Annotated in this window: 50 protein-coding genes and 1 pseudogene (2 of these 51 only partly in view); 33 read left to right on the forward strand and 18 right to left on the reverse strand. The window is 54.9% G+C overall.

From position 1 onward, the window contains the following. The 7 genes from JR346_RS03470 to JR346_RS03500 form a co-directional block, all read left to right on the forward strand. On the forward strand, positions 1-517 hold the 3' portion of the coding sequence (locus JR346_RS03470; RefSeq protein WP_240334006.1) for a PIG-L family deacetylase. 365 nt of this gene lie to the left of the window's left edge; 517 of the gene's 882 nt are visible here — the last part of the coding sequence; its start codon lies off the left edge, out of view; it ends in the stop codon at positions 515-517. A 3-nt stretch (positions 518-520) separates the two neighbouring features. Continuing rightward, complete coding sequence (locus JR346_RS03475) at positions 521-949, forward strand: hypothetical protein (RefSeq protein ID WP_205483237.1); 429 nt, start codon at positions 521-523, stop codon at positions 947-949. A gap of 166 nt (positions 950-1,115) precedes the next feature. Further along, a complete protein-coding gene (fdxA, locus tag JR346_RS03480) occupies positions 1,116-1,439 on the forward strand; it encodes a ferredoxin (protein ID WP_204877084.1) in 324 nt (107 codons plus the stop codon). Positions 1,440-1,609: 170 nt separating this feature from the next. Beyond that, complete coding sequence (dapC, locus tag JR346_RS03485; RefSeq protein ID WP_205483246.1) at positions 1,610-2,749, forward strand: succinyldiaminopimelate transaminase; 1,140 nt, start codon at positions 1,610-1,612, stop codon at positions 2,747-2,749. Positions 2,750-2,906: 157 nt separating this feature from the next. Then, a complete protein-coding gene (locus JR346_RS03490) occupies positions 2,907-4,190 on the forward strand; it encodes a citrate synthase (RefSeq protein ID WP_204877082.1) in 1,284 nt (427 codons plus the stop codon). A gap of 196 nt (positions 4,191-4,386) precedes the next feature. After that, positions 4,387-4,641 (forward strand): type II toxin-antitoxin system Phd/YefM family antitoxin, encoded by a 255-nt coding sequence (locus tag JR346_RS03495; RefSeq protein WP_204877081.1) that lies wholly within the window; start codon positions 4,387-4,389, stop codon positions 4,639-4,641. A gap of 4 nt (positions 4,642-4,645) precedes the next feature. Next, positions 4,646-4,900, forward strand: coding sequence for a Txe/YoeB family addiction module toxin (locus JR346_RS03500; RefSeq protein WP_204877080.1), 255 nt, complete (start codon positions 4,646-4,648; stop codon positions 4,898-4,900). Between the two features lie 188 nt (positions 4,901-5,088). Here the strand turns inward: JR346_RS03500 and galE are convergent, their stop codons facing one another. Then, complete coding sequence (gene galE, locus JR346_RS03505; protein ID WP_204877079.1) at positions 5,089-6,102, reverse strand: UDP-glucose 4-epimerase GalE; 1,014 nt, start codon at positions 6,100-6,102, stop codon at positions 5,089-5,091. A gap of 95 nt (positions 6,103-6,197) precedes the next feature. Then, positions 6,198-7,151, reverse strand: coding sequence for a 2,3,4,5-tetrahydropyridine-2,6-dicarboxylate N-succinyltransferase (dapD, locus tag JR346_RS03510; protein ID WP_205483248.1), 954 nt, complete (start codon positions 7,149-7,151; stop codon positions 6,198-6,200). 59 nt (positions 7,152-7,210) lie between these two features. On the opposite strand from dapD, the gene dapE reads away from it, so the two are divergent. Next, positions 7,211-8,347 (forward strand): succinyl-diaminopimelate desuccinylase, encoded by a 1,137-nt coding sequence (gene dapE, locus JR346_RS03515; protein ID WP_205483249.1) that lies wholly within the window; start codon positions 7,211-7,213, stop codon positions 8,345-8,347. A gap of 234 nt (positions 8,348-8,581) precedes the next feature. Here dapE and JR346_RS03520 read toward each other — a convergent pair whose 3' ends face one another. Genes JR346_RS03520 through JR346_RS03535 form a run of 4 tightly spaced genes read right to left on the reverse strand, consistent with a single transcriptional unit; the run spans position 8,582 to position 11,849 of the window. Beyond that, on the reverse strand, positions 8,582-9,496 hold the full coding sequence (locus tag JR346_RS03520) for an amino acid ABC transporter permease (protein WP_204877076.1): 915 nt from the start codon (positions 9,494-9,496) through the stop codon (positions 8,582-8,584). Beyond that, complete coding sequence (locus JR346_RS03525; protein WP_204877075.1) at positions 9,493-10,176, reverse strand: amino acid ABC transporter permease; 684 nt, start codon at positions 10,174-10,176, stop codon at positions 9,493-9,495. Before JR346_RS03525 ends, JR346_RS03520 begins: the two co-directional genes overlap by 4 nt. Before the next feature lie 48 nt (positions 10,177-10,224). Beyond that, positions 10,225-11,073 carry a glutamate ABC transporter substrate-binding protein gene (locus tag JR346_RS03530; RefSeq protein WP_205483251.1) on the reverse strand — a complete coding sequence of 283 codons (849 nt, stop codon included), beginning with the start codon at positions 11,071-11,073 and terminating at the stop codon, positions 10,225-10,227. A gap of 32 nt (positions 11,074-11,105) precedes the next feature. Then, a complete protein-coding gene (locus JR346_RS03535; protein ID WP_204877073.1) occupies positions 11,106-11,849 on the reverse strand; it encodes an amino acid ABC transporter ATP-binding protein in 744 nt (247 codons plus the stop codon). A 183-nt stretch (positions 11,850-12,032) separates the two neighbouring features. Here JR346_RS03535 and JR346_RS03540 point away from each other — a divergent pair, with 183 nt between their 5' ends. Continuing rightward, positions 12,033-12,398, forward strand: a complete 366-nt coding sequence (locus JR346_RS03540) for a DivIVA domain-containing protein (protein ID WP_205483253.1) — start codon at positions 12,033-12,035, stop codon at positions 12,396-12,398. Continuing rightward, entirely contained in the window at positions 12,391-13,731 is a 1,341-nt protein-coding gene (locus JR346_RS03545) for a hypothetical protein (RefSeq protein ID WP_240334008.1), read from the forward strand. Before JR346_RS03540 ends, JR346_RS03545 begins: the two co-directional genes overlap by 8 nt. A gap of 26 nt (positions 13,732-13,757) precedes the next feature. Here the strand turns inward: JR346_RS03545 and JR346_RS03550 are convergent, their stop codons facing one another. Next, positions 13,758-14,396, reverse strand: coding sequence for an O-methyltransferase (locus JR346_RS03550; RefSeq protein ID WP_204877071.1), 639 nt, complete (start codon positions 14,394-14,396; stop codon positions 13,758-13,760). A 105-nt stretch (positions 14,397-14,501) separates the two neighbouring features. Here JR346_RS03550 and JR346_RS03555 point away from each other — a divergent pair, with 105 nt between their 5' ends. Then, the gene (locus JR346_RS03555) at positions 14,502-14,891 is read left to right on the forward strand and encodes a twin-arginine translocase TatA/TatE family subunit (RefSeq protein WP_204877070.1); all 390 of its coding nucleotides are present in this window, start codon (positions 14,502-14,504) and stop codon (positions 14,889-14,891) included. An 83-nt stretch (positions 14,892-14,974) separates the two neighbouring features. Here JR346_RS03555 and JR346_RS03560 read toward each other — a convergent pair whose 3' ends face one another. Genes JR346_RS03560 through JR346_RS03570 form a run of 3 tightly spaced genes read right to left on the reverse strand, consistent with a single transcriptional unit; the run spans position 14,975 to position 18,110 of the window. Then, entirely contained in the window at positions 14,975-16,144 is a 1,170-nt protein-coding gene (locus JR346_RS03560) for an Mrp/NBP35 family ATP-binding protein (protein WP_204877069.1), read from the reverse strand. Further along, positions 16,145-16,807, reverse strand: a complete 663-nt coding sequence (locus JR346_RS03565) for a DUF1003 domain-containing protein (protein WP_204877068.1) — start codon at positions 16,805-16,807, stop codon at positions 16,145-16,147. Further along, entirely contained in the window at positions 16,800-18,110 is a 1,311-nt protein-coding gene (locus JR346_RS03570) for a magnesium transporter MgtE N-terminal domain-containing protein (RefSeq protein WP_205483268.1), read from the reverse strand. The genes JR346_RS03565 and JR346_RS03570 overlap by 8 nt, the downstream gene beginning before the upstream one ends. A 177-nt stretch (positions 18,111-18,287) precedes the next feature. Between JR346_RS03570 and JR346_RS03575 the strand changes: the two genes are divergently transcribed. The 8 genes and pseudogenes from JR346_RS03575 (at position 18,288) to JR346_RS03605 (ending at position 27,401) form a co-directional block, all read left to right on the forward strand. Beyond that, positions 18,288-19,292: a general stress protein gene (locus JR346_RS03575; protein ID WP_204877066.1), complete on the forward strand. Its 1,005-nt coding sequence runs from the start codon at positions 18,288-18,290 to the stop codon at positions 19,290-19,292. A 337-nt stretch (positions 19,293-19,629) separates the two neighbouring features. Beyond that, complete coding sequence (locus JR346_RS03580; protein WP_205483270.1) at positions 19,630-19,791, forward strand: hypothetical protein; 162 nt, start codon at positions 19,630-19,632, stop codon at positions 19,789-19,791. Positions 19,792-19,901: 110 nt separating this feature from the next. Beyond that, the gene (locus JR346_RS10590) at positions 19,902-20,000 is read left to right on the forward strand and encodes a hypothetical protein (RefSeq protein WP_370592592.1); all 99 of its coding nucleotides are present in this window, start codon (positions 19,902-19,904) and stop codon (positions 19,998-20,000) included. Positions 20,001-20,224: 224 nt separating this feature from the next. Beyond that, positions 20,225-22,210, forward strand: a complete 1,986-nt coding sequence (locus JR346_RS03585; RefSeq protein ID WP_205483272.1) for a site-specific DNA-methyltransferase — start codon at positions 20,225-20,227, stop codon at positions 22,208-22,210. Continuing rightward, positions 22,210-24,849, forward strand: coding sequence for a DEAD/DEAH box helicase family protein (locus JR346_RS03590; RefSeq protein ID WP_205483278.1), 2,640 nt, complete (start codon positions 22,210-22,212; stop codon positions 24,847-24,849). The genes JR346_RS03585 and JR346_RS03590 overlap by 1 nt, the downstream gene beginning before the upstream one ends. A gap of 360 nt (positions 24,850-25,209) precedes the next feature. Further along, positions 25,210-26,097, forward strand: a complete 888-nt coding sequence (locus tag JR346_RS03595; RefSeq protein ID WP_205483285.1) for an Eco57I restriction-modification methylase domain-containing protein — start codon at positions 25,210-25,212, stop codon at positions 26,095-26,097. A gap of 19 nt (positions 26,098-26,116) precedes the next feature. Beyond that, complete coding sequence (locus JR346_RS03600; protein WP_205483287.1) at positions 26,117-26,464, forward strand: hypothetical protein; 348 nt, start codon at positions 26,117-26,119, stop codon at positions 26,462-26,464. Next, positions 26,464-27,401: pseudogene (locus JR346_RS03605) on the forward strand (BsuBI/PstI family type II restriction endonuclease). The gene JR346_RS03600 and the pseudogene JR346_RS03605 overlap by 1 nt, the downstream one beginning before the upstream one ends. Before the next feature lie 81 nt (positions 27,402-27,482). Here the strand turns inward: JR346_RS03605 and JR346_RS03610 are convergent. Continuing rightward, positions 27,483-29,021, reverse strand: coding sequence for an aminopeptidase P family protein (locus tag JR346_RS03610; RefSeq protein ID WP_205483289.1), 1,539 nt, complete (start codon positions 29,019-29,021; stop codon positions 27,483-27,485). A gap of 79 nt (positions 29,022-29,100) precedes the next feature. On the opposite strand from JR346_RS03610, the gene JR346_RS03615 reads away from it, so the two are divergent. After that, positions 29,101-29,928, forward strand: coding sequence for a PHP domain-containing protein (locus JR346_RS03615; RefSeq protein WP_205483291.1), 828 nt, complete (start codon positions 29,101-29,103; stop codon positions 29,926-29,928). 13 nt (positions 29,929-29,941) lie between these two features. Here the strand turns inward: JR346_RS03615 and JR346_RS03620 are convergent, their stop codons facing one another. The 5 genes from JR346_RS03620 to JR346_RS03640 form a co-directional block, all read right to left on the reverse strand. Beyond that, a complete protein-coding gene (locus JR346_RS03620; protein ID WP_205483293.1) occupies positions 29,942-30,964 on the reverse strand; it encodes a site-specific DNA-methyltransferase in 1,023 nt (340 codons plus the stop codon). Positions 30,965-30,973: 9 nt separating this feature from the next. Then, entirely contained in the window at positions 30,974-32,530 is a 1,557-nt protein-coding gene (locus JR346_RS03625) for a DEAD/DEAH box helicase (RefSeq protein WP_240334009.1), read from the reverse strand. A 357-nt stretch (positions 32,531-32,887) separates the two neighbouring features. Further along, positions 32,888-33,118 carry a DUF3107 domain-containing protein gene (locus JR346_RS03630; RefSeq protein WP_204877059.1) on the reverse strand — a complete coding sequence of 77 codons (231 nt, stop codon included), beginning with the start codon at positions 33,116-33,118 and terminating at the stop codon, positions 32,888-32,890. A 147-nt stretch (positions 33,119-33,265) separates the two neighbouring features. Next, positions 33,266-34,009: a TetR/AcrR family transcriptional regulator gene (locus tag JR346_RS03635; protein WP_205483295.1), complete on the reverse strand. Its 744-nt coding sequence runs from the start codon at positions 34,007-34,009 to the stop codon at positions 33,266-33,268. A 113-nt stretch (positions 34,010-34,122) separates the two neighbouring features. Next, positions 34,123-35,415: a glutamyl-tRNA reductase gene (locus JR346_RS03640; RefSeq protein ID WP_204877056.1), complete on the reverse strand. Its 1,293-nt coding sequence runs from the start codon at positions 35,413-35,415 to the stop codon at positions 34,123-34,125. 138 nt (positions 35,416-35,553) lie between these two features. Between JR346_RS03640 and hemE the strand changes: the two genes are divergently transcribed. The 8 genes from hemE to hemL all read left to right on the forward strand — a co-directional run bounded on the left by hemE (position 35,554) and on the right by hemL (position 44,695). Further along, complete coding sequence (gene hemE, locus JR346_RS03645; protein ID WP_205483297.1) at positions 35,554-36,669, forward strand: uroporphyrinogen decarboxylase; 1,116 nt, start codon at positions 35,554-35,556, stop codon at positions 36,667-36,669. A gap of 8 nt (positions 36,670-36,677) precedes the next feature. Next, positions 36,678-38,132, forward strand: a complete 1,455-nt coding sequence (hemG, locus tag JR346_RS03650) for a protoporphyrinogen oxidase (protein WP_205483304.1) — start codon at positions 36,678-36,680, stop codon at positions 38,130-38,132. 197 nt (positions 38,133-38,329) lie between these two features. Further along, positions 38,330-39,064: a hydrogen peroxide-dependent heme synthase gene (hemQ, locus tag JR346_RS03655; RefSeq protein ID WP_205483843.1), complete on the forward strand. Its 735-nt coding sequence runs from the start codon at positions 38,330-38,332 to the stop codon at positions 39,062-39,064. Continuing rightward, a complete protein-coding gene (locus JR346_RS03660; protein ID WP_204877048.1) occupies positions 39,064-40,392 on the forward strand; it encodes a ferrochelatase in 1,329 nt (442 codons plus the stop codon). Before hemQ ends, JR346_RS03660 begins: the two co-directional genes overlap by 1 nt. Next, positions 40,364-41,395, forward strand: coding sequence for a hydroxymethylbilane synthase (hemC, locus tag JR346_RS03665; RefSeq protein WP_205483311.1), 1,032 nt, complete (start codon positions 40,364-40,366; stop codon positions 41,393-41,395). The genes JR346_RS03660 and hemC overlap by 29 nt, the downstream gene beginning before the upstream one ends. Before the next feature lies 1 nt (position 41,396). Continuing rightward, positions 41,397-42,254, forward strand: a complete 858-nt coding sequence (locus JR346_RS03670) for a uroporphyrinogen-III synthase (RefSeq protein ID WP_205483313.1) — start codon at positions 41,397-41,399, stop codon at positions 42,252-42,254. A gap of 52 nt (positions 42,255-42,306) precedes the next feature. Further along, entirely contained in the window at positions 42,307-43,335 is a 1,029-nt protein-coding gene (gene hemB, locus JR346_RS03675; RefSeq protein WP_255521922.1) for a porphobilinogen synthase, read from the forward strand. A 34-nt stretch (positions 43,336-43,369) separates the two neighbouring features. After that, on the forward strand, positions 43,370-44,695 hold the full coding sequence (gene hemL / locus JR346_RS03680; protein ID WP_205483316.1) for a glutamate-1-semialdehyde 2,1-aminomutase: 1,326 nt from the start codon (positions 43,370-43,372) through the stop codon (positions 44,693-44,695). A gap of 531 nt (positions 44,696-45,226) precedes the next feature. Here hemL and JR346_RS03685 read toward each other — a convergent pair. Then, positions 45,227-45,913, reverse strand: coding sequence for a 3'-5' exonuclease (locus tag JR346_RS03685; protein ID WP_205483318.1), 687 nt, complete (start codon positions 45,911-45,913; stop codon positions 45,227-45,229). A gap of 124 nt (positions 45,914-46,037) precedes the next feature. Here JR346_RS03685 and JR346_RS03690 point away from each other — a divergent pair, with 124 nt between their 5' ends. The 3 genes from JR346_RS03690 to JR346_RS03700 all read left to right on the forward strand — a co-directional run bounded on the left by JR346_RS03690 (position 46,038) and on the right by JR346_RS03700 (position 53,880). Beyond that, entirely contained in the window at positions 46,038-46,427 is a 390-nt protein-coding gene (locus JR346_RS03690) for a hypothetical protein (RefSeq protein WP_205483320.1), read from the forward strand. 62 nt (positions 46,428-46,489) lie between these two features. Continuing rightward, positions 46,490-49,957: an ATP-dependent DNA helicase gene (locus tag JR346_RS03695; RefSeq protein WP_205483322.1), complete on the forward strand. Its 3,468-nt coding sequence runs from the start codon at positions 46,490-46,492 to the stop codon at positions 49,955-49,957. 20 nt (positions 49,958-49,977) lie between these two features. Further along, positions 49,978-53,880, forward strand: a complete 3,903-nt coding sequence (locus JR346_RS03700) for an ATP-dependent DNA helicase (RefSeq protein ID WP_205483324.1) — start codon at positions 49,978-49,980, stop codon at positions 53,878-53,880. Between the two features lie 74 nt (positions 53,881-53,954). Here JR346_RS03700 and JR346_RS03705 read toward each other — a convergent pair whose 3' ends face one another. Next, a complete protein-coding gene (locus JR346_RS03705) occupies positions 53,955-55,088 on the reverse strand; it encodes a phosphotransferase (protein ID WP_205483332.1) in 1,134 nt (377 codons plus the stop codon). 195 nt (positions 55,089-55,283) lie between these two features. Between JR346_RS03705 and nudC the strand changes: the two genes are divergently transcribed. Continuing rightward, on the forward strand, positions 55,284-56,402 hold the full coding sequence (gene nudC / locus JR346_RS03710) for an NAD(+) diphosphatase (protein WP_240334010.1): 1,119 nt from the start codon (positions 55,284-55,286) through the stop codon (positions 56,400-56,402). A 163-nt stretch (positions 56,403-56,565) separates the two neighbouring features. Next, a protein-coding gene (locus JR346_RS03715) for an ATP-dependent helicase (protein ID WP_204877032.1) crosses the window boundary here: on the forward strand, positions 56,566-57,671 show its 5' portion. Its footprint extends 706 nt past the window's final position; only the first 1,106 of its 1,812 coding nucleotides appear in the window; its start codon is at positions 56,566-56,568; its stop codon lies off the right edge, out of view.

Consider the following 57,671-nt stretch of genomic DNA (forward strand, 5'->3'; position numbering starts at 1 on the left):
GAAGCATCACGAGTATTTGGGGCAGGGGAGCGCACATGTTGAGGGGGCTCCTGAGCTTTACCGCGATTCGGGTATGGCATGGGGCGCTGATGGGCGAGCCACCGCTAACCCTGACGCCGCCGATGACTGCCTGACTAAACTCTCAGCTGAGGCGCAGGCGCAGGCAGTAGCCCAGCATATTCGTACCCTCGAACCGCAAGTGGTAGTGACCTACGATAACGGTGGCGGCTACGGGCACCCCGACCACGTACGAACCCACGAAGTCGTGGTGCGTGCGTTTGAGCTCTTGGGGGCGGACGCTCCCGCCCTACTCTGGGGGCTAGAAGGAGACTTCGATGCCCAAGACGCCCGTGTTCAGGCTGTTATTCGCGGAGATCACTCCCGCAAGCGTGAGGCGATGCGTGCCCACGTTACGCAGGTCATTATTATCTCTGACGATATTTTTGAATTCTCCAACCGGGTGCCGCAGAAGATCTCTGCCACCGAAACATACCGCCTGCTGGCGGGAAAGGGGTAGCGGATGCGACCTCATGAGCTTTCACCGGGTACAACCACTAGCGCTATCACTGCCACTGCACTAGGTCTTATCGTTGCCCTGGCAGGTACCATGTGGCACGGTTTTATCTACTATTTCTCTGCTAGCGTTTACCTGCCCTGGGGCGCTGTGCTTGCCCTGATTCTGACGTTTGCTGCTACCATTTGGTTGGTCTCACATACCCGCAGAGCCTGGACGGGTGGGGTGATGGGTTTCACCCTCTTTCTCGCCCTTATGTATATGGCGTTCGGACGCGCATCCGAGGGGTCGATGCTGGTATTTATGAATACTGAGTACGCACCGGGGGCTGCCGGCACGCTGTGGAGTATGGGCTCTTTAGTGTCTGTGGCAGCCGGAATTCTTGTTGCCGGTTTTGTAGGCGCGCGTTCCACAAGCGAGTCTGCCCGGCGCTAAAAGTTTCTGTATCAAGAACATGATGTATTGTCTGCCACTAAAATCTGTGCAAACTGGTTGAGCGGTTTAGACTGTAAAAGAAAATATCTGCATACCAGCGGTACCTCCGTCAGCAATTACCGACGCATCCGAGGTTCACCCGTTGTTGAAGAAGAAAGGCCGCGGCATGACTTACATTATTGCCCAACCCTGTGTTGATGTGAAAGATAGGGCATGCGTTGATGAGTGCCCTGTTGACTGCATCTACGAGGGTGAACGTTCCTTGTATATTCACCCCGATGAATGTGTTGACTGCGGTGCCTGCGAGCCCGTGTGCCCTGTAGAAGCTATCTACTACGAAGACGATGTACCCGAAGAATGGGCTGATTACTACAACGCCAACGTTGACTTCTTCGATGATTTGGGTTCACCCGGTGGAGCTGCGCGTTTGGGCAAGATAGAGAAGGATCACCCCATGATTGCTGCTTTGCCCCCGCAGAATCAGGACTAATATTTTTTTCAGCGTTGAGCTGGTTTCAAACCCGCCTAGGCATGTGCCGTAGGCGGGTTTTTTGTACCCGAAATATTCCGATGTGTAATCACTCATGTAAGGCTCATCGTCTTTTCATGATCTTTCATTAGACTTAGCTAGTAAGAGAAAATCACAAGAAAGTGCCTTCAATGCGAACTTTTGGTTTAGAACTACCCGATTACCCGTGGGACACCATGGCTCCCTATAAAAAGCTGGCGGAGGAGCACCCCGATGGTGTGGTGAACCTGTCGATTGGCACACCGGTTGATCCCACCCCTGATGTCATTCGTGAGGCGTTGGCTGCCGCTACGGACGCGCACGGTTACCCCACCACACATGGCACAGTTGAGGTGCGCCAGGCTATTGTTGATTGGTTTGCCCGCCGCCGCGATGTGCCGGGACTGAGCCTTGACCAGGTGCTACCGACCGTTGGGTCGAAAGAATTAGTGGCATGGTTGCCCTTCCTTTTGGGGTTGGGTGAGGGCGATATCGTGGTGCGCCCAACTGTTGCCTACCCCACCTATGACATTGGCGCGCAGCTTGCCGGTGCGACCCCTATTGCCGCTGATTCGCTGGCAGAACTTGATGATGAAACTCGCGCACGGGTGCGTTTAGTCTGGGTTAATTCACCGGCTAACCCCACCGGTATTGTGCGCGATGTTAATGAGCTGGCTGCACTGGTGGCGGACGCGCGTGCTGTGGGTGCAGTGGTTGCCTCCGATGAGTGTTACGCGGAGCTGGGCTGGGGGCAGTGGGACGAGCAACGTGGGGGCACCCGCGTCCCCTCAGTTCTTGACCCGCGCGTGAGCGGCGAGAATCAAGAACTGGTGCTCAGCGTCTATTCCCTGTCAAAACAGTCCAACCTTGCAGGCTACCGCGCCGCTTTCTGTGCCGGTGACCCCGAGATTATTGGCAATCTCTTGAACTCGCGCAAGCATGCGGGCATGATTGTTCCCGCCCCGGTGCAGGTGGCGATGGCAGTGGCTCTGGCAGATGACGCGCACGTGAACGCGCAGAAAGATATCTACCGTGCCCGTCGTGAACGCTTGTTCCCGGCAGTGGAAGCATTCGGTCTGACCGTTGAGCACTCAGAAGCCGGTCTGTACCTGTGGGCAAAATCTGATGAAGATACCTGGGGCACTATCGAGCGCTTTGCTCGTCTGGGAATCATCATCGGCCCTGGTGTTTTCTACGGGGACGCAGGGGAGGGCTACGTGCGTATTGCCCTTACCGGCACTGACGCTGATATCGACCGGGCGGTAGCCCGTCTGACGTCCCAAACCACCTAAAAGTAGAAAAATTACACGCTATGACTTGTCAAATGTGACCTGGTGCATGAAATCAGGGTAGTCTAGCAACAGAACTTTTGTGAGGTGAAAAAACTCTGCACACGCTTCAACGCTGAATACCGTGCAGTTCTTACTCTCACCGTCATCTGGAGGAAAAATGACCGATCACCACTCAGCAACCCTCAACTTCGAAGAAAAGAAGCTGACTCTACCAGGCATCAAGGCTGTTGAAGGCAACGACGCTTTCGAAACCGCTGGCCTGCTGAAAGAAACCGGGCACGTAGCCTACGACCCCGGCTTCATGAACACCGCCAACGCTAAATCAGCGATCACCTATATTGATGGTGATGAGGGCATTCTGCGCTACCGCGGCTACCCTATCGAAGAACTCGCCGCGAAGTCTAGCTTTGTTGAAGTTGCCTATCTTTTGATTTACGGTGAACTACCTACAGCAGATCAGCTAGAGAAGTTTGACACCATGATTCGTCGCCACACCATGGTACACGAAGATTTCAAGACCTTCTTCTCGGGCTTCCCCCGCGGTGCTCACCCCATGGCGGTACTCGCTGCATCAGTCTCAGCCATGTCAACCTTCTACAACGACTCACTGGACCCCTTCGACGATCACCAGGTTGAGGTCTCAACCTTCCGTCTGCTCTCAAAGGTACCTACCCTGGCAGCATACGCCTTCCGCAAGGACAAGGGCGAGCCCCTGCTCTACCCCAAGAACGATCTGAACTACTCAGAGAACTTCTTGCGCATGTGCTTCGGCTTCCCCACCGAGGACTACGAAGTAGACCCCACCATGGCAAAGGCACTCGATACCCTCCTGCTATTGCACGCAGACCACGAGCAGAACTGCTCAGCATCAACCGTGCGCCTGGTAGGTTCAGCCCACGCCAACATGTTCACCTCCGTCTCAGGCGGCATCAACGCCCTCTACGGTCCGCTGCACGGCGGCGCCAACGAGGCAGTACTCAATATGCTGCGCAAGATTCGCGACGAAGGCATCGCACCCGAAGACTTCATGGAGAAGGTCAAGAACAAAGAAGACGGCGTACGCCTCATGGGCTTCGGTCACCGCGTCTACAAGAACTACGATCCTCGCGCTCGCATCATTAAGAAGACCGCAGACGAGGTTCTGGGCAAGATGGGCGGCGACAACGAGTTGCTTGAGATTGCTCAGCGTCTGGAAGAGAAGGCACTGGCTGATGACTACTTCATTGAGCGTAAGCTCTACCCGAACGTAGACTTCTACACCGGTCTGATCTACACCGCTATGGGCTTCCCTGAAAAGATGTTCACCGTGCTCTTCGCGCTGGGTCGTATGCCCGGTTGGATTGCTCAGTGGCGTGAAATGATTCAGGATCCCGAGACCAAGATTGGTCGCCCCCGCCAGGTATACATTGGTGAGGGTCTGCGCCACTACCCCGGTGCATAGACCGCGCTAGAGTTCTGAGCAGCTAAAGGACGCGCCACCCTACTTACCTGCCCTGCGCAGGGGAGTGGGGCGGTGCGTCCTCGTCTATCTAGTGGTATCTAACGGTGCCTTTTGAACGGCGATGCTGCCAATGAATCTGTGTATGCCTATTTTCCTTCCTGTTAAATATGTACAATAAATTGTACAAGGAGGAAAAATGAAAACAATGACCTACTCAGAATCACGAGCACGTTATGCAGAAGTCATGACGAGCGTAGTCGATGACTGCGAAGAAATCGTTATCACCCGCGCTGGGCATGAACCGGTGGTCATGCTTTCTCTACGCGAATATGATTCGCTGAAAGAAACAGCCTACCTCAAACGCTCACCCCGTAATGCTGCGCGAGTATCTGCATCTATCGAGCGTTTACGCTCAGGCATGGGTAGTGAACACAACCTCATCGACGAGTAAGCCCATGAAAATTGTCTGGGATGAAGCAGCTTGGGAGGACTACCTGTGGTGGCAGGTACAGGATCGCAAAGTGCTGAAACGAATAAACCTGCTCATCAAAAATATTGCCCGCAATGGGCATGAAGGTATCGGAAAACCTGAAGCGCTCAAACATGACTGGTCGGGCTTTTGGTCCCGGCGTATTACTGATGAGCACAGACTTATCTACGCACTCACAGAGGATAGTCTGCTCATCGCCTCCTGCCGGTACCACTATTAGAAGGCTGATGTCCCCCCCCTACTACGAAACTTACCGTGTGCCCACGTTACTACCCTGCGGGGGGGGGGGGGGGGGCGCCCTTGAGCTTTCTAGTGGCGAGCTTTCTTCTGTCTGGGACAGCATATAAAAAGTGGGTGGCTACCTCTGGGAAAGAGATGGACACCCACTTTTTGAGCTAAAGTTGAGTTCTAGGCTTCGTACCCGTTGGGGTTATTCTTCTGCCAGTTCCAATGATCTCGCACCATGGTCTTGATGTCGCGGGTAGCGCTCCACCCCAGATCGGCAAGGGCGGAGGAAGGATCGGCGTAGGAGACAGCGACGTCGCCGGGTCGGCGGTCTACAATCTTGTAGGGCAGTTCCTTACCTGCTGCCTCTTCAAAGGCATGTAGAACTTCAAGAACCGAATAGCCGTTGCCGGTGCCTAAGTTCCAGGTGTGCAAGCCACCGTGCTCGGCGATGTAATCCAGTGCCTTGAGGTGGCCATCCGCCAAATCAACCACGTGAATGTAGTCGCGCACACCGGTGCCATCAACCGTGGGGTAGTCGTTGCCAAAGACGTTCAGGTACTCGCGGCGTCCCACCGCAACCTGAGCAATGAAGGGCACCAGGTTATTGGGAATACCGGCGGGGTCTTCACCAATGCGACCAGACTCGTGAGCGCCAACCGGGTTGAAATAGCGCAGCAGGGCAATGTTCCAAGAATTATCTGAGGCAGCCAGGTCAACCAGCATGTCCTCAATATGTTCCTTGGTACGACCGTAGCAGGACTGCGCGTCCATATTAACCTTTTCAACCAGGGGCATCTCTTCAGGAGCACCGTAAACCGTAGCCGATGATGAGAAAACAATAGACTTGCAGCCTGATTCTTCCATCGCGTACAGCAGGTTGAGGGTACCGGCTACGTTGGTCTGGTAGTACCACAGGGGCTTCTCAGCCGATTCACCCACAGCCTTGAGACCAGCGAAGTGAATCACAGCATCGGGCTTCACCTCGTTGAAAAGATCCTTCATACCCTGCAGATCAAGCAAATCAACCTGGTGGAAAGCTGCCTTCTTGCCAGTTAGCTCAGCAACACGCGCCAGCGATTCCTCCGATGAGTTCGCCAGATTGTCCATCACGGTTACATCGTGGCCTGCCTCAAGAAGCTCCAATACGGTATGCGAACCGATGTAGCCGGCACCGCCGGTCACCAAAATCTTCATAGTTTCTCCTTCTGTCAATCAACTACTGCTTTAAGTCTAAAACGGGGCGTCCTCTGATAACAGCCAGAAAACACCCCGCATAGAAAAGAGAATCTTTAGTTAGCGTGCAAAGCGTCGTTGAGCTCAACAGTTTTTCCGACGCGAGGCAGCACCTCAATAGCACCGGTGAGTGAGTTACGACGGAAGAGTAGGTGTGAAACGCCTGAGAGTTCAACAGCCTTGAACACCTTGGGTTCTGCACCCTTCTCAACAAAAACGTTCACGCGTGAGCCAGCAGTGATGTAAAGACCAGCCTCAACTACGCAGTCATCACCGAGGGCGATACCGATGCCAGCTTCAGCACCGATGAGTGAGCGTTCGCCCACGCGCACACGCTCGGTACCGCCGCCTGATAGGGTGCCCATGGTGGAGGCACCGCCACCGATATCCGAACCATCACCGACAATGACGCCCTGGGAAATGCGTCCTTCAACCATTGAGGTGCCCAGGGTACCCGCGTTGAAGTTCACGAAACCTTCGTGCATGACGGTGGTTCCTGATGCAAGATGAGCGCCCAGACGTACACGGTCGGCATCACCAATACGAACACCAGCGGGTACCACATAGTCAATCATGCGGGGGAACTTATCAACATGACTGACGCTCAGATGACCGCGCTTACGCAAACCGATGGCAAGAGCGTTGAACTCTGAAGCGAGAACCGGACCAAAATTGGTCCAGGCAACATTGGCGAGCTGACCGAACAGACCATCAAGATTAATAGAGTTCGGCTCCACCAGGCGGTGCGAGAGCAAGTGCAGACGCAGGTAAGCATCCGAAGCATCGGCGGGCGCCTCATCAAGGTTGATGCTCACCTCTACGACCTCGGTACGAACGTTGCGAGCAGCGTCCTCACCCACTAGCTCGGTCAGCTGCTGCTGGACGCTTGCATCTGCTGAGGCTGAAAGGGCAGGAGCAGGGAACCAGGTATCGAGAACGGTACCTGCATTGTTACCTGAATGGACGATGGTTGCCAGACCAAAGCCTGAAGCTGTGCGTGAATTAGTCATACTCTCAAGACTACGAAACAAAAAGGGCGTAGCTCAAGAACTGGCTGTATGGTGGACACATGACAAAGACACTTGCACCTAGCGACTTTGAATCTTATGGTCCGAAAACCCTCGATATTGGGCAGGACGTAGCCCAGCTGACCCAGGATCTTCTTGATATTTTTTCGGTATCGGGTGAAGAGAAGTGTCTTGCCGATGCCGTTGAACAGCAGCTGACTGCCCTGAGCCACCTGAGCGTAGTTCGCAATGGGGATTCCATTATTGCTCGCACCAACTGGGGTAAATCCCAGCGGGTCGTTTTGGCGGGGCACCTTGATACCGTACCCCTGCCTCAGGTTGAGGGTTCGCTCGGAACAGTACCTTCACGCTGGATTGAAGAGGACGGCGAACAGATACTTTACGGACGCGGTGCCACCGACATGAAGGGCGGAGTAGCGGTGCAGTTGGCACTAGCTGCTACCCTGACCGATGCAGCGTACGACATCACTTATGTTTTCTATGACCACGAAGAAGTCGCATCAGAACTTTCTGGTCTTGCTCGCCTGATGCGCGAACACCGTGACTTACTGACCGACACTGACTTTGCCGTGCTGCTGGAACCCACCGACGGCACCATCGAGGGCGGTTGCAACGGCACTATGCGCTTCTGGGTTCACTGCGCGGGCAAAGCCGCCCATTCAGGACGCGCCTGGGTAGGGGAGAACGCCATTCACAAGATGGGCGATGTGCTCACCCGACTGGCAACCTACAAACCGCAGACCTACGAGGTGGAGGGACTTGCCTACCGTGAGGGCCTCAACGCCGTACAAATCAGGGGCGGAGTTGCCGGTAACGTCATCCCCGACGCCGCCTCGGTACACATCAACTACCGCTTTGCCCCCAATAAAACCCTTGACGAGGCAATCGCCCACGTTGAAGAAGTTTTTGAAGGCTACGAGCTAGACTTCGTCGACCAGTCATCGGCCGCCCGCCCCGGTCTTGACGCTGAACTCTCGCGCTCGCTGATCGAATCGGTAGGGCAAGAACCCAAACCCAAGTACGGGTGGACGGACGTAGCCCGATTTTCTGAAATCGGCATACCCGCCGTGAACTTTGGGCCCGGCGACGCCCTACTAGCCCACACCGACAACGAACACGTGAGTGCCTCGGCTATTGACAAGTGCTACCGGGCGCTGAAGCAGTGGCTGATCGCCTAGAGAATTATTGAGTGTGTAGGGGGGCTACCTGCCGAATTTCCACCTCTGAACCAGTCCATTTTCCGCAAGTGAATCGATTGTTTTTCTATAATTCTGCCGATTCTTTTTCTCTGCCTCAGAGACTCTACCGACGGCTCAGACGGTGTTTGAAGACATTCAAAAGCACCCGCGTCCTGACCCCAAGAAAAGGGCAGGGTCGCGGGTGCTCGTTTAACTAAGTGAAGGCTGCAAGGCTTACGCCTTGGGGATCTTGAACATCATTTCGGTCTTGGGACGCGCGTCGTCGACTTCACCGGGAACACCGTCAGCGTGCTTAATAGCAACATCTGAACGTGAGCTCATGAACTTCGAAAGGTACTCAGCTAAGAGAGTGAGCGCAAAGTTGATAACGATGAAGATTAGCGCAGCCAGCAACAGCATCTGCAAGATGTTGCCCTCACCCGAACCGAAGCGGCGTGCCGAAGCCAGCAGCTCGGGGTAAGAGATGATATAGCCCAGCGCGGTATCTTTTAGAATGACCACAAACTGTGAGAGCAGTGAGGGCATCATAGCCGTCATCGCCTGGGGTACCAGAACAGAGGTCAGTACCTTCCAAGGGGTTAGACCAATTGCTAGACCCGCCTCGCCCTGACCCTTGGGCAGCTGGTGAACACCAGAGCGCAGCAGCTCAGCAATCACAGAACCGTTATAGAGAGTCAAACCCAAAACCACGGCGATGAAGGGCAACTGTGAGGGCGAGAAAATCGAGAACTGACCCAAGAACAGCCAGAAGAAAATCATCATAATCAGCACGGGTACTGCGCGGAAGAACTCCACCACCACGGTGCCAAACCAGCGCACCGGAGCTAACGGTGAAAGACGTGCCATACCAAAGAAAATGCCAAAAGCTACCGAAGTAATTACAGCAATCAGGGCAGCTTTAAGGGTGTTGAACAGACCGGGCAGTAGGTAGTTAGCCCACAGATTACCTGAGAAAAGTGATGTCCACTTTTCTGCTTCTAACTGGCCCTGGCGGTGCATGACTACACCGATGTAAAGCAGCAAGGCTGCAATCAGCACCAGCGAAACAATATTGAAAATGCGGGTGCGGGCGCGAGCCTTGGGCCCGGGAATATCAAAGAGTACGGACGTAGTTACGTGACGTTTCATCGCTTCACCGCCAGCTTACGGGACGCCCAGGTGGTCAGGACGCCGATGGGAACAACAATGACCACAAAGCCCATTGCGAAAACAAAGAAGATCATGAAAATCAAATCAGAGTTGAACTCAATCATCGATTTCATCATGCCTGAGGCTTCAGCCACGGACGCTACGGTGGCAACCGTCGTGTTCTTGGCAAGAGCAATCAGGGTGTTGCCAAGCGGGGTAATAGACCCGCGTAGCGCTTGGGGGAAAATCACGTGGCGGGCTGTCGCCATGAAATCCAAACCAATGGCGCGGGCTGCCTCAGCCTGCCCCACGGGAACGGTGTTCACACCCGAGCGGATTGCCTCACACACAAAAGCTGCGTGATAAATCGCCAGAACAATCACCGCGTAGAGAAAAAAGTTGGTTTCAAAATTTGATGAAAGTGAGAGCTGAAACTGGGTCCAGACACCCAAGATTGCCAGGGTCATCAAAATAGTGAGGGGAGTGTTACGTACGAGGTGTACGTAAGCTGTGCCTGCCAAACGGAGGGAGGGAACGGGGGAAATACGCATAAGCGCTAGAACTAAGCCGAGGACGAAAGCGCCGATAGCTGCCCAGAAGGTCAGCTGAACGTTCGTCCAAAACGCTCCCAAAACATTGTAGGTTTCAAAGAGCGTGGAGAGCTGTTCAGAGAACGACATGAAAGTCTCCATCTAATAAGTAAAAAGTGGGTGCCATTTTTTCAACTACTATTTTTTCTCAACGGTGGCGCAAGCATCAGTGAGCTTGGGCGGATTGAGTTCGGTGTTGTATTTGAAGCCTGAATCGCCAACGCTCTTGGCGAGAGCTTCTTCCCAGGCGCCGGTTTCAACCATCTTGTTGATGGCAGCGTTAATGGCAGGGCACTTATCGGAGCCCTTGGGCAGACCAACACCGTAGCGTTCGGTCGTGAACGTATTGCCCACAACCTTGAGCTCACCCTTGTTGGCTTTGGTGGAGGCAAGACCTGCCAGAATGATGTCATCGGTGGTTACCGCGTCCACCATGCCTGCGTTGAGCGCCACTACGCAGTCGGAGTAGGAGTTCTGCTGAACCAGCTGCACCGTTGAGGTGTATTTATCTTGAATCTTCTTCGCCGAGGTTGAACCGGTCACTGAGCACAGATCCTTACCGCCCAAGGATTCAGGGCCTGTGACGTCAGTATTGCCCTCTTGCACGAGAAGGTCCTGACCCGCCACAAAGTAAGGACCTGCAAAATCCACTGTTTTCAGGCGGGTTTCAGAGATGGAGTAGGTCGCAAAAATCATGTCAACCTGACCGTTGGAAAGCATGTTTTCACGGTTTGAAGAGGGGGATTCCACCCACTCGATCTGATCTTCTACGTACCCCAGCTCGTTGGCGACGTAGCGGGCGACTTCGGTATCAAAACCGGTGTATTCGCGTCCGTCTTGGTAACCCAGACCGGGCTGGTCGTACTTGATACCGATGCGCAGAGTGTCTTCACCGGTGGAGGAACCGCAACCGGTGAACACTAGCGCAACCGTGGCAGCAAGTGCGGTGCCTGCTGCCGCTTTTTTCGTGAGGAATGAGTATGCCATGAAGGTTCTTCTTTCAAAGAAAGGCGCGGTGCCTAGTGGTTGAGAATCTTGCCGAGGAAATCTCGTGCGCGCTCTGACTTGGGGTTAGAGAAGAATTCATCGGGTGTTGCTTCTTCAACAATCTGGCCCTCCGCTAGGAAGACGATGCGGTCAGCTGCTTTGCGAGCGAAACCCATTTCGTGGGTAACAACGATCATGGTCATACCTTCGCGGGCGAGCGCCACCATGGTGTCAAGCACTTCATTGACCATTTCTGGGTCGAGTGCGCTGGTGGGTTCGTCAAAGAGCATGACTTTGGGTTTCATGGCGAGTGCGCGGGCGATGGCGACGCGCTGCTGCTGACCGCCGGAGAGCTGGGCAGGCATCTTGTTTGCTTGAGACTCAACGCCTACTTTTTTGAGCAGTTCCATTGCTTCTGCTTCTGCTTCTGCTTTGGATAGACCGCGTACTTTGCGGGGTCCGAGGGTGACGTTATCGAGAATGGATTTGTGGGCGAAGAGGTTGAAGGACTGAAAGACCATGCCGACTTCTGCGCGGAGGTTGGCGAGTTCTTTACCTTCTGATGGCAGTACTTTGCCATCGATGAGGATGTCGCCGTTATCGATGGGCTCAAGGCGGTTGATGGTGCGGCAGAGGGTAGATTTTCCGGAGCCGGAGGGGCCGAGGAGAATGATAACTTCGCCCTTGCCGACTTCGAGGTTGATGTTTTTGAGAACGTGCAGGTCGCCGTAGTGTTTGTTGATATTGCGAACCTGAACGAGCGATTGACTGCTCATTGAGTTCCTCCTTGGAACGGTGGATGGGCGCCCTCGTGTAGCATGTAGAGAGCTGCTGATGTCCGAGAACATGGGCTTACAGTACTGGCATTAGGTAACCGGCGTGTTACGCGGTAAAAGCAAAAATTTACACAGAATTTATACGTGTTTCATATCACCCTAGCATATGGAGAAGGGTACCACATGGCATACATCTTGGTAACACTGACAGCTGCGGCAGCAGTGGGTATAGCGCTGGCAGCGGTGTTGTTAGGTAAAGACAGGGTGTTTCCGGGGCAACGTTTCTTTGAATACGTATCCACTGATGGAGTTGCTCTCACCTCGGGAGTAGACCCCGCCCACGTACTCTCAGATAACCCTTCTTCTGAAGAGCTGAAACGGGTGAAGTTCGCGACCTCTGTTGCTGGGTATAACAAAGACGAAGTTGATCAGTTCGTGCAGCTTCTGCTGGAGCAAAACGCTGCTTTGAGAGAGCGCGTTAGCCAGCACCCGTATTCAGCATTCGAGGCAGCAGAAACACCGCACCGTGCTGTGAGCAACCGTGACTAAAAAGATGCAAGCTGTCACCGGTTCAGACCAGGTAACCCAGCGTCCACGCACAGCGAGCGAACATCTCATGGCAGTTTGGCTGCGCATCGTATTTCTCGTGAGCGGTCTGCCGGTCTGGACGCAGGTGCTGGCAGTCTACGGCGTGTCACGGGTGTGGGGCTGGCTGGTCTTTTCAACGGTTGCCGCCCAACAAATGGTGAGCCCCTGGGGTGAAGGTCCCTTGAGCTACAGCCGGTTTTTAGGGCTGTGGGACGCCGGCTGGTATGAGCAAATCGCCCACGAAGGCTACCCTACGACTTTGCCCCGCGATGCTAACGAAACGGTAGAACAAAACACCTGGGCGTTCATGCCGCTGTTTCCACTAGTGGCAGGTGCTCTAGCAGCTGGGCTGGGTACACCGTATATGAGTGTAGCTATCGCTCTTGCTTTGTTTTCTGGCTTCGCAGCATCCTGGGCTATCTACCTTCTCTTCGGTGAAGCTCTACGGCGCACCGGCTACACCCGTAGAATACAAAGACAGCACGGGGCGCAAACTCACGAGTCAGCCCATACTCTTGCCCTGTGGGCGGTCGCTTTGGTTGGCTTTGCACCCGTCTCTGCTATCTTGCAGGTACCTTACGCCGAGTCTTTTAACCTCTTGTTCCTGGCTACAACCCTGTATCTGTTGCTTCGCCAGCGCTATTTCCTGTTGTTGCCTTTTGCCCTGGCAACCTGCCTCTCGCGTCCTATCGGTGTACCCTTGGGCGCAACCCTGGGGCTATGGTGGGCGTGGTGCCTTATCACCGATGTGTACCAGCACCGCGCCCCATGGATGCGTGCCTTTACCCAGCGAGCACCGCAACTTATGAGCGCTCTGGCGGTCTGCGGATTCGCGCTCTTATGGCCTGCCCTTGCCTGGTGGGCTACCGGTCAGATGGATGCGTACACAGCCACCGAAACAGCCTGGCGTGGCACCCACCTCACCGTTATTCTTCCCTGGTTTACCCAGAGCTACCACTACTTGGGCGTTATTGGCCCGATGGCTTTCCTACTGCTTCTAGCAGGTGGCGTAGCTGCTCTATTGACACCGGTAACGAGTCGGGTGTTGCCGCCTGAATTGCGCCTGTGGTGCGCCTGCTTTGCCGGCTATTTGCTACTGTTCTGGTTTCCGCAAAGCTCAACTTTTCGGATGCTGCTGCCCCTGTTCGTTCTAGCGTTGCCAATCGTCGCGCTCTCTACCTCACGTGCCTACCGGTACTTGCTTTTGCTCACCGGTGCTACCGGTCAGTGGGTTTGGGTAGGGTGGCTCTGGCATTGGAAGCAGCTGCCAGGCGGGGGAGACTACCCGCCGTAAACCCTCGCTGCCCCAGCGAGGGGAAGCTACTTTTTATAAACCAGCAAAAGCCCCTCACCAGCATGCACGAGAGAGATGAAAATATCGTCAATCTCCCTCAGAGCGGTGAGTACCTCACGGTGGTTCTGGGTAATTGTATCGCGGGTAGCAGGAGAAGCCACCAGCCCCGAATTAAGCGCGTCATGGGCAATCAGCAAACCACCGGGCTTGAGCAAAGCCAAGCACTCGTAGACATAGTGGGCAAAATTCTCTGCATCAGCATCAACGAAGGCTAAATCGTAGGAGTTCTCTGAGAGCCTGCGGAGAATCCCCGATGCGTCCCCGGTAATCGCCCGCACGCGGTGGGTGAGGTCAAAACCGCCAGCCTTGATAGCTTCTTTCGCCAGATGCTCGCGTGTTGAATCAATATCCATGGTGGTCAAAGTAGCCCCAGCCGGTAGCCCCTCTAAAAGAGCGAGGGTTGAAACCCCGCTACCGGTGCCCACCTCAACGACCTGACGCGCACCGGAGATCGCCGCTAATACCGTTAGCAGGGACGCCGCTGCTGGGCTCACCGCCCGAACGCCCCACCGCGCGCTGTGTTCACGGGCTTGCACGGCGAGTGCATCCTGAACAGGGAACTCATCGCAAAAAGCATCGCTCAACTGACGCGCTTGAATAGCCACTCTTACACAACTTTCAGGTCAAAAAACAGGTGATTCATCAATATCATATAGAGCCATTGCCCACCTGAGAGGTTTTTCTGCTCAAAGACAGGTAAACTCTGGTGTGTGTTTGGAATCAATGGTGTTGAATTTATAATCATCGTCGTCATCGCGCTTGTGGTGATCGGCCCCGAACGCATGCCTGAATATGCGCAACAGGCCAAAGAGTTCATCAAATCTATGCGTCGCATGGCCTTTGATGCTAAGGACGACCTCAAAGAGACCTTGGGACCGGGCCTTGAAGATATTAACTGGCGTCAATACGATCCTCGTCAGTATGACCCGCGTACTATTGTGCGTGAGGCACTGGCAGAAGATGACGCTGAGCGCGAGAAGGAACGCTCTGAGACCCAGGCACAAGGCAGGGAGCTGACTCCCGCAGCCAATGCATCATCAGTGCCCCCTCAGCGTCTGAGCGCTGGAGCGCTCGCCCCCTTCGATATTGAGGCAACCTAAAACTTTGTAAAACTACATACGCAAAAGCCCGGCCTTTCATCAAGACCGGGCTTTTTGCGTATGCGAGAGTCTAAAACCTACCCTTAGAAGTTCAGGGGTAACTTGCGCCCCGCGAGGTTACGCTTGGCATGACCTAAGGTCTGTGCAACAGCACGCAGAGCAGAACCTGCCGGTGAATCAGGAGCTGACCAGACCACGGGCCTACCTGCGTCCCCACCTGCACGTAAAGAAACATCCAGGGGAACAGAACCCAGCTCAGGAACCTCATAGCCCAGCACCTCACCCAGCCGCTCAGAAAGCACCTGACCGCCGCCGGAGCCGAAAACCTCAACCGCTGAACCATCGGGCATTACCATAGCGCTCATGTTCTCAACAATGCCCACTACTTTCTGCTCCGTTTGCAAACTGAGCGTACCGGCACGCTGCGCGACATCCACCGCAGCAAGCTGCGGGGTTGATACCAAAACAAGCTCAGCGGTGGGCAGCAACTGCGCCATCGAAATCGCAATATCACCGGTGCCTGGGGGCAAATCGAGCAAGAGCACGTCAAGGTCACCGAAATACACATCCGTCAAAAACTGCTCTAACGCCCGGTGCAGCATCGGACCGCGCCACGCCACCGGCTGAACACTATCAACAAACATGCCAATAGAAATCACCTTGATGAAACCTGGCTCAACCGCAGAATGCTGGCGCTGCCACGCAGCCAACTCCTCATCGGGCAGCGAAACCACCGGCGGAACAATCATTTCTTCTAATCTGGTGGGTGCCTGGGTAATACCCAACAAACCGGGTACCGAGAAGCCGTGAACATCAGCATCGACCACGCCCACCTTGAGTCCCTGAGATGCAAAAGCCGCCGCCAAGTTTACAGTTACCGAAGACTTACCCACTCCACCTTTACCGGAGACCACCGCGTAGACCTTCGTCAACGAATCGGGGGACGCAAAGGGATTCACCCTGGCACTATGCCCCAATTTTTCGCGCAACACAGTGCGCTGATCGGGGGTCATATACCCCACCTCAACAATCACCTCGCGCACACCCTCAACCGTTGAGACAGCGGCTTTCACATCCGCCTCAATCGTCGAGCGTAGCGGGCAACCCTCAATAGTTAGCAAGACCGAAACCATCGCAACACCGTCCACCAAACGGGCGCTTTCTACCATGCCCAGCTCAGTAATCGGTCGACGCAACTCAGGATCATCAACCCGACCCAGCGCCTCTAACAGTGCAACATCGATCTGCTCCATCTAGCTATCGGCCTTTTCTAAATCCTTGACCAACTTTTTACTGCCAGACTTCTTACGCTCTGACTTCCGCTCGCCCTTACGCTCAGACTTCTTCTCAGCACTACCTTCTGAACCGCCCTCTTGATCAGCGGCGTCCGCCTCGCCCTCATCAACACGCGCGTCCTCTTTCTGCATCTCCAGAAGCTCCTCAAGAACATCGCGCAACTCGCTACGCACAAAATCACGCGTCGCAACATCGCGCATCGCAATACGCAAAGACGCAATCTCACGGGTCAGGTACTCAGTTTCCTCAAGATTCTGCTGATCCCTCTTACGATCCTCTTTCGCCACCACGCGGTCACGGTCATCCTGGCGGTTCTGCGCCAACAGCAATAGAGGCGCAGCATACGACGCCTGCAAAGACAGCATCAGCGTCAGCAGAGTATAGTTAAGCGCTCGCGGGTCGAACTGCATATGCTCGGGTGCCAGCGTATTCCAGCCAATCCAGACCACGCAGAACAGGGTCATCCACATCAAAAACTGCGGAGTACCCATATAGCGGGCGAAACCCTCGGTCATACGACCGAAAGCATCGGGGTTGGGTTTGTAGGTAAAAAGTTTGCGGCGGGCGCGTTGGGGAGTACTCAGAGAATTCGCTGAGCGGTCACGAGACTTATCATTCATAACGGCGACCTACCTTTCGAATGGGAGTTCCATCATCGTATGTGCGCCAGTCATCGGGCAAGAGCGCATCGAGAACGTCATCAATAGTCACCGCTCCCACCAGACGGTTAGAGTCGTTGACCACGGGCAAAATGGTGAGGTCATAGGTTGCCAGAACGCGCGAGAGCTCCTCAAGAGAACTCATATCAGAGACCGGCTCAATGGAGCTGTCTAAGAGAGTTCCCACCTGCACCGACGGGGGAACACGCAGCAACTGCTGCATATGAACCATGCCCAAATATTTGCCGGTGGGGGTTTCTTGGGGCGGACGCGTGACCAAGACCGCTGCTGCCATTGCCGGGGAGATTTCCTCCTGGCGAATATGCGCCAGCGCCTCGGCAACGGTAGCCTCCGGGGGCAAAATAACGGGGACGGGGTTCATCAAAGAACCCGCAGTACCCTCTTCATACTCCAGTAGTCGGCGAACATCGTCCGCTTCTTCAACATCCATGAGCTGCAGCAACTCTTCACGCTGGGCGTCAGAGAGCTCGTTAAGAAGGTCAGCCGCGTCATCGGGTTCCATTTCTTCAAGAACCTGCGCTGCGCGTTCGAGGTCAAGGTGCGAAAGAATTTCTACCTGGTCGTCCTCGGGCAGCTCCTGCATCACGTCCGCAAGACGTTCGTCCTGAAGCTCCTGAGCGACCTCAATCATGCGCTTATCGTTCATCTCATGTAGCGCATCCGCTAGGTCAGCTGCCTGGGAATTCTCGTGGGTAGCCACAAACGAAGTAGCTGCCTGGGGCTCGTGATCGGTTGAAATAACCGCCTCGTTCCAATCAACCACCAGGGTTTGCTGCCTGCGACGCATGAGACCGCTTTGACCGGTGCCGCGAGAAACAAACAGCTCAGAGATAATCCAGTCTCCGTTGCGGCGTTGCTCCATCGCAACATCCTCAATGGTTGCTTCGCCTGAGCCGTCTTCTAAATGCACTTTGCGGTCGAACAGCTCAGCGACCACGAGAGCTTCAGAACCACGCTGCTCAAAGCGACGCAAATTAACCAGACCGGTTGAAATCACCTGGGTAGAGTCAATAGAGGTTACTCGGGTCATGGGCACAAAGATACGCTTTTTGCCTAGCACCTCAATGACGATACCTACAACAACGGGTTCTTTGCCGGGAATCGCGCGGGTTGCTTGATCGGCAACAAAGCTGCCTTTGAGCACCACAATATCTCGTACTCGCCCCAGACGGTCGCCCATGGGGTCAAAAACATCGAGGCCTAGAAGGCGGGCAATAAAAATTTTATTAGGTGCAGTACTCACAGTTAATAGACTAGGGCGTTATGTTGCGATAAACCCACTACAACCTTGCAGATGTGGGGTATTGCACCCCAATATCTGCACTATATGACGTTTTTTCTTCCGCTTTTCGTTTCACCAGTGGCGATAAGTGGTTACTTGAGACGACAGGGGGCGGTGGGGTACGAAAAAATAGAACGCATGGACGATACTCAACCTCGCGCTAAAGCATCTGCTGCCCTCACTTCTATTCCCGATGGTCATAAACTGACCAGCCACCGATCACGCGATGAGCTCAACACTGCCGTTGCGCGTCTGACCGACGGGGGTGTTCCTGCTCAGGCTCTCTTCATTGTGGGCAACAATATTCGCCAGGTCGAAGTTATCGCCGGAAAGATTACCTACGCCAAAGCCGCACTGAGCGGGGCAATTTCGGGTGCCACTTTCGGCGCACTGATTTCTGTGGTGATGGCTCTCGTGACGAATACGTCTATTCTCGCTAACGCTTTGACTGCTGTTCCTCTGGGCATCGCTTTTTGGATGCTGACAGGTGTGCTTTCGGTGGCTCGAATGAAAAATAAGGACGCCTTTGCCACCCGCGCTACTACTGTTGCGGAGTCCTACGATTTGATGGTGGTTCCCCAGTATTCACAGCAGGCACGTCAGATTTTGGGTGTTCGGGGGTTCGGCGCTACCCCGACCGGCTTTGTGCCACCGGTTGGTACACCTCAGCACTCGCATCCTCACCCGCAGCAGGGGCAACAGTCTACGCCCCCGCCGTACCCACAGTGGCAGCAGCCGGTGCCTCCCCAGCAGCCTCCTGCAGCCCCTTTTGAGCCCGGTCAGTATAGACAGCCTGAGCAGAACCCCCAAGTGCCGGTGAACCCTGGGCAGTCTCAAGAACGCGGTTCGGTAGCAGCGCCTGCTGCGCAGCCAGAGCAGACTACTCAACCCAATGCCGGTGAGCCAGCACCTTTCGCTCCACCGACCGCCACAAACGGCGAATCAAAGTACGGGTTGCGTATCACCGACCCCGCAGAATACGAGGCGATGGTGCGTAATGCGCCCGAAAAGCCCGAAACCAACCCCGTCGTTGAAGCGGTACGTAACGAGCCACCGGTACAAAAATACGGTAAGCGTATCACCGACCCCGCCGAGTACGAGGCAACCATCCGCAAACCCGATGAAGACAACCAGCAGCGCTAAACCCGACAGCTGAAAATAGCGTAAGTCCGCGCGTCCTTACCCGTCAACAGGGGCAGGGACGCGCGGACTTGCGCTTTCTTTCGCGCTGCTGATGGAGAGCTCTTCGCTAGTATTTTCGAGTTACTCTAGTAACTATGGATTTGTTAGAAGCAGCTCAGAACCGGCGAGAATCTGCCCTCGGAAGCCTAAACTCAATTCGTTAAAGTGAGTTGGGCCAGTTCTTTACCCCCATCGCGGTTGCCAAGACTATCGCCGAGCAAATCCAATTAGACGCTTTTGCCGATAATCATGAAGTAATCAAGATTCTAGAAACTTTCATGCCACAACGGATACAAATGTGCACGAGCAAATCATCATCCTGGAGAACACCGACAAAGTTCTCGGTGTCGACCGCGCCATTATGGGAAACCTCATTGAGTTCACCAAAGATACCGAAAACGGTCGTTACGGTTACCTGAAAGACGTTATAGACGTAGCAGAAGAGGAATACTCCGAATGACGACACCAGTGGTTAGTTACAAGCCTCTCTGGAAGACCCTCATCGACAAAAATATGACAAAATAAGACCTACGCAAAGCAACCGGTCTCTCAAGCGTCACTATCGCCAAGATGGGGCGCGACGAGACCGTAACAACTCAAGTGCTCGCACGAATTATGCGGAGCACTGGACTGCCAAATGGCAGATATCGTCGAAGTTGTGCCCGCTGATGAAGAGAAAGGAAAAGATGCATGAGGCAGTTAAGTGTGTGCCGTCGGGAAAGCTTGTTTACAACTTGCGTGATCATCTCAGAATCGACCAATGGTCGCTTCGATGGTTGTGCTAGGTGCAACCAGGCATTCACTGCGTTGTCTACTGCAAACTCATTTTCTCCCTTAGCACGAAACAACCAGCGGCGAACCACATCCGAAACCATCAAGAAAGAGGTGAAACAATGAAGTTCCTACAAGAACTCGAAGGTGCGCTCAAGAGCGATGAGCGCTTTGTTTCCCAGGACGGTCAACTGCTCAAACCACGAGTTCGCGACGCTGTTTCGCAGCTCGATGCCAAGCTAATCCGCAGCCTAGCGGCATCCCCCCTTCTTAAAGAGCATTTCTTCAAAACTGTTGATGGCATCACCATCTTCGACCAAGAGAAATTCATGTGGGTGGTCAGCTCTAAGGAGTTCCTACCTGATAGCTACACGGCCTACCGAAACAAAATCGGCCTCTCAGCCGACGGCCGCAACCTCATCGCAGCTTCGAGCGAGGTTACTCTGGTGTGGCCATACAAGGACTGCGTACTCGAAGGTGGTCAAGATAAAGACGACGAAAAACGTAATGAGATCTTTTACAACGAGACACTCGCGCCTGACGAAGTGACCAGACTCCTCGCACCGAAAGCTTTCAGCAACGCCACTCGGTACACCGCACAAGGAGAAGAACGCGTTACAGAGTTCAACGAGAACGAAAACCTGATCATCAAAGGCAACAATCTGCTCGTCCTGAGCTCGCTACTCGAACGGTATGAAGGCAAGGTCAAGTGTATCTATATCGATCCGCCGTACTACTTCAACGCAACAAGGGCTGAGGACACCTTTGCTTACAACAGCAACTTCAAGAAAAGCACCTGGCTAACGTTCATGGAAAACCGATTGCAGGTAGCGCGTCGATTGCTTTCCCCAGACGGAGCCCTATTCGTGCAAATAAGTGATGACGGAGTTGCCGAACTGCATCTCTTGTTGAAAGAAGTATTCGGCGAGGAGAACTTCCTAAACAAGATCACGGTCCGCACAAAATCGCCCTCAGGGTTCGCGAGTGTCAACGCTGGAGTTTTCGAAACAGCGGAGTATGTTCTTGCTTTCGGTAAGGAGAAGCGACAGTGGCGCTACAACACGCAGTATGTCGCCACAAGCTGGGATAGTAACTACAAATACTACGTGCTAAACAGAACCGAAGCGCCTGACGCTTGGGAAATCGTAAGAATTTACGATTATCTAGCCGAGCAGAACGGATTTACCAGCCTAGCGAAAATGAGAGGGCAGCTCGGCAAAGCTGCAGTCGAGGAAATGGCAGCAGAGTTTGCTTTACAGCACAAGGACTCGGTATTCCGCTATACAGCCATTAGTGACAAAGCTGGTGCCCAAGTTGTAGCTGCACGTGAAGCCTCGAAGAAGACTCGTGAGAGCATTATCGCTATCGAACGTGAAAACCAGTACACGGTTTACGTGCATAACGGTCAAGAATTGGCGTTCTATTCGAAGAAGGTTCGCGAGATCGATAATGAGCTTGTGCCTAGCATGCAGGTGACAAACATCTGGACTGACACACCATACGAGGGCATCGCATCCGAGGGGGGAGTTAAGTTAAAGGGTGGAAAGAAGCCTGAGAAGCTCCTTCAGCGCATTATTGCTTTGAACACAGATCCAGGTGACCTGGTCCTTGATTACCACCTTGGGTCGGGGACAACGGCTGCGGTTGCACACAAAATGGGCCGCAGATACATAGGAATCGAACAGCTCGACTATGGGCGCAACAGCCCTCTTGTCCGATTGCGCAAAGTTATCGATGGTGACAAGTCTGGGATTAGCAAGGGTGTTGCTTGGAAGGGTGGTGGCTCGTTCGTCTACGTCGAGCTTGCCAAGCAGGGCGAGCAACTGATGAGCGAACTGCAAGACGCGACAACCACCGATGAGGTTCAGGCTGTACTCGATCAAGCAACTGAGCGGGGCCTGTTGCGGCCATCTGTTCTGCCCGATGAACTAGCAGCTTCTGCATCGAACTTCGCGGAGCTGTCGTTCGACGACCGGAAGACGACCGTAGCTGAGCTGATCGACAAGAACCGGCTGTACGTCAACGCTTCGGAAGTCGAGGATGCCGACCTCGGTTTGTCGGAGGCTGACGTCGAGTTCACTAAGTTCTTCTACCAGAAGGGCAAATAATGAGCGGCTCCATTGACCAAGACAAGTTCCTGTTCCAGCAACTCGATCCCTTGTATAACTTCGGGACGCGACACGAGCTACCTGCACACATCGAGCAGAATCTTGCCCCTCACATCGAGCTGCGTGAGTACCAGGAGCATGCGTTCTCAAATACGCTCGAGTACTTGAGCAATGACAAGTTGTCGAAGAACCGCCAGACCCATCTCTTCTATCACATGGCGACGGGTTCAGGTAAGACCGTGATGATGGCTGGCCTTATCCTGCATTACTATTCACTTGGCTATCGTAACTTCCTGTTCTTCGTGAACCAGACGAACATCATCGAGAAGACTAAAGCTAACTTCCTGGATACAGCTTCGGCGAAGTACCTGTTCGCTGAGTCAATCGAGATCGATGGCATGCGTGTGCCGATTAACGAGGTTAGCAACTTCGCTGCCGCCGACCCGAACGCAATCAACCTCTGCTTCTCGACGACCCAAAAGCTGCATCTGGATTTCCTTGCCCCGAAGGAAAACGCGCTCACAACCGATGACTTTGAGGATGCACCCGTGGTGATGATTTCTGATGAGTCGCACCACGTGAATACGCGCACCAAGAGGGCAACGAAGGCTGAGGACGAGGAAGACCGCTCGTGGGAGTACACGGTCAGCTCAGCTTTCCTGGGCAACCGGGACAATGTGCTGCTGGAGTTCACAGCGACTGTCGATCTGCGCGACCGTAACATTCTGCAGAAGTACAAAGACAAGATCGTCTTCGACTATCCCCTGGCACGTTTCCGTGAGTCCGGGTTCACCAAGGACTTTCAGAACTTCCAGTCTGTCCTCGACCAGTGGGGAAGGACTCTGCAAGCACTTGTCTTGTCGGAGTATCGCCGCGCGCTGTTTGCCGACGGTGGCGTATTCTCGAAGCCTGTGGTGCTACTGAAATCGCAAAGAATCGATGATTCGAAAGCGTTCTACGACGAGTTCTTCCAGCGACTCCAAAGACTCACGGAGGACGAGATCCTCGAGATGGCCACCGACGGTCTGATGAAAGAGGTGATCAGCTACTTCCAAGAGAAGGACCCGAGCTTGCGCTCCTTGCGATCGAGTATCCAGCAAGGGTTCGCCGAAGCGAACGCCATCATCATGAACGGCTCCACAGACAACTCAACGGAGAAGCAGTTGGCAGTGAACTCGCTCGAAGATCACTCCAACCCGTATCGGATCATCTTCACAGTTGACATGCTGAACGAAGGCTGGGACGTTCTCAACCTCTATGACATCGTCCGGCTTTATGAAACACGCCAGGGAGGAAAAGCAGGAAAACCCGGCGCGTACACGATTAAGGAAGCGCAACTGATCGGGCGCGGAGCCCGCTACTTCCCGTTTATGCTTGAAAACGAGTCCGTCGAACGCGATCAAGAGGACAAGTTCGTCCGGAAGTACGATCAGGATCTTGATAGCCCGAACCGGCTCCTTGAAACCCTGCTCTACCACTCCAAGCAAGACTCGAAGTACATCACCGAGCTTCGCCTCGCGCTGCGTGAAACAGGCTTACTTCCTGACGAAGTCACCGAAGTCACCTACGAACTTAAACCGGCGTTCAAACAGACGGACTTCTACCACGAAGCGATGGTGTTCAGTAACCAGCGCGAGGAAGTCTCCCGCGAGGAGGTCACCCAGCTGGATAACCGGGTGAAGTCCGCGTTCTATCAGTTCGATGTCCGCCACGCACCTTCCCGGCTCGTGAGCCTCTTTGAAGCCGATAGCAGGCAAGCAGAGGCGCCTAAGAGTTCGACGGTTCATACGATCCGCCGAAAGATCAGCGAGATGCCGTTGAATGTGGCCTTGGGATCCTTAGCAAGTTACGACGCACTGCGTTTCGAGGTGCTTAAGCACTATTTCCCTCATCTGAACTCTGCCCGCGAGTTCATCACGTGTAAGGACTACCTCGGTGATACTGAGATCACCTTCCAAAGCGACACTGAAGACCTCACTGCGACCGACCTGCGGGCGGGCCTGGACAAGGTGTTCCTAGCCGTCGCCAGCTACCTGGCAGGCATCAAAGTCACCTACCGCGGCACGCACCAGTTCGAAGCCAAGCGATTGAACGAGGTGCTACGCAACAAGCGCCTACAGATCGCGAATCCGGTCGAAGGTGGGATCGGCACCAGCCAGACTAGCGATCCTGATTCCAGCCGTCGCGTTAACCTTGAGAACGCTGAATGGTATGTCTACAACGACAACTATGGCACCAGCGAAGAGAAGTCCTTTGTCAAATACTTCTCGACCGTTGTCGACGACCTCAAGCAGCGCTACGACGAGGTCTACCTGGTGCGCAACGAACGGCTCGCACCGCTGGCCATCTACTCGTTCGAGACCGGCGAGCGATTCGAGCCCGACTTCCTCCTCTTCTTGCGCAAGAAGGGACAGCCCTACAAACAGCAACAGGTCTACGTGGAGCCGAAGGGCACGCACCTGCTTGAAACTGACAGGTGGAAGGAGGACTTCTTACTCGCCATCGAGCAGAACGCGATCCCGCACACCGTCTATGTCGACAACACCGATTACCGCATTATCGGGCTGCCGTTCTACAACCAGGAGAACCGTATGACCGAATTCCGGGACGCACTCAAGACCGCAACAGGTTTCTGTTAGATATGACTGTTGTAAACGCGGCACGCTGATCGTTAGCATGTCTTCGCGCTGTTCCCGTCTTCCAAGCTCCTCCGAGAAAGGAGCAGCGCGACGTCTACGCTGGTTGTTTCTGTTGTGGAGATCAGCTGCTCAGCAATTGCTGCGCGCAAATTCCTGACTGATTCACTCCGATTCAGAGGCAATCCTGAACCTTGCGAGGGAGCCCTCTCGCCAGCATGATACCCCGGTTCTCGATCCGCCTATCCAGCGCAAAATTGCTGGTCTTAGAGGGTATCGACGCTTGTGTGGTGCCCCCTCGAACAGGGTTCTTGTATCCATCGTGACCGCTTGTGCGACCCCGGAGCGGGGTCGGGAGTGCTGATGACAGCTCTAACTCAGAGAATTTTCAAAGAAATCCCCAATGCTGAAATCTGGGTCACAGCCATTGAGAAAGACACAGAGCTACTGCCAGTACTAGAAGATGCAGCTCATGAGTTACGCGCAATCGGGGTTAAAACTACCGTTGTATCAGCTGATTTTATAGAGTGGGCGCTGGAACAAAAAAGTAACGCTTTCGACCTGATAGTCCAGAACCCGCCCTATAAAAAGCTTCATTCAAAATCTTTTCACGATACTTTGCTTACTGATGCAGGTATCAAAGTTCCTAACCTCTATGCCGCATTCGTGAGGCTATCGCTAGACCTCTTGAATCCAGGTGGTCAGGTCGTTGCTATTACCCCTCGATCATGGACCAATGGAACGTACTATAAACAGTTTCGAAAAGACCTTAGAGATGGGTTTAGTCTGGAGCACCTCTACCTTTTTGACTCTCGCAGCGAAGTGTTTGGCGACATGGGAGTTCTCCAAGAATCAATGATTACAGTCATAGCGGGGCACCAGCAATCCCAAAATATTAAGGTGTCAATTGCTAGGAGTTCCTCAGGATCCGCAGAAACTGTGGAATACCCAGTAGCTGCGATTATAGATAATGATTTTATTTTCATACCATCTGGCGCCGCCTCAAGTGATACGGCGCAGTGGATGAAACAAGCCACCCATACGCTCAAAGATTTAGGTGTATCTGTATCAACAGGCAAAGTAGTGGGGTTTAGACTTAAAGAATATCTGTTAGACTCGCCTACTCTTTTTTCTGTGCCTTTATTATATCCTGCAAACATAGTGAATAACGAAGTTATTCATCCCCGAGCAACTGTGAAAAAATCACAGTGGTTTGATGCTCCCGTAGACGTTCAGGAAAAACACGCTTGATTCCGGAACCTATGTTCTTGTGAAGAGATTCTCAGCTAAGGAAGAGAAAAAACGTATTGTCTCAGCTGTTCTGGACGTCTCAGCGCCGACAGCACTGGACAATAAATTAAACTACCTGCACACGGATGGGCAAGGGATCAATGGGCAGCTTGCATTAGGAATCCACAAATGGCTTTCAAGTTCAAGAGTAGATCAGTACTTCAGAATTTTCAGTGGTCATACTCAGGTGAACACCGGTGACTTAAGATCTTTACCTTTTCCCTCAAAGAGCCAGCTGCTGCGGTTAGCAGATGCTGAAGATTCATTAGTAGATAGCGCTGTCGAAGACCTATTTTCCTATTCAGATCAATCCAAGAAAGCAGCATAATGGCAACCTTAGAAGAGGCACAGGTTATCCTCGGAGCATTCGGTTTTGACGCCAAGAGAACGAACGCTACTGCCGCACGCACTTTCTTGTCGTTAGTCCAGCTCAAACCCCAACAGCACTGGTCAGAAGCAACGTCCTATAGGCTTGGTGTGAGGGCTCTTTTGGACTGGATGCGTGAAGAACTTGATCATCCCATCGCAGAAAACTCCAGGGAGACTATTCGACGATTCGTATTACATCAGTTTGTTGAAGTTGGCTTTGTCATTCATAATGAAGATGATCCAGCTAGACCTACTAATTCTTCAAAGAATAACTACAAGATTAATGACCGGGCGCTGTGCGTCATCCAAAAATTTGGAACAGATGAATTTCTCCCTTTACTTGATAAGTATTTAGTAGATATCCCATCACTTCTAAGCCGCCAACGTGAAGAACGAAAAAATCTTGAAAGAATACCGGTTGCACTTCCCCCGGGAACTGACGTGTTCATTAAGTCCGGCGGTCAGAATGCTCTCATCAAACAAATTATCGAAGATTTTTGCCCAACCTTTGCTCCTGGAGGTGAAGTCATAGCTATTGGGGATGCTAAATCAAAATCTGTTGCGACCAACCAGCATGCTTTAGAGCAGTTAGGGATTACTTACAATCTTCATGGTAAATTCCCTGATGTAGTGGTCTATCTTCGCGAAAAGAACTGGCTTTACCTTATAGAAGCTGCCTCCACCCACGGTCCTGTTGATTTCAGCCGCAAGCTGAACTTCAAGGAATATTTGGGCACAGTTCTGCTGGGCTAGTCTTTGTATCATGTTTTCCCAACCGTGCAGTCATGCGTAGGTTCATTGCTGATATAGCTTGGGATACCGAGATTTGGATTGCTGATGAACCGACGCACATGATTCATCTCAACGGCGATAGGTTCATGGGACCAAGACCATAACGTAGAGTACAAGCCTGCGCGTCCCTACCCTTCTTGAGGGGTAAGGACGCGCGGGCTTGCGCTTAACCGCGGGGCGTACGGTTAGTTGGTTTTGAGGATGTCAGCCATCCACTGCTCGATTCCTTCGATATCGCGGGGCAGAGCAGCAGAGAGGTTTTCATTACCGTCTTCGGTAATCAGTACGTCATCTTCAATGCGCACGCCGATGCCACGGTACTCTTCAGGGATTGCCAAGTCCTCTTCTTTGAAGTAAAGACCCGGCTCGATGGTGAAAACCATACCCGGCTCAATAACGCCCTCAATGTACAGCTCACGCTTCGCTTGGGCGCAGTCATGAACGTCAAGACCGAGGTGGTGGCTGGTGCCGTGCGGCATCCATCGGCGATGCTGACCGCCGACTTCAGACAGTGAAACCTCAGCCGACACCGGCAGCAGACCCCACTCTTCCAAACGGTTCGCGAGAACCTTCATCGCAGCCGCGTGAACGTCCTTAAACTTGTTACCGGGCACAGCCACCTGAAAAGCAGCGTCAGCGGCATCAAGCACCGCCTGGTAAACCTTCGCCTGGATCTCAGTGAACTTGCCGTCCACCGGCAGGGTGCGGGTGATATCAGCAGTGTAGAGGGTATCATCCTCAACACCGGCATCCACCAGAATCAGCTTGCCCTCATCGACAGTGCCGTTATTACGAATCCAGTGCAAAACCGTTGCATTATTACCGCAGGCAGCAATGGTGTCATAGCCCAAATCGTTACCCTCAGCGCGAGCCTGGGCAAAGAAAGCGCCCTCTACTAGACGTTCGCCGCGGCGGTGCCCGGTGGCAGTAGGTATCGCCTTGACGATATTTTCAAAACCGGCAATCGTCGCGTTCACCGAACGACGCATATTCTCAACCTCAACGGCGTCCTTGATCAGACGAATCTCGCTCAGCGCCTCGGTGAGCTGGGCGTCTAACTGATCAGACTGCTCCAAATCAACGCCGGTGTTATACCGCGAGGTATCGACCAAAGCATCCATATTCATATCAACATCGCGCACCAAACGAATACGGATGCCACCGAGAGCCTGGTTGCCAGCGTTCTTAGTAACAGCTACTTCAATCTCGGCAAGATCAGCGGTATTGATACCGTACTGTGTCTGAACCTCAGCCAGGGTGGGGCGAGCGCCAATCCAAAACTCACCGTAGCGGGGGTCAGCGTAGAACTTTTCGCTATCGCGACCTGCCAACGGGGTGAAGTAGAGGGTCGCCTCGTGCGCTGAACCGTTATCGCCGGTGCCTTCATCGACGGGCTCCATCACTAGCACGGCATCAGGCTCATGGTCGGTGCCCAAACCGGTCAGGTGGGCGAATGCTGAGTGCGGGCGAAAACGGTAGTCAGTATCGTTGGAACGCACTTTGAGTGGCCCGGCAGGAATCACCAAGCGTTCACCGACAAAACGCGCTGAGAGCTTGGCGCGGCGGGCGGCGGCGTAGTCAGCGACCTCATCGCGGGCGGGCATATCGCCGGAAGGCTCTGCCCACTTGGACGCCATGAAATCTTTGAACGCCTGTGATGTGGGTGGCTGAGAGCGGTTCTTCACACGCTCTTCAATGTTTTGGTCAGTTGAATTTTCAGTCATGTTTCTTACTCTACCGTGATTGATTATTTTTTCTACCGTTAGATCACAGCTGTGAGGACCAGCCGCTAAACTAAGAGTCATGGCATACGACCTTCACACTCACTCAGCACTCTCAGACGGTACTCAGACCGTAGACGAACTCGTCGGTGAAATCGCAGGTACCGGGCTAACTGGTTTCGCACTCACCGACCACGATACGTGCGTGGGGTGGACGCGAGCTGCTGAGCTTGCTGATGTGTACGGTTTAGATTTTGTGCCGGGCATGGAGGTTTCGTGTGCTACCTCCGGGCTGAGTGTTCATCTGCTCTCCTATTACCATGACCCTGAAAACACTGACCTTTTTGCGGAGATCAATCTGGCGCGAGACTCGCGCATCACCCGAGCACAGAAAATGGTGGATCTCATTGCCGTCGATTACCCGGTGACCTGGGATCTTGTGCAGGAGCACGTGGGCGAGGAGGCTACCGTGGGGCGTCCGCATATTGCTGATGCTTTGGTGACCGCAGGATGTGTCTCAACCCGTTCAGAAGCGTTTGCCACTATTTTGACCCCGGCTTCACCCTACTACGTCTCACACTACGCTGTTGATCCCGTCAAAGCGGTGAAACTGGTGCGTGCAGCCGGGGGAGTGCCGGTGATGGCGCATCCGTTTGCGCGCTCGCGCGGACGCGTGGCATCGGTAGAACTGCTCGAACAGATGATTGATGCCGGCTTGTGCGGGCTGGAAATTAACCATCGCGATAATGCAGAAGATGACAGAGCCGTACTGCGCGTGCTTGCTCAAAAGCATGACCTGATTGTTACCGGGGCATCTGACTATCACGGGGCAGGCAAACCCAACCGTCTGGGGGAAAACACCACCACCGGGCAGATGGTGGAGCGCATCCGCGAACGCGCCGGGCTGTGACCTCCTGCGGGGTTTACACGTCGGGCTTTTCGCCTTTCGCTGCCTTACGCTCAGCACGCGCTAACCGTTTGGCTTCTAAAACAGCGGCTTCAGCTTTGATTCTTTGCTCAATAGCACGCGCCGAGCGGTGCTTGGTGAAAACTGCCGTCACCGCGTTTGCAGCCTGCTCTTGGACCAGAAGACTAGCCTTGCGAGGCCCTACGGTCCCCAGACGTTTCTTCATGATCCTGATAGCCGGTGGGTTCTGATCGATACATACAAAACGCCTACCCATTTCAGCCGCAGCTGCACCCGTAGTACCTGAACCGGCGAAGAAATCCAGCACCCAATCACCCTCGCGAGTAGATGCTGCAATCATGCGACGCAGAAGACCCAACGGCTTTTGCGTAGGGTAACCGGTTTTCTCTTTACCGGTGGGCGAGACAATCGTATGCCACCACACATCGGTGGGTAGCTTGCCGCGCGCCGCCTTCTCAGCGGTCACCAACCCCGGTGCCATATAGGGCTCGCGATCGACCTCTTCAGTATTGAAGTAGTATGCCTTAGGGTTCTTTGCGTAAACCAAGATATTGTCGTGCTTGGTCGGCCAACGACGAGACGATTTGGCACCAAAATCGTAGGCCCAAATCAGCTCGTTAATGAACGATTCCCTACCGAAAATCATGTCGCACATAACCTTGGCATAGTGAACCTCACGCCAATCAAGGTGCAAGTACAGGGTACCATCGTCAGCCAACAGCCTGTGAGCCTCTGTGATACGAGGCTCCAAAAAACCCCAGTAATCCTCAAAACTATCCGAATAACTTGCCAGCTGAGCCAGTACCGAAGAATACGACTTGCCAGCAAACCCCATCCGGTCACCTCTACCCTCCTCAACAGAGGTAGTGGCGAGAGTCTTACGGGTCTGAACCCGCCCTGTGTTAAAAGGCGGGTCAATATAAATCATGGTGAATACCCCATCGGGCAGTTCACGCAGATACGAAAGATTATCTGCCTGAACCACCAACGAATGGCCGTCGGCGTCAAAACGGGTCAACGAACAGTCCTACTCAGTTTCAGCTGATGGGTTACGGCGGCGGCGACGGCGGCGGGTACCATCCTCACGCTTTTCTACTGTCTTACTACGCTGTTCGGTTCCCTCTGCACGGGTACGGCGACGAGTAGGACACTCTGAATGCTTCTCGCCAGCATCTTCCGAAGAGACCTTACCCTCAGAACGCTTATTCGCCGAACGGGTGCCTTCTGAACGACGATCATCAGAACGCTGACGGCGATTACCGCCACGACCGCGTCCTTCACCGCGACCGCCACCGCGAGAATCACGCGAGTCGATGTCCTGACGCTGTGAACCAATGCCCTCAAGAGTCTGCTCATCTTTCGGTAACCTACCTTTAGATCCGGCAGGAATACCCAGATCAGTGAAGAGGTGGGGAGACGAAGAGTAGGTTTCTACCGGTTCAGGAACGTTGAGTTCCAGTGCCTGGTTGATGAACTTCCAGCGCGGTACGTCTTCCCAGTCCACGAAAGTCACAGCGGTACCTTCGTTAGATGCACGACCGGTACGACCTGTGCGGTGGGTATAAGCTTTTTCATCCTCAGGCATCTGATAGTTGATCACGTGCGTAACGTCGTCAACGTCTATACCGCGGGCAGCCACATCGGTAGCCACCAAAATATCAATCTTAGAATCGCGGAAAGCCTGGAGCGCCTTCTCTCGCGCGCCCTGGTTGAGATCTCCGTGCAGGGCAGCGGCGGCGAAACCGCGTGAGATTAGTTCTTCAGAGAGTTTAGCAGCGCTGCGTTTGGTGCGGGTGAAGATAATGGTGCGACCGCGGCCTTCAGCACGCAGAATACGCCCCACCATCTCGTCTTTATCCAGCGGATGCGCGCGGTAAATGACCTGGCGAATAGAGGCTTTGGTCTTTGAATCATCGCCGGGAGCTTCTGCACGGATGTGCATAGGCTTGGTCATGTAGCGGCGTGCCATGGTCAGCACCGGTCCGGGCATAGTAGCCGAGAAGAGCATGCTCTGACGCGCCTCGGGCAGAGCTGCCAAAAGACGCTCGACATCGGGCAAGAATCCCAAATCGAGCATTTCGTCAGCCTCATCAAGAACCACCATCTTCACCTGTGAAAGGTTAAGGTACTTCTGACGGTGCAGGTCAATCAGGCGACCGGGAGTGCCCACGACAATCTCCACGCCCTTTTCAAGAGCCTTCACCTGAGCATCGTAGGGGGATCCACCGTAGAGAGTCTCAATGCGAGCGTTGCGCTGGGCAGCAGCCGCGCTCAAATCTGACCCCACCTGAACAGCCAGCTCACGAGTGGGAACAATAATAAGAGCCTGGGGTGCGCCGGGAATCTTGAGTGAATCCCAACCGGCATCCTCGCGTCCTACCACGCGCTGAATAGCGGGCAAACCAAAGCCCAGAGTTTTACCCGTACCAGTTTTCGCCTGACCAATAATGTCGTGACCTTCAAGCGCTACCGGCAGGGTGAGCGCCTGAATGGGGAAGGGCTGGGTGATGCCCTTAGCCGCTAAGGCAGCGGCGATGTCCTCGCGAACACCGTAATCAACGAATGTCTTATCTTCTTCGTTCACGTCTCGAAATTCCTTATAAAGTCCTGTGTCACCGTCGCGGTAAACACCAATGAAAATGAGGGAAGCCGATCGTGAATATGCGCGCTACGCTCTCACCGCGCTTTTGGGGCTTATAGAGCGTATCTAAAGTCTATGTATTGTGTTTTACTCACCAACGACCGGGCAACCGCATAGACTCCACTAAGTCTATACGCTTGAGTGCTATTTGTGGGAATGAGCGAGCACACACCTGTATTTCATGCGTTCTCAGCGTGAACGCATACCGGCATAAAATAACCGGTGACACCGTGGGCCCTTGGGAGAGTCAGGTGCCACCGGCTGCAAAACTTCTGCCGAAGCTCTCATTGTTAGAGGCGTTTATGCCTCGCTGAAACCAAAACCAATGCGACGCTTGGTTTCAGCACCGATTTCAACGTAGCCCAGCTGAGCTCCGGGAACCAAGATAATGGTGCCCTTTGAATCGGTCAGTTCAAGCACCGAACCGTTTGCGAGAGATTCAGCAACCTTAGCCTTAACAGCGTCTGCTGATTCGTCGGTGTCAACAACAATTTCACGCTGAACGTTCTGCACGCCAATTTTGATATCCATATTTTACCCCTAAACGTGTGCGCCACACTTTGGTGGCAGGTGAAGACGTCTTGCGTCCAAGTCTACAAGCTACCGGTGTACCTGCCGGTGCAACATCTCTGTGAGAGAACATCCGCAAGAAACCAAGACTCGATGCGACAGCGCACTTTAGAGCCAGTCCTCGTCCAGAATTGAAACACCACCCCAGGCGAGCTTGAAGACGAGCTTACCCACCTGGTCGAGGTCTGTGGGGCTCATACCCGAGTGCAGGGCGTGCTGGGTGGCGCTCAGCGCCATGCCAGAGAGAGTGCGCGAAAGTAAGACTGCCTGCTGGCTATCAAGACCGGCGTTGGGCCCCAAAATGCCAGCAATATGCTCCGCCATAGTGCGGTGCAAACCCTCAACTTTATCTTGCACCATCAAATCGCCGTGAACATCAGATTCAAAGATGAGGCGGTACCCCTGGGGGTTGGCGCGGGTGAATTTGAAGAACGCCATGAGGACGCCCTCCACACGATCACGGTTAACCTCGGTCTCATAGAGGGGTGCCGAAACAGCCGCAACGAACTGGGCGATCTGATCGTCCAACAATGCTAGATACAGATCCTGTTTACCGTTGAAGTGCTGGTACAACACGGGCTTTGAAACCTGAGCCTCTTCGGCAATATGTTCCATCGTGGTGACATGATAGCCCTGGGCCGAAAATACTCGAAGTGAGCAGTCAATGAGCTGACGGCGGCGGGTATCACGCGGCAACCGTACTGTAGACTTACGGCTCTTTGTGGATTTCTTTTTCGCTGATTTTATTGGTTTGCGAGGAACCTGGATCTCAAGGGTTCCGCTAGTCTCATCACGCGAATCTTCTTCTATGCTCGTTGCCTTAAGTGACGCTGATTCATCAACAATTGTCATGCTTCATCTTCGGTTTAGGTGCTGGCGCACAATGAACGATAACTCGGGGTAAGGGGACTATAACGAATCTTCTCACCGCACTCTTTACTCTGAGGAGGCGGTGCGAAGAAGGCTTAGGATACCTTGTAGTCTCTCTCAGCCGGGGTAACTGATGATTCAACTTCGATGCCGTATAAAGCCTCTAATCCGGCAATGTACTCATCGGCGCGTCCTTCTTTTGCTAGCTCTTTTGCGCGAACGGTGGGGGAGTGAAGTAAAGACTTCACCATTCGACGCATAGCAAATTCTAGGTGTTCGGAGGCTCCTGAGCAGCCGAACTGGGTGCGTACTTTTTCAAGTTCGGTATCAAGAATACTCAGGGTGTGTGAGCGAAGGGCAACAATTGCGGCATCAATGTCGCGTGCCTTTTCTTTTTGAGTGAACTCAGAACTTGCCGCCGCGACAATGGAGCGTGCCATCTCAACGGATTCAGCTGTTTCTTCTGGGGCTGCTAAACGCACCGATTCTAGGGTGATAAGCTCAACGCCTTCAAGCTCTGCAATAGACGGGTCAAAGTCTCGGGTGAGTGCCAAGTCAAGAACTACGCGCTTGCCTGCAGGAATCTGATGAGCGGTAATGGGAGCTGAACCGCCAGAACAACCAATAATAACGTCCGCCTCAGCCATTGCCTCTTCGAGCGCACCATCTGCAACCGGTATACCGCCGCGCTTAGCTGCAAACTCTTCGGCTCGGTGGGAGCGAGAAAAAACGAGGACGCGTGTACACCCGCGATCAGCTAGCGCTGCCATCGTTGCCCCCGCGTATGCGCCGGTGCCAAAAACAAGCGCTGTGCGGTCTTCCCACGTTTTTTCAGCAACGTCGTCCGCTAAATCAAGAGCAACGGAAACGATTGAGCGCCCCCGCGAGCCCAGAGCAGTTTGCTGACCGACCTGCCGGGCAGTCTGAGTGCCCTGGTTAAAGAGGCGCACCAGGTTACCGGTGGCGTGACCGTCCTCTTGAGCTGTAGCAATGGCGCGACGCACCTGACCGGTAATTTCGCGTTCACCAACCACCGCAGATTCTAGACCGGATGCCACGGTGAAAAGATGGTGGGCAGCATCATGATCAACGTAAGTTTCAAAACTGTCGAGGGCAACCTGGGTATCAATGCCAGAGAGCTGAGCCAGCTGGCTAATAATGACGCGCTTATTCTCTTCAACCTGCTGTGCCCGGTGGCTCTCAGCCGGTGCCGCCTGTGAGCTGGTCTCAACATAGAGCTCTAACCGGTTGCAGGTAGAGAGAATAACAGACCCCTCAAAACCCTCTTCTTTGAGGTTTTTGGGTAAATCAATAGCCCCGGTGCTGAGTTTGGCAACGGTTTCCAGATCAACTGTTTTATGTGATGCAACGAGGGTAAAGATAGTCATAGAAAGTATCTTGTAAGAATTCTTTGAACTTATCCACAGTACCAAAGATTAACCCTGAGCTAACACTGACGTCGAAAGCTGGGCAATAATGACACTCTGTCTGCAAAATGCAGCTGTTAACTTGGCACAATAGAATGTATGGCTAATACTTTGCGTCAACGTGCCCTGCTCACAGATCAGCAGCTAGAACTTTTGCCCGCGTCCCACCCGCTGAAAACTGCCGGAACCGGCGAATCAGCAATGCTTCGTACCCTGACCGGGCGCCAAGCTGAGCACACCCCGGTGTGGTTTATGCGCCAAGCAGGACGTTCGTTGCCAGAATACCGCAAGGTACGTGAAGGCATTGCCATGCTTGATTCTTGCCTCACCCCTGATCTTGCCGCTGAGATTACAGTGCAGCCGGTACGCCGCCACAAGGTGGACGCCGGTATTTTCTTCTCTGACATCGTGATCCCGATGAAGCTCGCCGGCGTCAATGTTGACATTGTTCCCGGTCGAGGTCCCGTTCTGGAATCACCCATCAACTCCCTAAGCGATATTGATAACCTGCCCGAGCTTGAAGAATCAGCCCTTGACGTTATTCGTGAGGCAGTCGCCAACACCATCGAGCAGCTGGGTTCAACTCCGTTGATTGGTTTTGCGGGTGCTCCCTTCACCGTTGCCGCTTACATGGTGGAGGGCGGTCCCTCACGCGATCACCTCAAGCCCCGCACCATGATGCACGCTGAACCTGAAGCTTGGCAGAAACTCGCCGCTTGGGCAGCGCGTACCTCCGGTCAGTTCTTGAAAGCTCAGATTGAAGCTGGCGCATCAGCTGTGCAGCTCTTTGACTCGTGGGCTGGTTCTTTGGGTGAAGCCGACTACCGTCGTTTTGTTCAAGAACACTCAGCCACCGCTTTGTCGATGGTCGAAGACTACGGCGTGCCCCGCATCCACTTTGGCACCGGTACCGCAGAACTTTTGCCAGCCATGCTCGAAGCCGGTGCCGACGTTATGGGCGTTGATTACCGTCTGCCCCTGAACGAAGCTGATCGCCGTTTGGGCGGCGGTATTGTACTGCAAGGCAACATCGACCCGGCGCTGCTCGCATCAGGCAGCAAGGCGCTTTATGCTCACACAGATGAGGTTCTTGAAGCAGGACGCGCCGCCCCCGCCCACGTTGCTAACCTCGGTCACGGTGTACCTCCCACCACCGACCCCCAGGTTTTGACCGATCTTGTAGATTACATTCACTCATCAACCCGAAAGAGCTGATCAAGAACATGCCACAGTCTCCAGAGTACACAGCCATTGTCTTGGGCGGCGGCGTTTCAGGTTTGCTGGCGGCGCGCGTCCTTGCTCAGGACGGTTTCAAAGTCACTGTCGTTGAAAAGAACCAGCACCTCGGTGGGGCAGTTGCTTCCCACGAACTGGCGCAGCTGGTTCTTGACTCTGGAGCTGAATCGTTCGCTACCCGCAACCCCATTGTCTCTAACCTTTTAGAAGATTTGGGGCTTAAAGACAAGATTGTGTTGCCAAATTCTGGTGGCTCATGGCTCTATTTGCCCGGTGGTGCTTACCCTGCACCCAGCACCGGTTTCATGGGTATCCCAGGATCTTTTGAAGACCCGGCAGTGCAGCAGGTTCTTAACTTCGCCGGTATTCAACGTGCCAAGCTCGATAAGCTACTGCCTGCGAGCGTGGGTGCCCACGCTAAAACCTTGGGCGAACTGGTGCGCGTTCGAATGGGTAGCCAGGTGCTTAACAACCTGGTCGCACCTGTGGTGACCGGTGTTCACACCATGCACCCCGATGTCTTAGACCTTGACACTGTAGCTCCCGGTCTGCGCCAGGGGCTACGCACCTACGGTTCACTGGCGGCAGCGGCTGCCGCTATCCGCCGCGCGGCTCCGGCAGGTTCTGCCGTAGCAGGCATTGAAGGTGGCATGAACCAGCTTTCCGAAGCGCTGGTTGCTGATTTGCAGCGCATGCGGGTACGCATGGTCACCGGCTTTGACGTTATCGCTGTTGATCGCGACCCGGCATCGGGCGACTGGACCTTGATTCAGCGTCGTTCTGATACATCAGAACGCACGGTGGCGCTCTCAGCAACCAACCTTGTGGTTGCCACTGATGCTCCTACCGCTACCCGCATCCTTGGCTCTCACTTGCCAGCATCCGCTGTACCCTCCGTCAAATCCGGCCCCGAGGTGGCACTGGTTTCCTTAGTGGTAGACCAGCCCTCCCTCGATGCTGCACCGCGCGGCACCGGTCTGCTGGTCTCAGACCAGGTGACCACCGTTCGTGCCAAGGCACTCACCCACGCCAGCGCTAAATGGCAGTGGATTGCCGACCGCGCCGGGGCTGGCAGGCACATCGTCCGTCTTTCGTACGGTCGCACCGGTGACACCTCTCAGCCTATTCGCGAGGTTGATCTCACCGATGACCAGCTGGTGACCTTAGGTCTGCGCGATGCCGCCAAACTCTTGGGCGTGAGTCTCACCCCCCAACAGCTTGTTGCCGCAGATGTGGTGCGCTGGCAGGGCGCAATCCCCGCCCCACGCGCAGGTCACCAAGAAAAAACCGAAAAATTTAGGGACGCGCTGGGGCAGCTTGAGGGTGTCACAGCAGTCGGTGCCTGGCTGGCAGGTACCGGTCTAGTAGCGGTGACTAAAGACACCTACGCAACTATAGCCGAGTTCTCCGCCAACGTTCGGCAGAACGTGGCATGCAACTAGCAAACCTCACTCCATCATCAACACCCGCAAAACCTCTGGAAGGAACCCCCATGGCACACCACGGTAAGCCCGAAGAGCACCCCGAGAATCGCTCAGAACAGCACACAGGCGGGCACCCTGCCTACTCCCACAGCTCATCGCACTCTTCAGCCAGAACATCCGGTTACTCCCACGGCGCTCGTGGCGGACGTCCGCCCATGCCCACCGCTAAAGACGCCAACGGCAAAATCCAGGGGCAGCGCCCCGGCGAGGTAGCCGAAGGTGATAGCCAGTTCCACTATGCCCTGTATACCGTCTTTGCCCGTGATACCCAGGCAAGTGCCTCCGCAACCTCTGAGGCAGCAACCCAGCAAATCACCGACCTTGTTGCTGATCTGGAGAGCCGCGGCGTCATTGTTCGCGGTTTCTACGATGTCTCAGCGATGCGTAACGACGCTGATATTTTGGTCTGGGTACACGGCGCTGTGCCCGAGGATTTGCAGGTAGCAATCCGCCAGATTCGCCGCACCGATGCCTTCACCGGTACCAAGATTGTTTGGTCAACTATGGGCGTACACCGCGACGCTGAGTTCTCAGCCGGTCACACCCCCTCATTTGCCAAGGGGCTGCCCGCTCAGGATTGGGTCTGTGTTTACCCTTTCGTGCGCTCCTTCGACTGGTACACCCTCAACCCCGAAAAGCGCCGCGAGATCATGAAGAACCACGGTCTCAAGGGCATCGACTTCCCCGAGGTTCTACCCAACACCATCGCAACCTTCGGGCTGAACGACTACGAGTGGTTGATCGCTCTTGAATCACCCAAATTGGTATTGATCGTGGATCTCATGCGTTCCTTCCGCAACACCGAAGCGCGTCACTACGTGCGCGATGAAATTCCCTTCTACACCGGACGTCGCCTTGAAGCGTCAGAAATTGCTGAGGTTCTCGCCTAATGACTGCTACCGTACTCAACGATATTTGCCCCAACCTCACCGACCCTAACAACACCGCCAGCAACGGCCCGGCGGCCCTCGATGAGACAACAGTTGAGAGCTACCACGGCGAAGAAAACCTCACCCGCCCCCGCTCACAAGCACCGGATGACTATGACTTGGTTATTCTCTCGTCCTTTGGTGGCCCCGAAGGTCAAGAGGACGTTATTCCTTTTCTTCGCAATGTCACCCGCGGTCGAGGTATTCCCGATGAACGCCTAGAAGAAGTGGCAACCCACTACCGCGCCAACGGTGGTATATCACCCATCAACGCCCAGAACCGGGCACTGCTGGCAGCCCTGCGCGAAGCGATGGAAGACCGCGGCCCCAAGGTACCCATTACCTGGGCAAACCGTAACTGGGAACCCTACGTGAACGACGTTGTTTCCCAGGCATACGAGGACGGCGCACGCAAGATTCTAGTTCTTGCCACCAGCGCCTACCCCGGCTACTCATCATGCCGTCAGTACCGTGAGGATTACGGTATCGCCCTTGAAAAGCTGGGTCTCGAAGGCAAACTGCAGATTGATAAAGTCCGTCAGTTCTGGGATGCCCCCGGCTTCATCAAATCATTCGTTGATGGTCTGGTCGATGGTCTCAAAGAAGTACAGGCTGGAGTGGAAGCCGCTGAAAACCCCGCTGCGGGCAATGGCAAAATCCGCGTCATGTTCTGCACTCACTCAGTGCCCACCAGCGCAGCCAACGAAGCAGGCCCGCGCGGAGTAGATTATGAAGGTGGCAGCGCCTACGTTGAAAAGCACCTGCAAGCAGCACGAGCTGTTCTTGCCGGGGTCGAAGCTATCGACCCCGCCCTGCTCGATAAGGTCGAATGGGAACTGGTCTACCAGTCACGTTCAGGCCCTCCCACCATGCCTTGGCTCGAACCCGATGTGAACGACGCTCTCGAAGAACTCAAGGGCGCAGTAGACGGTGTTGTACTGGTACCACTAGGCTTCGTCTCGGATCATATGGAAGTCAAGTGGGACTTGGACACCGAGGCGCTCGACACCTGTGCCGAACTCGGCTTTATTGCCACTCGCACCCCGACCCCCGGCATCCACCCCGATTACGTTGAATCACTGCGCCAGCTCATCGCTGAACGTGTCAGCTCAACAGCGCCGTCAGCCGACCCCGCAGAAATCCAGGCGCAGCGTGATACCGTGTGCGGTTCACGCGGCTGGTTTGACGCCTGCAACCCCGATTGCTGCAAGTCAAGCCGCCCAGGCTCAGACAAGCCCGTGATCGCTAACTACACTGGGGATGACACCCAAGGCGGTGCTCGTGGCTAAGTACCTTTTGGGTACCCGCGGTTCAGCCCTCGCCATGGCCCAGTCGGGCATGGCGGGGCAGCGCGTGGCGCAGGCAGGCGGTTTCGAGGTTGAACTTGTCACCGTCAAAACTGAAGGCGATGTACTCACCGGCCCTCTCTCACAGATGGGGGGCACCGGAGTCTTCGCCGCAACCCTGCGTACCCGCGTCCTGGATGGCACCGTGGACTTTGCGGCTCACTCCCTTAAAGATTTGCCCACTGCACAGGCAGAGGGGCTAAGCATCGCGGCTATTCCCGAACGTGAAGACCCCCGAGATGCCCTGTGCGCCCGCGACAACCTGACCCTGAGCCAGCTGCCCGAGAGAGCTCGCGTGGGTACCGGTTCGCCGCGTCGTGCTGCTCAGCTGCTGGCAGCTCGTCCTGATCTGACCATTGTTGATATTCGTGGCAACGTGGGTACCCGACTTGCCCGTGTAGCTGGCTTAGAAAAGTACGGCGTCAATGGGCACGGTATCTACGGCACGAAAACAATGGCTACCGCAACCGGTGACTGCGATGCGGTAATTCTTGCTGCGTCAGGTCTCAAACGCTTGGGGCTTGAAAAGGTCATTACCGAGTATTTGGATCCGCTGACCTTCCTCCCTGCTCCTGGGCAGGGGGCGCTGGCATTAGAGACCCGCAGTCTTGAAATTGCCGCTACCGAATCAGCGGAGCCTTCAGCGCTTGCCACCGCATTGATGGCGCTTGATCATCTGGAAACGCGCATGGCAGTGACCGCCGAACGTGCTCTGTTACGTCGTTTAGAGGCGGGGTGCGCTGCCCCCGTTGGCACCTACGCCCGCGTTGAAGAGGGCATCTTGGTGCTGGACGCAGTTGCCGCCCACCCCGATGGTTCCACCGTGTTACGTCAGAGCGCGTCAGCCGATGAGCTGACCGTTGAAGTGGCGGAATTGCTGGGCATTCGCTTGGCAGATAACCTGCTAGAAAATGGGGCTGCTGAACTGACGGGGCTTACCCTCTAGGATGCGGGTTATTATCACCCGGACGCCTGACGTCGCCGCCGAACTGATAGAGAGTTTGCGCGGCGGTGCTCAGCGTGCCCATCTGGGGCAGCTGAAGATTGCCTGCGCGCCCATTTACCAGGCAGTAGCCCTGACGAAGAGCTTGTCTGACAGTCACTTAGCAGATGCTCACAACTATCGGTGGGTGACTTTTACCAGTGCCAACGGGGTGAAAGCAGCCGAAGTAGGTGCCCGAATGCTGGCTGGAGACAGCGCAAAGACTGAGACCGGTGCTACCACCGGTGATCTCGCCCGTCTGCTGAGGGGCGTCAAGGTTGCTTGCGTGGGAGCCGCAACCCAAAAAACTCTGGAGCAGTACGGGGTGCGCGTTGATTTTGTGCCCACAGTTGCCGATGCCCTCCATATGGTGGCTGAGTGGCCTGAAAAGGCAGGCACAGGCGGCACAGTCTTGTGTGTGCAGGGTGATCATGCGAGAGACACGTTATCGCGCGGTCTTACCGAACTCGGCTGGCAGGTGGAGAGCGAGACAGTCTACACCATGAGACCCTACCCAGCGCACAATCCTCTGGTGCCGGTGGGCACAACACCTGAGGGCGTAGATCTTCTGAGTCTGGAACAGGCACAGGAACAACTGCACGATACAAACCTTATTATCGCAACAGCACCCTCTTTGTTAAGGGCGCTGGTAGCAGAGGCGGGGAGCAACCTACCGCCTGTAGTCGCCATCGGGGCAACCACCAAGTCAGCCGCCCAAGAACTTGAGCTAACTGTGATCGCAGCCGCCAGCCCACGCGCGTCCGACCTCGCTGATACTGCCCTTGAGCTGCTGACCAGCAATCCGCGGCAGAACCTAACCTAAAATTTTTGTCCATCCTGAAACCAATCCGTCCTGAAACCAAGGAGTATACGCAGTGCAGAATCTTTCATCGACACCGGCACTTAATCTAGTGACCCGCCCGCGCCGTGTACGCACCACTGCGGCGATGCGCAGGCTGTCAGCTCAGACCTCGCTTGAACCGCGCAACCTGATTCAGGTGCTATTTGTGCGTGATGGTATTAGCGAACCTCAGCCGATCGTTTCAATGCCCGGTCAATTTCAGCATACCCTTGAAAGCCTGGTGCCCGAGGTTCAAAAAGCAATCGATGCCGGTATTGCCTGTGTTGATCTTTTTGGCGTTCCTCGCGAAGAAGACAAGGATGAGACCGGTTCGGTTGCATGGGCTGAGGACGGTATTCTCAACCGCGGTCTTCGCGTTCTGCGTGAAAAGTTCGGTGATCAGATTGTGATTATGGCTGATACCTGCCTGGACGAGTTCACCACCCACGGGCACTGCGGCCCGCTGACCCAGGATGAATGGGGTAATGAGGTTGTTGATAATGACCGCGCCGTTGAAGCCTACTGCGCGATGGCTATTTCTCAGGCGAAAGCCGGGGCACATACAGTCAGCCCCTCGGGCATGATGGACGGTCAGGTGGGCGCCATTCGTGATGCCTTGGACGAAGCTGGCTACACCGATGTGTCTATCATGGCGTATTCCGCCAAGTACGCTTCAGCTTTCTTCGGGCCCTTCAGAGACGCGGTGGGATCCACCTTCAAAGGCGACCGTAAGACCTACCAGCAAGACCCCTCCCAGCGTCGTGAAGCTCTTCTTGAAGCTCAGCTCGATATCGAAGAGGGTGCAGACTTTGTGATGGTCAAGCCCGCTATGGCGTATCTTGATATCGTGCGGGAGCTTGCCGAGGTTTCGCCCGTGCCCGTTGCCGCCTACCAGGTGTCGGGGGAGTACGCAATGATCGAGGCTGCCGCTGAGAAAGGTTGGATTGACCGCGAGCGCATTGTCCTGGAGTCTTTGATGGGTATTCGCAGAGCGGGTGCCGACATGATTTTGACCTACTATGCTACTGAGGTTGCTCAGTGGCTGAACCGCTCGGTTCGTTAGACTGTTACGTTGAGTGCGTGAGAAAGAGTGAGAAATGACTATTAATGAAGATTTATTTGCCCGTTCTCGTGCGGTGATTCCCGGTGGCGTGAATTCTCCTGTGCGAGCTTTCAACTCTGTTGGTGGTACTCCTGCTTTCATGGTGGAGGCACAGGGCGCTTACATTACCGATGCTGATGGCCATAACTATGTGGACTTGGTAGGCTCGTGGGGCCCGGCAATTTTGGGTCATAAGGACGCGCGGGTTATCGAGGCGGTTCATGCTGCTGTTGAGCGCGGTTTGTCGTTTGGTGCGTCCACCGAGGCTGAGACGCAGCTGGCGGAGTTAGTGATTGATCGTATCAATGCTGCTCTTCCCGGTGCGATTGAGCAGATTCGTATGGTATCAACCGGTACTGAGGCGACGATGACTGCTGTGCGTTTGGCTCGCGGATACACAGGTCGTGACAAGATTATTAAGTTCTCGGGCTGCTACCACGGTCACGTCGATGCTTTGCTCTCTGAAGCTGGTTCGGGTGTAGCGACCTTGGCGCTGCCGGGCTCTGCTGGTGTTACTGCGGCTACTGCTGCTGACACGATTGTGCTGCCCTATAACGACCTTGAGGCGGTGCGCGCGGCGTTTGAGCGTTACCCCGGTGAGATTGCTGCGGTTATTACTGAGGCTGCGCCCTGCAACATGGGTGTGGTGACCCCTCATGAGGGCTTCAACAAGGGATTGCGCGAACTGACCCAAACCAATGGCGCGTTGATGATTTTTGATGAGGTGCTCACGGGCTTCCGCGTTTCTTCCGCTGGTTACTGGGGTTATGCTGCTCCCACTGATGGCGGTTGGGTACCCGATATTTTCTGTTTCGGTAAGGTGATCGGCGGTGGCATGCCTATTGCTGCTCTTGCTGGTAAGCGCGAAATTATGGAGTATTTGGCTCCCACCGGTCCGGTTTATCAGGCAGGTACCCTCTCGGGTAACCCGATTTCGATGGCGGCAGGTATTGCAACACTCACCGCGGCTGACGCTCAGGTATATGCAACGATTGATGAGCGCTCTCTACAGTTGCAGAAGGCACTGACCGAAGCCTATAACGTTGCCGGGGTGGATTACAGTATTCAAACTGCCGGTAACCTCTTCTCCGTAGCTTTCGGAAGCTCAGAGAAGGACATCCACAACTACGATGACATCAAGGCATCTGAGACTTACCGCTACAACGCTTTCTTCCATTCCATGCTGGAATCAGGTATTTACTTACCGCCAAGTGCTTTTGAAGCGTGGTTCCTTTCAGCTGCTCACGATGACGGCGCTATGGAACGCATCGCTCTGGCTCTGCCTGATGCAGCTGAAGCCGCGGCACAGGCAACCGCCTAAATAAAGCTCGCAGCTAAAAACTCACAGGCTAGGTGTTTATCCGTAAGCAGTGAGCTACCCCGCTGTCTAAAAAATAATTGCCCCGGTGTTTTTCACCGGGGCATTGTTTTTCTACCGCATTCTGTGGCTGACAGCAGTGGTTGATAGTTTTTGGGTGTCTCTGCCGTTGAGTCAGTTGGTAGCCATGAGCAAACGTGCAGCTGGCAAACCTGCCAAAGTCTCTGCGACGTTTCCTTTGCTAAAGTGCGCCGTTGAAAGATAGAACAGCACTCCGGGAACCATTGTCACTATGGCAGGACCAGAAAACGAGACGCGCGAGAGCCTGCGCTGGCAGCAGCGGTGCAATAATTTTAGCCAGCAAACCAGCGGCAAAGACAACCCCAACCTCAACACAACAGCTGACTGACGTACCAACCGTTCATGGTGCATACAGGTAGAACCAGGAGTAATACTGCGGGTAGATTCAGACACAACAATCCTTAGGGGATGAGGGGACTAAGAGAATGATTGATGTACTGAAAGAACGGTGGATCAGGCGCGAATAGGCCATGCCCCGTCAATAGTTGCATCTTTGCCCACACGATCAAAGTAGGCTTGCAAATCAGCAGCCTGAGCCCGTGCCCAGCCAATTTGTGCCTGGTGCAGGGTCGCTGCGTCCTGCTCAATCTCTTCGGGATACTCAAAGCTCATTGCGGTCAACAAGCGTTCAGCAGCAACAGCATCGGCGCTCGAGGTGTGCGCGTCCGCAAGTTCAACACCGTACTCGGCGCTCAAAACCTCAAGCGTGCGCTTGCCCTTTTTAAACTTGTGTACCTGCTTATTAATCACCAGTGGATCAAGCACAGGGTAAGCATTGAGCGGTGGGTAGCCGTGACGTGCCAGCTCGTGGTGCATCACCGAAAAGTCGTAGGCAGCGTTAAAGGCAACAACGGGTACACCGTCAGCAAAAAGACCGCCCAGAGCCATCGCAACCTCGTACACCACCTTCGCAGCGGGCTGACCGTTAGCACGAGCGTACTCGGTGGTAATGCCGTGAACATCAGAAGCCTCGGTGGGAATCTCAACGCCGGGGTCAGCCAACCACTCACCCTTGCGTAATATCTCGCCCTCAGCATCTACCAGAATGAGTGATGCCGTCACAATGCGAGCGGTGCGAACATCAATACCGGTGGTTTCAAGATCGAAAGTAGCCCGAGGGCTTTCAGTCCATGAAGTCATACCTTTAAGGGTACACTCATCAGCCTTCACCGAAAGACCCTCGCACCCGATACCGGCTACAGGGTGCCAGTGCTAGAGTCTGAAGAGTAATGGCAGGGTAACCAACGATCAGAAAGTGTGCATCATGGCTCGAAACTTTGGATCCCGTGGGGGAGCGCAAGGCTACCTCAAGCAGGCTCTGAATATTGGTATGAAGATTGCTTCACAGCAAAGCCGCGGACGCTCGGGTACATTCTCCACCCTATCGCGGGCAGTGCGGTTGGCGCAGTCTGCGGGTTTGCTCGATGGCAAACGTCGCGGGCAGGGCAATCATAACAATAGGCGTGGTGTACATTACGAGCAGTCGCACCAATCGCCCTACGATCGCCCCTTCAAGGATTACCGCGGTGGGTCAGGGTACGACGCTTCTGGTACTCATACGCGCGGCACATCATCTCAATCAGCATCCCAGTACGCAGCTGCGCAGCTTACCCGTCACTTACCGGCAATTCTGCGAGGCATGAAGAAAAAATAATTTTTTCAAGCGGTGGGCGAATATCGCCCTAAAATGTCAGTCACCTCTGCAAGAATAATGGCATGGATACTTTGGGGCAGACACACACTGGCACTACCACCGATTTTCTGGCGCAGATAACCGGCGGTCGCGCCGGCGTTTTGGTGGGGGCACCTGGTACCGGTAAGACCTACCGTCTGCTCGAACTGGCTACCGAATTTATGGCTGCTGGTAGTGATCCTGCGCGTCTGCTAGTGCTCACTCCCTCGCGTACCAGCGCCACCCGCTTTCGCGATGCGCTGACCAAACGCATCAACACGACTTTTTCTGCTGCCCCCACGAGAGCATGGCAGGCATACGCCTACGACATTCTGCGTAGAGCCCATGCGGCTGAGCTTCTCCCCGGTCTAGACTTTGCGCCCAAACTGCTTTCGGGGCCCGAACAAGATGTGATGATTAAAGAGCTCTTGGAAGGGCATCGTCGTTTTCTCACAGGGCCCCGCTGGCCCGATGAATTGGGGGAAGCTATTGCTACCCGCGGTTTTCGCCATGAGGTTCGCGACTTCTTTGACCGACTAGCAGAGTACAACCTTGACCCGCAGACCGTTGCCCAGTGGGGTGAGCGCACCGGCACACCTGAGTGGGTGGCTGCAGCCCAGCTGTACACCGAGTACCAGCAGGTGCGGCGACTGCGCGCCCCCAACGCTTTTGACCCCTCAGCGCTGATTCACGAAGCTGTGCGGGTACTGATGAAGAACCCCGACTTTCTGGCTGCCGAACGTACTCGGTTTGACCTGGTGCTGGTGGACGATCTGCAAGAGGCAAGCCCCTCAATCTACCGTCTGCTGGCGGTACTCACCGGAACCAACCTGGCATACCTACTGCAGGGGCATAAGATAGCCTCAGGCGATGACCCGTTGGTCAATGCCTGCGCCCTAGCACCCACCGCGGTGCTGAGCCTGTGTACCGATACCGTAGTGCAGGGCTTTCGCGGTGCCCGCCCCGATTACGTGGGCAAGATCCGCGACATGTACGAAGACCTCGTCATTGAGACGCTGGAGACCTCCTACCGTATGCCAGAGGATATCGCTTCAGCCTGGGTAGCTGTTGCCGAACGCATCCCGCATGCGCCGGCGGGGTTGAGCAGCCCTCGCGTCCTCGCGTCCACCCCCGAAACCGAATACGTTGAACAGGCACTGCCGCCACTGGGCGACGACCATCAGCTGTTAGACCCCGAAAAATCGGCGGGCAATGATGCAGCTCTTGAAACATTCACCGTTGATACCCCTCAGCTGGAGGGGGCACTGCTTGCCCAGATGATTCTTGAAGATCGTCTGCACCGCGGCAGAAGCTACAGCCGCAGTGTAGTGATTGTGCGTAACGGGGCTGAAGTGCAACGTATCAAGCGTATTCTGGAGGCTCAAGGCATTCCTGTGGCTACCTCAGCTGCTGAAACTCCGGTGCGTGATGAACCTGCCGTCCGACCCTTTCTTGATGCTTTACGTTTGGTTATTCAGGCAAGCACTTCGCAGACAAGTGTCGAGCTAGAACCTGTCGAAACAGAATCTGCAGAGGGGGAGCAGCCCGACGAAGAGACAGCGGCAACCGGTGCTGCCCTGGATCTCGGTTTCGAAAGCGCCGTTGCCCTGCTCAGCTCCCGTTTGGGTGGTGCATCGGCAATGGATATTCGCAGTCTGCGTCAGGTTTTACGCGGTGCTGAGTTGCGTGCCGGTGGCACCCGCTCATCGGAGACCCTGCTCGTAGAGGCACTGCTTGACCCTGAGCTTTTACCGGGCGGACGCGAAGGAATCGCTGCCCGCCGCGTGGCACGTGTTCTGCAGTCAGGCAGCCGCGCGCTAGAAGAGCCGGGGGCTACCGCTGAAACAGTGCTCTGGGCACTGTGGGAGGCATCGGGGCTGGCTGATATCTGGCATAAGGCGTCAGCTACTGATGACACCACCGGCATAAGAGCCCACCGTGATCTTGACGCCATCATTGGTCTCTTTGAAGCTGCCAGCCGCTACGTGGATCAGATGCCCGGAGCAACCGCCGCTCAATTTTTGGATTACATCGACTCTCAAGATCTGCCGATGGATACTCTAGCTGCAAGGGTGCAAACCATTGAAGCAGTGGAGATCTTAACCCCGGCAACCGCTGCCGGGCGCAGCTGGGATATCGTGTACGTCAGCGGTCTACAAGAGGGTGTTTGGCCGAACACTACGGTGCGAGGCACGCTCCTTCGCACCCAAGAACTCATTGACACCGTGGAATACGGCCCCGACATTGCCCGCACTATGACTTATACCCAGCGCGTTCGAGACACCAGAGCTGATGAGCTACGGATGTTCTCCGCCGCTATTTCTCGTGCCTCACAGCGCTTGATCTGTACCGCCGCGTCCACCAATGACTTTTTACCCTCAGAGCTTTTAGACATCGTAGCTCCCACCCAGCACCGCGAAAATGTAGAGGTACGTAGACCAATGACCCTGCGTGCGCTGGTGGCAGAACTACGCCAGTACGTAGCTGATCAGGACGCTGACCCTGTGCGCGCCCACCACGCCGCGGCGCTGCTTCACCGGCTCAAAGACAAGGAACAGACCAATAACTTTGAGGTGCCCGGTGCTCGCCCCGATAGCTGGTGGGGTCTGCTGCCGCTCTCCTCTGGGGGTACAGCCCGGCCCGCCGAGGAGCCGGTGCGTATTTCTCCTTCGTTGGTAGAGACAATTCATACCTCCCCGCTGGATTGGTTTGTGCAAGCAGCCCGTGCAGAGGCACTCACCGATGTCTCGCGTTCAATCGGCTCCCTGATACACGCTATTGCCGAAGAAATGCCAGAAGCCTCCGAAGCTGATCTGCTCACTGAACTGCGCCAGCGCTTTACCACCCTCAACCTGCCTGACACCTGGGAGACCGACAAACTCTTTGAACGCGCCCAAGAAATGATGAGCAAGTTTGCCACCTACGTGAGCGAACTACCCTCTACCGGGCGCTCCCTGGTGGGCATTGAAGGCAGCTTCAGCGTTTTCGTACCAGGCCCCGCTAAAGACGCGATACTTTCCGGACGTGCAGACCGGCTAGAGATTGATCAGGCAGGTAAGTACGTCATCATCGACCTGAAAACCAGCAAAGCTAAGCCCAGCAAAAGCGATCTTGAAAAACACCCGCAGCTTGCCAGCTATCAGGTTGCCCTTGAAGCCGGCGCAGGGGAACAGATGGTCGCTGAACTTCAAAACTCCGCCGATTCGCCGCGTCCGCCTGCACAGGACACAACGGAGACCGCCCTGCCCCACCTTATGAATTTGCAAGAACTCTCCGGTGGCGCCTGGCTTATCCAGCTAGGCGACGGCACCAAAAAACTCAGCCAACAGGAACAACCCCCGCTGACCACCGAAGACGCCTGGGCTGTAGAACTTATCAACCGAGCCGCCGAACTCATTTCACTCGATACTTTCCAAGCCCGCCACGGAACAGGATCAGCCTACACCCACGGTTGTAAACTGCCCGAAATCTGCCCCCTGTGCGCTCGCGGGCGCCAGATTACCCAGAGCTAACGTAAAGGTTTCTGACACAGATGACTGACCACAAACTACTGACTTCTTTTGAAATTGCCGATGCTCTGGGAAAACACCGTCCCACTGATGAGCAGTCTAAAATTATTGAGCTGGGGCTGGTGCCCCGGCTGGTGGTTGCCGGTGCAGGCTCTGGCAAGACAGCAACGATGGTTGATCGCGTGGTCTGGCTGGTTGCCAACGGTTTTGTGCGCGCCGACGAGGTTTTGGGCGTGACCTTCACCCGTAAAGCAGCCGGTGAACTGCGCGAGCGCATGAGAAACGGCATCGAAACTCTGCGCGTTCAGGGGCTGTACACTCCCGAACCCGGCGACGAGGGTATATCCACCGATCCGGTGGTCAGTACCTACCATTCCTACGCTCATACCCTGGTACAGAACTACGGTCTTCGTTTGGGTGTTGAGCAGGACGCGCAGATGCTGGGGCAAACGCAGGCGTGGCAGCTGGTTGCCCAACTCGTGGAGTATTACGAGGGAGAGCTGCCGTCAAAAGGCATGTCGAAGGCAAGTCTAATTGGTGCTGTGGTTCAGCTTGCTGGTGACTGCGCTGAGCACCTGGTACCTCTTGAAAAGGTACAAGAGTACTGCTTGAACCAGTACTATGCGCTGACGAATCTGGGTAAGCCCGGTGCTGTCACCAACCGCAACAAGCTTGCCGAGAACATTCATGCGCGTGTTATTGTTGCTGAGCTTGTGCAACGCTATATTCGTCTCAAGCAGTCGATGCAGGTGCTTGATTACGGTGATCTTATTGCTCATGCGGCGCGTATTGCGGCAACCGTGCCTCAAGCGGCTGAGTCTGAACGCGCCCGTTTTAAAGTGGTGCTTCTTGATGAGTTCCAAGATACCTCTCACGCCCAGATGCGCCTGTTCTCTGATCTCTTTGGGGGTACCCAGCGAGCCATTGACGCTAAGGTGCGCGAACCTCACCCGGTCATGGCTGTGGGCGATCCCAAGCAGTCGATCTATGGGTTCCGCGGGGCGTCTGCCGGGCAGCTCTTTAGCTTCTACGAGTACTTTCCCACTGAAGATCCCACCCCCAGCTTTCTCTCGACCGCTTGGCGTAATGATACCGCTATACTCGATGCAGCCAACACGGTTGCCGCGCCCTTAGCCCAGCAGCCCGAGTGGGCGCGCTCGTCCTCAGAAGTAACCCTGCCCGATTTACAACCGCGGCCCAAGGCAGGTCAGGGCAGTGTTTTAGCGGGTGCTTACGAGACAGAGGAACAAGAGGCAGCAGCTATCGCCGGGTTGATTGCTGAGCGACGCGCGCAGGCGGGGGACCAACCGGTACCCACAATGGCGGTGCTGACCCGCACCAAAAACAGCATGGAACCCCTGCGCGTAGCCTTTGACGCTGCTGAGATTCCCTACCAGGTAGTGGGTTTGGGTGGGCTGCTTGATACTCCCGAGGTTGTTGATCTCACCAGCATCATGCACGTGCTCTCAGACCCCGGACGCTCGGACGCCCTGATGCGGATTCTCACGGGTGCGCGCTGGCGCATCGGTGTTGATGATTTACTAGCGCTGGCAGAGTGGTCAAAGTTTCTTGAAAAACGCCGTGAGATTTTAGTTCGTGAAGGTATTGAACTTGAGTTGAGCGGTATGCAAGAGGGGCTGGACGTTGAGCAGCTGCTCAGCATAGCCACTCAGTCGGCTGCAAGCGCCCAGGAACTCATCGCTCAGCACAGCCAGGCGCGTACGCCAGCCGCTCTCGAAGAGAAAACACGTCAGGCGGCTAAAGCACGCTGGAACCAGGTGAAAGCTGCCGCTGAATCTGATATCGTCGATAACTCTTCGCTGATTGAAGCCCTTGAGAATCTGCCAGATCAGAACTGGGCGTCACCTCTTACGGGGCGTTCTTTTACCAAAACCGGTTACTTGCGACTGCAACGTATAGCTTATGAGCTTGATTATCTGCGTCAGTTTATGGCTGATGATCTGGTGACGCTGATGCATCGCATTGAAGAGACCACTCTCATGGATATCGAAATTGCGGCGAAAAGTCAGGTTAACGCTTTGACAGCTCGCCGTCATCTCGACGCTTTCCATGAGGCAGCTCAGACGTATCTGGCAAGCTCGCCACGTATCAACGCCACCTTGCTTGCTGGTCGTGACGGTGTGATTGAGAGCGAGGACGCTACCGGTGAGGTTCGTTTTTCTCTGAATGCTTCGTCAGCCTCGGCAACGGGTGTTGCTGGATTTTTGGCGTGGTGCGAGCAGGCTGCTAAACACGAGAACGGTCTATCTGTTTCGGGGGAGGAGCCGCGTCGTGATGTGGTGCAGATTCTGACGGTTCACGCAGCTAAAGGCTTGGAGTGGGACCACGTGTATGTTCCGGCGTTGAGCTCTGGTAATTTTCCGTCGGGTAAAGACAATCGGTGGACGCAAAACGCTGAGACGCTGCCCTGGGCGTTGAGGGGCGATGCTCAGTATCTGCCTCCTTTTAATCCTGAGACCGCAGAAAACCTTAAAGAGTTCAATGATGATCTTGAGCTTTTTAAGGAACTGGGGCAGGAGTATTCTCTGGCTGAAGAGCGCCGTTTGGCGTATGTTGCCTTCACCCGTGCGCGGTCTTTGCTGGTGCTCACCTACTCCCACTGGCTGGGGAGTAAGAACCAGCCGGGGCGTATCTCGCCGTTCTTGCGTGATTTAGTTGACTTGGATGCCCGTGGTCGTGCTCTGTACTTCCGCCACCTGCAACAACTCGAAGCTGTGCCTTACGATTTAATGGACGCTGAGCTCTTGCCCGAGGGCATTGACGGGGTCGATTTATTGAGCGCAGCGCAAGAAGCTGAAAAGGCTGGGGAAGCTCAGGTGCCTCTTGAGGTGCTGAATACGGTTGCCCACCATCAGACCTTGGGTGAGAACCCCCTGCAAGCAGCGGTGGTGACGGCGCTGTGGCCTTTTGACCCGCTGGAGGGCCCGCAGGTTCGCAGGTGGGCTTCTGCGCAGGAGCTTGACCGTGCCAGTGCTGAAGCAGCGCTGAGGGATGAACAGCCCGAACACGGTGACCCGGCTGCTGAATCGCAGAGCCTGACGGAGCTTTTCTTGAGTTCGCGCCGCGCCCGATTAAATCGAGCCGCCCACAATGTTTTCAGGGGTGGTCTTGAAGAGGGGGAGCCAACCCCTGATGCTTCAGATAGTTTGGAACAGCGTACTTACGCTCAATCTGCTGAGACTGCTCGCCACTGGCAGGAAGAGACAGAGCTGCTGCTGAGTATTCTGAACGCCCCAGCAATCGAGAAGAAAACCGAGCTACCCGAGCACCTAAGCGCGTCCCAGCTGGTTGCTCTGAGCGATAATCCGGTGCAGGTGATGGAGCAGTTCCGCAGGCCTATGCCGATGCGTCCGACGATTGCTGCGCGTCAGGGCACAGCTTTTCACTCCTGGATTGAGGACTACTACGATCAGCAGTCCGTTCTTGATTTCGAGGAGGATTTCGCTGACGATGAGGTTGAAGAAACTCTGAATATGGATCAACTGCGGCAGAACTTTAAGAGCTCCCGGTGGGCTGACCTGCAGCCGTGGAAGGTGGAGTATCCCATCGAAACTCCGGTGGACGGCATTTCGGTGCGCGGACGCGTGGACGCGATTTTCAAGCAGGTGGAGCAGGACGGTACCGAGAGCTGGGAGATGGTGGACTGGAAGACCGGGCGGGTGCCGACAAAGCAGGAGCTGGCGCATAAGCAGGTGCAGTTGGCTGTCTACCGGTTGGGTTTTTCGCGTCTCATGCAGGTTCCTTTAGAGAATGTTTCAGCGACCTTCTACTATGTTGCCAGCGGTGAGGAACGTCAGCTTGATATCAAACGGTACCCGGACGCTGCTGCTCTGGAAGCGTTGATTCGTCGGGCACGTAAAGCAGGGCAGAACGCAGGACGGGGTGCAGATCAGAGCGCGAACTAGAACCAGGATCAAAAAGTTTCAGGCTCTACCGGAATGTACCCGGTAGAGCCTAAAAACTAAGAGTGAGTAGCTTCTTATGCCCTGACTGAGCCACCGCTTGAGGCGCCCGGTGCATCGGGGTGCGTGGGCGCGTCCAGCTCTGCTGCGGAGGGAGTATTAAGCGGTTTGCGTTCGGCGGCGCCTGTTGCAGGGTTCCACGTAATGGTGGGATCGTTACCGGGGGCTGACTCGTCCTCAATGAAAGCGGGAAGTTTTTCTTCTTCCACGATTTCTCCGGCTGCTCGTAAATCAGCCTCTAAGCCCTGAAGCATCGATACACCTTCAGTAACCATGGAGTCATCATCGAGTTCAATACCGCGTATCAGCCACTGGGCAAGAGCGAACTCGGCGTAGAGGTTGGCGCGAAGCATGAGGTTGCGATCCGGTGCCTGAGGCATTTGACGTGAGTAGACCTCAAATACTTCGTCGCTGAAACTCTGATCAGAGCAGGCAAGCAACCAGGAGAAATCTATGGCGGGGTCGCCCACGCAGACTTCTGACCAGCCGGTGACTTCGGTAATGTGCTTTTTATTGAGCACTAGGTTGTCTTCGCTTAGATCCCCGTGTACCACACGAGGGCGGAAAGTCCACAGGTTGTCATCGTGAACCATATCTTTCCAGCGTTTGAGCAAGGCACTAGGCACCTTGCCAGTAGCTTCGGCGCGCTCAACATCGCGAATGCGGCGTTCTTGTAAGTCGGTTGCCGAGTAGACCGGTAGGTCTGCTTCATCGATGATGGTTTCTGGCATCACGTGAATAATGGCAATCATTTTGCCCAGCTCTGTGGCGAGGTTTTCGTCTGCGCGGGCGGCATGGCGGGAAAATTCTGCCAACTCATCGATATCGTGGTGGGTGCCGGGAATGTGCGTGTAGATGAAGGTCTGCATACCGTTCAGGGGTACCGTTCCCACGATGGTGGGCACCTCAAAAGGCAGGCGGGCGCGCAAGCCGGCAGAAAAAGACTGCAAGATAACGTGTTCAGCTTCAAGGCGGACACTTGCTTCTGGGTGGCGCGGTGAACGTACCCGCCAACGTTTCTTGGCGGAGTCGATGATGATCGCAGAGTCGAAGTCTGCGGCGTCGTCGGCTGAGGGCAGGGCAGCCACCGGGTAGAGTCCGGGCACCCCTGCAGAAACGATAGCGGCTAGCTGAAGCGGAGTAACAGTCACGTATCTAAGGGTACTAAAGATAGTTATCACATCACACTGGCAGGGAGTTATACCTACCACAAGACGGTAGGGGTTTCACGACCGGCGCAAAATATGGCGGGTGCGTGAAGAGCTCTTCGAGTCAGATGACAGCACGGTATAGCCTAGAGACACCGGTGAAGCCTTTACCAACTACCTACGAAAGAGAGTTGTGACGTGAGTTTTGCGCCCTTAGGGCATATCCCCTTGAGTAGTAGCGGTATGCGTCGTTTTGATGAGATACGCGATCAACCGGGGTTTTTGCCGCATGCTGTTGATGTTTTTGGCGGCGCGCAGCCTGTTGCTGAACTTTATCCTTGGCAGGCGCGTCCTGCTCTGATTGTGGTGCGCGATGCTGAGGTTGCGGTGAGGGTACAAGATAGCAGCACTATTTCCCCCTATCTTTTTGACCCGTCAGAGTGCGACGTGGCAGCTTTGCGCCGTGCTGCGCAGCCGGGACAGCACCGGGCAACTCTGGTGTACATCGGTGAAGTCAGCGATGCAGCTGGGGTTCGACCGGTTCTTGCCCTGATTGCGGAAGAAGCGGATTATCTGTTATCGGCAACGAATGCGTTCTGGGCAGATACGCCGAGCGTGGGGGAGGACGCGGCACTTCACTCTTCGGGAGATGAGACTCTCTCTGCATGGCTGAGTGTTCGTGCCTTTGCCACTTTGGGCTTTGACGAGTTGCCCGAAAACCACAGCGAACGTGCCTGGGGCGCTGTTCTTTCTGCGGCATCAGCGCTTAAAAATTGGCACCGTTCGGCTCAATTTGACCCGGCTTCCGGAGAACCGACCACCGTTCACCGTTCTGGCTGGGCACGTATGAGCGCTTCGGGTAGAGAGCTTTTCCCTCGCACCGATCCTGCGGTGATTACTGCGGTAACGGCTGTCTTTGACGGTGAAGACCATCTCTTGCTGGGTCACGCTAATGCCTGGGAGCCGCGCAGATTCTCTACCTTTGCAGGTTTTGTTGAGGTTGGCGAATCCCTCGAAAACACCGTTGAACGTGAGGTCTTTGAAGAAGCTAACATCGTAGTGGAATCCATGAGCTATCGAGGCTCTCAGCCCTGGCCTTTTCCTCGTTCTTTGATGCTGGGCTACCGGGCGGTGGCGTCAAATCCACAGGACGCGCGCGGTGACGGGGATGAAATCGGTGAGGTGCGCTGGTTTACTCGTTCTGAATTAGTGCAAGCTAAAGCAAACGGATCAGTGATTCTGCCAGGACGCAGCTCTATCTCTCGTAAACTGATTGAAGAGTGGCTCCAAGAAGGAATCGATCCCGCTACTCTCTAGGCTGATGAGAATACCCGCGCCATTAACCCACCGGCGTCCTCTATCTGCTGAGCGCTTATACTCTAGTACCTGCCACCGGTGTGTTCTATCTCTTCTCGCCAAGAAACCTAAGGAGCTACTAGACTAGAGTGCCTGCCGTTTCTTTTCAAAGGGAGTTTTACCTGTGTCGATAACACCGCTTGCGGTTTCCGCTATCACACCCGAAAAGATCTTAGAGGGTCTTGATCCCGAGCAGCGTCGGGTTGCCACTGAACTTGAGGGTCCCATGTGTGTACTTGCAGGTGCGGGCACCGGTAAAACCAGAGCTATCACCCACCGCATTGCCTACGGCATCGCCATCGGCAGGTACGTACCTCAGCGCGTCCTTGCCCTTACCTTCACCAACCGCGCAGCGGATGAAATGCGGGTACGACTGCGTCAACTGGGCGCGGTAGGGGTGCAAACGAGAACCTTTCACGCCGCAGCGCTGCGTCAGGTGCAGTACTTTTGGCCGCAGGCAGTGGGCGGACCACCACCCACTATCGTGCCCCACAAAGCTCAGCTGATTACCGAAGCAGCCAACCGTCTACGGCTGACCACAGACCGCGCGACCGTTCGTGATCTCGCCGCCCAGATTGAGTGGGCGAAGGTGAAAGTTCTCACCCCTGATACCTTGCTACCGCACCTAGAAGGGCGCGCGCTGCCTAATAACATGTCAGCCCTTGATCTGGTGCGACTCTACCGCACCTACGAAGAACTCAAAGACGAACGCCACCTCATTGATTTTGAGGACGTTCTCTTGCTGGCTGTCTCTTTTCTCGAAGATGACGAGACAATCGCAGCGGCTGTGCGCTCGCAGTACCGACACTTTGTGGTGGACGAGTACCAGGACGTTTCGCCCCTGCAGCAGCGCTTGCTGACCGCGTGGTTGGGTAACCGAAATGATCTGTGCGTGGTGGGCGATGCTTCGCAGACCATTTACTCTTTTACCGGGGCAACCAGCAGGTTTCTGACGGAGTTTCGCACCCGCTATGAGAACGCCCAACAGGTCAAACTGGTGCGCGACTACCGCTCAACGCATACGGTAGTTGAGCTGGCAAACACCCTTTTGAATGCCCGTAAAGCGCAGCGAGATTCAACTCCCGGTAGCTGGGCTAAGCCCCTAGAGCTGGTGGCTCAGTGCGGTACAGGCCCTGCTGCTGACTGGATCGAGGCAGCGGATGATGAAGATGAAGCCCACCGTATTGCCCGCGATATCAAAGAACTCATCTCCTACAACAAGGTGCATGC

Origin of the sequence: Rothia sp. ZJ932 (assembly GCF_016924835.1) — a bacterium.
GTDB lineage: Bacteria > Actinomycetota > Actinomycetes > Actinomycetales > Micrococcaceae > Rothia.

Coding starts and splice junctions, on each gene's coding strand:
- JR346_RS03475 (WP_205483237.1), top strand. CDS start 521: ATGCGACCTCATGAGCTTTCACCGGGTACAACCACTAGCGCTATCACT.
- fdxA (WP_204877084.1), top strand. CDS start 1,116: ATGACTTACATTATTGCCCAACCCTGTGTTGATGTGAAAGATAGGGCA.
- dapC (WP_205483246.1), top strand. CDS start 1,610: ATGCGAACTTTTGGTTTAGAACTACCCGATTACCCGTGGGACACCATG.
- JR346_RS03490 (WP_204877082.1), top strand. CDS start 2,907: ATGACCGATCACCACTCAGCAACCCTCAACTTCGAAGAAAAGAAGCTG.
- JR346_RS03495 (WP_204877081.1), top strand. CDS start 4,387: ATGAAAACAATGACCTACTCAGAATCACGAGCACGTTATGCAGAAGTC.
- JR346_RS03500 (WP_204877080.1), top strand. CDS start 4,646: ATGAAAATTGTCTGGGATGAAGCAGCTTGGGAGGACTACCTGTGGTGG.
- galE (WP_204877079.1), bottom strand. CDS start 6,102: ATGAAGATTTTGGTGACCGGCGGTGCCGGCTACATCGGTTCGCATACC.
- dapD (WP_205483248.1), bottom strand. CDS start 7,151: ATGACTAATTCACGCACAGCTTCAGGCTTTGGTCTGGCAACCATCGTC.
- dapE (WP_205483249.1), top strand. CDS start 7,211: ATGACAAAGACACTTGCACCTAGCGACTTTGAATCTTATGGTCCGAAA.
- JR346_RS03520 (WP_204877076.1), bottom strand. CDS start 9,496: ATGAAACGTCACGTAACTACGTCCGTACTCTTTGATATTCCCGGGCCC.
- JR346_RS03525 (WP_204877075.1), bottom strand. CDS start 10,176: ATGTCGTTCTCTGAACAGCTCTCCACGCTCTTTGAAACCTACAATGTT.
- JR346_RS03530 (WP_205483251.1), bottom strand. CDS start 11,073: ATGGCATACTCATTCCTCACGAAAAAAGCGGCAGCAGGCACCGCACTT.
- JR346_RS03535 (WP_204877073.1), bottom strand. CDS start 11,849: ATGAGCAGTCAATCGCTCGTTCAGGTTCGCAATATCAACAAACACTAC.
- JR346_RS03540 (WP_205483253.1), top strand. CDS start 12,033: ATGGCATACATCTTGGTAACACTGACAGCTGCGGCAGCAGTGGGTATA.
- JR346_RS03560 (WP_204877069.1), bottom strand. CDS start 16,144: ATGGAGCAGATCGATGTTGCACTGTTAGAGGCGCTGGGTCGGGTTGAT.
- JR346_RS03565 (WP_204877068.1), bottom strand. CDS start 16,807: ATGAATGATAAGTCTCGTGACCGCTCAGCGAATTCTCTGAGTACTCCC.
- JR346_RS03575 (WP_204877066.1), top strand. CDS start 18,288: ATGGACGATACTCAACCTCGCGCTAAAGCATCTGCTGCCCTCACTTCT.
- JR346_RS10590 (WP_370592592.1), top strand. CDS start 19,902: ATGGGGCGCGACGAGACCGTAACAACTCAAGTGCTCGCACGAATTATG.
- JR346_RS03585 (WP_205483272.1), top strand. CDS start 20,225: ATGAAGTTCCTACAAGAACTCGAAGGTGCGCTCAAGAGCGATGAGCGC.
- JR346_RS03590 (WP_205483278.1), top strand. CDS start 22,210: ATGAGCGGCTCCATTGACCAAGACAAGTTCCTGTTCCAGCAACTCGAT.
- JR346_RS03595 (WP_205483285.1), top strand. CDS start 25,210: ATGACAGCTCTAACTCAGAGAATTTTCAAAGAAATCCCCAATGCTGAA.
- JR346_RS03610 (WP_205483289.1), bottom strand. CDS start 29,021: ATGACTGAAAATTCAACTGACCAAAACATTGAAGAGCGTGTGAAGAAC.
- JR346_RS03615 (WP_205483291.1), top strand. CDS start 29,101: ATGGCATACGACCTTCACACTCACTCAGCACTCTCAGACGGTACTCAG.
- JR346_RS03630 (WP_204877059.1), bottom strand. CDS start 33,118: ATGGATATCAAAATTGGCGTGCAGAACGTTCAGCGTGAAATTGTTGTT.
- JR346_RS03635 (WP_205483295.1), bottom strand. CDS start 34,009: ATGACAATTGTTGATGAATCAGCGTCACTTAAGGCAACGAGCATAGAA.
- JR346_RS03640 (WP_204877056.1), bottom strand. CDS start 35,415: ATGACTATCTTTACCCTCGTTGCATCACATAAAACAGTTGATCTGGAA.
- hemE (WP_205483297.1), top strand. CDS start 35,554: ATGGCTAATACTTTGCGTCAACGTGCCCTGCTCACAGATCAGCAGCTA.
- hemG (WP_205483304.1), top strand. CDS start 36,678: ATGCCACAGTCTCCAGAGTACACAGCCATTGTCTTGGGCGGCGGCGTT.
- hemQ (WP_205483843.1), top strand. CDS start 38,330: ATGCCCACCGCTAAAGACGCCAACGGCAAAATCCAGGGGCAGCGCCCC.
- JR346_RS03660 (WP_204877048.1), top strand. CDS start 39,064: ATGACTGCTACCGTACTCAACGATATTTGCCCCAACCTCACCGACCCT.
- hemC (WP_205483311.1), top strand. CDS start 40,364: ATGACACCCAAGGCGGTGCTCGTGGCTAAGTACCTTTTGGGTACCCGC.
- JR346_RS03670 (WP_205483313.1), top strand. CDS start 41,397: ATGCGGGTTATTATCACCCGGACGCCTGACGTCGCCGCCGAACTGATA.
- hemL (WP_205483316.1), top strand. CDS start 43,370: ATGACTATTAATGAAGATTTATTTGCCCGTTCTCGTGCGGTGATTCCC.
- JR346_RS03685 (WP_205483318.1), bottom strand. CDS start 45,913: ATGACTTCATGGACTGAAAGCCCTCGGGCTACTTTCGATCTTGAAACC.
- JR346_RS03690 (WP_205483320.1), top strand. CDS start 46,038: ATGGCTCGAAACTTTGGATCCCGTGGGGGAGCGCAAGGCTACCTCAAG.
- JR346_RS03695 (WP_205483322.1), top strand. CDS start 46,490: ATGGATACTTTGGGGCAGACACACACTGGCACTACCACCGATTTTCTG.
- JR346_RS03700 (WP_205483324.1), top strand. CDS start 49,978: ATGACTGACCACAAACTACTGACTTCTTTTGAAATTGCCGATGCTCTG.